Annotated in this window: 47 protein-coding genes (2 of these 47 cut by a window edge); 10 read left to right on the forward strand and 37 right to left on the reverse strand. The window is 50.1% G+C overall.

Translation table 11 applies throughout. The annotated features are described in order from the left end of the window. Positions 1 to 420, forward strand: the end of a protein-coding gene (locus AC4QZR_RS17295; RefSeq protein ID WP_494482043.1) for a M28 family metallopeptidase. The gene continues 960 nt to the left of window position 1, outside the view; the window shows 420 of its 1,380 coding nt (coding positions 961–1,380); its start codon lies off the left edge, out of view; the stop codon is at positions 418 to 420. A gap of 75 nt (positions 421 to 495) precedes the next feature. Here the strand turns inward: AC4QZR_RS17295 and AC4QZR_RS17300 are convergent, their stop codons facing one another. The 3 genes from AC4QZR_RS17300 to AC4QZR_RS17310 form a co-directional block, all read right to left on the reverse strand. Then, the gene (locus AC4QZR_RS17300) at positions 496 to 1,227 is read right to left on the reverse strand and encodes a head GIN domain-containing protein (RefSeq protein WP_494482044.1); all 732 of its coding nucleotides are present in this window, start codon (positions 1,225 to 1,227) and stop codon (positions 496 to 498) included. Between the two features lie 598 nt (positions 1,228 to 1,825). Next, a complete protein-coding gene (locus AC4QZR_RS17305; protein WP_494482045.1) occupies positions 1,826 to 3,403 on the reverse strand; it encodes a rhomboid family intramembrane serine protease in 1,578 nt (525 codons plus the stop codon). 65 nt (positions 3,404 to 3,468) lie between these two features. Beyond that, positions 3,469 to 3,651: a hypothetical protein gene (locus tag AC4QZR_RS17310; protein ID WP_494482046.1), complete on the reverse strand. Its 183-nt coding sequence runs from the start codon at positions 3,649 to 3,651 to the stop codon at positions 3,469 to 3,471. A gap of 231 nt (positions 3,652 to 3,882) precedes the next feature. Between AC4QZR_RS17310 and AC4QZR_RS17315 the strand changes: the two genes are divergently transcribed. The 3 genes from AC4QZR_RS17315 to AC4QZR_RS17325 are packed head-to-tail and all read left to right on the forward strand — an operon-like array spanning position 3,883 to position 7,626. Next, positions 3,883 to 4,698, forward strand: coding sequence for an N-formylglutamate amidohydrolase (locus tag AC4QZR_RS17315; RefSeq protein ID WP_494482047.1), 816 nt, complete (start codon positions 3,883 to 3,885; stop codon positions 4,696 to 4,698). Further along, positions 4,677 to 6,551, forward strand: coding sequence for a peptidase MATCAP family protein (locus AC4QZR_RS17320; protein WP_494482048.1), 1,875 nt, complete (start codon positions 4,677 to 4,679; stop codon positions 6,549 to 6,551). The genes AC4QZR_RS17315 and AC4QZR_RS17320 overlap by 22 nt, the downstream gene beginning before the upstream one ends. A gap of 25 nt (positions 6,552 to 6,576) precedes the next feature. Further along, a complete protein-coding gene (locus AC4QZR_RS17325; RefSeq protein WP_494482049.1) occupies positions 6,577 to 7,626 on the forward strand; it encodes a glutathione synthetase in 1,050 nt (349 codons plus the stop codon). A 613-nt stretch (positions 7,627 to 8,239) separates the two neighbouring features. Here the strand turns inward: AC4QZR_RS17325 and AC4QZR_RS17330 are convergent. The 3 genes from AC4QZR_RS17330 to AC4QZR_RS17340 all read right to left on the reverse strand — a co-directional run bounded on the left by AC4QZR_RS17330 (position 8,240) and on the right by AC4QZR_RS17340 (position 10,597). After that, positions 8,240 to 8,692 (reverse strand): hypothetical protein, encoded by a 453-nt coding sequence (locus AC4QZR_RS17330; protein ID WP_494482050.1) that lies wholly within the window; start codon positions 8,690 to 8,692, stop codon positions 8,240 to 8,242. A 27-nt stretch (positions 8,693 to 8,719) separates the two neighbouring features. After that, entirely contained in the window at positions 8,720 to 9,655 is a 936-nt protein-coding gene (locus tag AC4QZR_RS17335; protein WP_494482051.1) for a hypothetical protein, read from the reverse strand. 108 nt (positions 9,656 to 9,763) lie between these two features. After that, positions 9,764 to 10,597, reverse strand: coding sequence for a TonB family protein (locus tag AC4QZR_RS17340; protein ID WP_494482052.1), 834 nt, complete (start codon positions 10,595 to 10,597; stop codon positions 9,764 to 9,766). A 139-nt stretch (positions 10,598 to 10,736) separates the two neighbouring features. Here AC4QZR_RS17340 and AC4QZR_RS17345 point away from each other — a divergent pair, with 139 nt between their 5' ends. Continuing rightward, on the forward strand, positions 10,737 to 12,587 hold the full coding sequence (locus AC4QZR_RS17345) for an ABC transporter ATP-binding protein (protein ID WP_494482053.1): 1,851 nt from the start codon (positions 10,737 to 10,739) through the stop codon (positions 12,585 to 12,587). A gap of 161 nt (positions 12,588 to 12,748) precedes the next feature. On the opposite strand, the gene AC4QZR_RS17350 is transcribed toward AC4QZR_RS17345, so the two are convergent. The 8 genes from AC4QZR_RS17350 to AC4QZR_RS17385 all read right to left on the reverse strand — a co-directional run bounded on the left by AC4QZR_RS17350 (position 12,749) and on the right by AC4QZR_RS17385 (position 23,701). After that, a complete protein-coding gene (locus AC4QZR_RS17350; RefSeq protein ID WP_494482054.1) occupies positions 12,749 to 14,167 on the reverse strand; it encodes an FAD/NAD(P)-binding protein in 1,419 nt (472 codons plus the stop codon). Positions 14,168 to 14,418: 251 nt separating this feature from the next. Further along, entirely contained in the window at positions 14,419 to 16,197 is a 1,779-nt protein-coding gene (locus AC4QZR_RS17355) for an SLC13 family permease (RefSeq protein ID WP_494482055.1), read from the reverse strand. A gap of 186 nt (positions 16,198 to 16,383) precedes the next feature. Beyond that, positions 16,384 to 16,821: a hypothetical protein gene (locus AC4QZR_RS17360; protein WP_494482056.1), complete on the reverse strand. Its 438-nt coding sequence runs from the start codon at positions 16,819 to 16,821 to the stop codon at positions 16,384 to 16,386. A gap of 120 nt (positions 16,822 to 16,941) precedes the next feature. Beyond that, the gene (locus AC4QZR_RS17365; RefSeq protein ID WP_494482057.1) at positions 16,942 to 17,415 is read right to left on the reverse strand and encodes a fasciclin domain-containing protein; all 474 of its coding nucleotides are present in this window, start codon (positions 17,413 to 17,415) and stop codon (positions 16,942 to 16,944) included. Between the two features lie 96 nt (positions 17,416 to 17,511). Beyond that, a complete protein-coding gene (locus AC4QZR_RS17370) occupies positions 17,512 to 18,138 on the reverse strand; it encodes a rhomboid family intramembrane serine protease (RefSeq protein ID WP_494482058.1) in 627 nt (208 codons plus the stop codon). 318 nt (positions 18,139 to 18,456) lie between these two features. After that, positions 18,457 to 19,431 carry a polyprenyl synthetase family protein gene (locus tag AC4QZR_RS17375; RefSeq protein WP_494482059.1) on the reverse strand — a complete coding sequence of 325 codons (975 nt, stop codon included), beginning with the start codon at positions 19,429 to 19,431 and terminating at the stop codon, positions 18,457 to 18,459. 8 nt (positions 19,432 to 19,439) lie between these two features. Continuing rightward, complete coding sequence (gene rnr / locus AC4QZR_RS17380) at positions 19,440 to 21,695, reverse strand: ribonuclease R (RefSeq protein WP_494482060.1); 2,256 nt, start codon at positions 21,693 to 21,695, stop codon at positions 19,440 to 19,442. Between the two features lie 170 nt (positions 21,696 to 21,865). Further along, entirely contained in the window at positions 21,866 to 23,701 is a 1,836-nt protein-coding gene (locus AC4QZR_RS17385; protein ID WP_494482061.1) for an ABC transporter ATP-binding protein, read from the reverse strand. A 106-nt stretch (positions 23,702 to 23,807) separates the two neighbouring features. On the opposite strand from AC4QZR_RS17385, the gene AC4QZR_RS17390 reads away from it, so the two are divergent. After that, positions 23,808 to 24,470, forward strand: a complete 663-nt coding sequence (locus tag AC4QZR_RS17390; protein ID WP_494482062.1) for an HAD family hydrolase — start codon at positions 23,808 to 23,810, stop codon at positions 24,468 to 24,470. A gap of 62 nt (positions 24,471 to 24,532) precedes the next feature. On the opposite strand, the gene AC4QZR_RS17395 is transcribed toward AC4QZR_RS17390, so the two are convergent. The 4 genes from AC4QZR_RS17395 to AC4QZR_RS17410 form a co-directional block, all read right to left on the reverse strand. Then, complete coding sequence (locus AC4QZR_RS17395; RefSeq protein ID WP_494482063.1) at positions 24,533 to 25,303, reverse strand: hypothetical protein; 771 nt, start codon at positions 25,301 to 25,303, stop codon at positions 24,533 to 24,535. Positions 25,304 to 25,480: 177 nt separating this feature from the next. After that, complete coding sequence (locus AC4QZR_RS17400; RefSeq protein WP_494482064.1) at positions 25,481 to 26,101, reverse strand: lipoprotein signal peptidase; 621 nt, start codon at positions 26,099 to 26,101, stop codon at positions 25,481 to 25,483. A gap of 101 nt (positions 26,102 to 26,202) precedes the next feature. Continuing rightward, on the reverse strand, positions 26,203 to 29,550 hold the full coding sequence (gene ileS, locus AC4QZR_RS17405) for an isoleucine--tRNA ligase (protein WP_494482065.1): 3,348 nt from the start codon (positions 29,548 to 29,550) through the stop codon (positions 26,203 to 26,205). A gap of 982 nt (positions 29,551 to 30,532) precedes the next feature. Next, positions 30,533 to 32,035: a glycine--tRNA ligase gene (locus AC4QZR_RS17410; protein ID WP_253401476.1), complete on the reverse strand. Its 1,503-nt coding sequence runs from the start codon at positions 32,033 to 32,035 to the stop codon at positions 30,533 to 30,535. Between the two features lie 228 nt (positions 32,036 to 32,263). Between AC4QZR_RS17410 and AC4QZR_RS17415 the strand changes: the two genes are divergently transcribed. After that, complete coding sequence (locus tag AC4QZR_RS17415; RefSeq protein WP_494482066.1) at positions 32,264 to 33,400, forward strand: hypothetical protein; 1,137 nt, start codon at positions 32,264 to 32,266, stop codon at positions 33,398 to 33,400. A 101-nt stretch (positions 33,401 to 33,501) separates the two neighbouring features. Here the strand turns inward: AC4QZR_RS17415 and AC4QZR_RS17420 are convergent, their stop codons facing one another. From AC4QZR_RS17420 to AC4QZR_RS17475, 12 genes are all read right to left on the reverse strand, one after another. After that, complete coding sequence (locus AC4QZR_RS17420) at positions 33,502 to 33,960, reverse strand: hypothetical protein (RefSeq protein WP_188500777.1); 459 nt, start codon at positions 33,958 to 33,960, stop codon at positions 33,502 to 33,504. 91 nt (positions 33,961 to 34,051) lie between these two features. Continuing rightward, the gene (locus tag AC4QZR_RS17425; RefSeq protein WP_494482067.1) at positions 34,052 to 34,558 is read right to left on the reverse strand and encodes a DUF4385 domain-containing protein; all 507 of its coding nucleotides are present in this window, start codon (positions 34,556 to 34,558) and stop codon (positions 34,052 to 34,054) included. After that, positions 34,530 to 36,608, reverse strand: a complete 2,079-nt coding sequence (locus AC4QZR_RS17430) for a cation:proton antiporter domain-containing protein (protein WP_494482068.1) — start codon at positions 36,606 to 36,608, stop codon at positions 34,530 to 34,532. The genes AC4QZR_RS17425 and AC4QZR_RS17430 overlap by 29 nt, the downstream gene beginning before the upstream one ends. A gap of 1,381 nt (positions 36,609 to 37,989) precedes the next feature. Then, on the reverse strand, positions 37,990 to 39,606 hold the full coding sequence (locus AC4QZR_RS17435) for an Ig-like domain-containing protein (RefSeq protein ID WP_494482069.1): 1,617 nt from the start codon (positions 39,604 to 39,606) through the stop codon (positions 37,990 to 37,992). A 76-nt stretch (positions 39,607 to 39,682) separates the two neighbouring features. Continuing rightward, positions 39,683 to 40,570 (reverse strand): class I SAM-dependent methyltransferase, encoded by an 888-nt coding sequence (locus AC4QZR_RS17440; RefSeq protein WP_494482070.1) that lies wholly within the window; start codon positions 40,568 to 40,570, stop codon positions 39,683 to 39,685. Continuing rightward, the gene (gene mnmG, locus AC4QZR_RS17445) at positions 40,571 to 42,433 is read right to left on the reverse strand and encodes a tRNA uridine-5-carboxymethylaminomethyl(34) synthesis enzyme MnmG (RefSeq protein WP_494482071.1); all 1,863 of its coding nucleotides are present in this window, start codon (positions 42,431 to 42,433) and stop codon (positions 40,571 to 40,573) included. It lies immediately after the preceding gene. A 67-nt stretch (positions 42,434 to 42,500) separates the two neighbouring features. Beyond that, the gene (gene ybeY / locus AC4QZR_RS17450) at positions 42,501 to 42,929 is read right to left on the reverse strand and encodes an rRNA maturation RNase YbeY (RefSeq protein WP_494482072.1); all 429 of its coding nucleotides are present in this window, start codon (positions 42,927 to 42,929) and stop codon (positions 42,501 to 42,503) included. Further along, on the reverse strand, positions 42,913 to 43,338 hold the full coding sequence (locus AC4QZR_RS17455; protein WP_101444487.1) for an ATP-binding protein: 426 nt from the start codon (positions 43,336 to 43,338) through the stop codon (positions 42,913 to 42,915). The genes ybeY and AC4QZR_RS17455 overlap by 17 nt, the downstream gene beginning before the upstream one ends. 31 nt (positions 43,339 to 43,369) lie before the next feature. Then, positions 43,370 to 46,678 (reverse strand): DUF4175 family protein, encoded by a 3,309-nt coding sequence (locus AC4QZR_RS17460; protein ID WP_494482073.1) that lies wholly within the window; start codon positions 46,676 to 46,678, stop codon positions 43,370 to 43,372. Positions 46,679 to 46,835: 157 nt separating this feature from the next. After that, positions 46,836 to 47,597: an exodeoxyribonuclease III gene (locus tag AC4QZR_RS17465; RefSeq protein WP_494482074.1), complete on the reverse strand. Its 762-nt coding sequence runs from the start codon at positions 47,595 to 47,597 to the stop codon at positions 46,836 to 46,838. Positions 47,598 to 47,694: 97 nt separating this feature from the next. Further along, positions 47,695 to 48,045 carry a hypothetical protein gene (locus AC4QZR_RS17470; protein WP_220626147.1) on the reverse strand — a complete coding sequence of 117 codons (351 nt, stop codon included), beginning with the start codon at positions 48,043 to 48,045 and terminating at the stop codon, positions 47,695 to 47,697. A gap of 106 nt (positions 48,046 to 48,151) precedes the next feature. After that, positions 48,152 to 48,505, reverse strand: coding sequence for a carboxymuconolactone decarboxylase family protein (locus AC4QZR_RS17475; RefSeq protein WP_220626146.1), 354 nt, complete (start codon positions 48,503 to 48,505; stop codon positions 48,152 to 48,154). Between the two features lie 95 nt (positions 48,506 to 48,600). On the opposite strand from AC4QZR_RS17475, the gene AC4QZR_RS17480 reads away from it, so the two are divergent. Further along, on the forward strand, positions 48,601 to 49,287 hold the full coding sequence (locus AC4QZR_RS17480; RefSeq protein WP_494482075.1) for a ComF family protein: 687 nt from the start codon (positions 48,601 to 48,603) through the stop codon (positions 49,285 to 49,287). Between the two features lie 64 nt (positions 49,288 to 49,351). On the opposite strand, the gene gldJ is transcribed toward AC4QZR_RS17480, so the two are convergent. Beyond that, positions 49,352 to 50,587 carry a gliding motility lipoprotein GldJ gene (gene gldJ, locus AC4QZR_RS17485; RefSeq protein WP_494482076.1) on the reverse strand — a complete coding sequence of 412 codons (1,236 nt, stop codon included), beginning with the start codon at positions 50,585 to 50,587 and terminating at the stop codon, positions 49,352 to 49,354. Positions 50,588 to 50,650: 63 nt separating this feature from the next. Further along, entirely contained in the window at positions 50,651 to 51,664 is a 1,014-nt protein-coding gene (locus AC4QZR_RS17490; RefSeq protein WP_494482077.1) for a PorP/SprF family type IX secretion system membrane protein, read from the reverse strand. Positions 51,665 to 51,770: 106 nt separating this feature from the next. On the opposite strand from AC4QZR_RS17490, the gene AC4QZR_RS17495 reads away from it, so the two are divergent. Together AC4QZR_RS17495 and AC4QZR_RS17500 are read left to right on the forward strand one after the other, a co-directional pair. Beyond that, positions 51,771 to 54,797, forward strand: coding sequence for an AsmA family protein (locus AC4QZR_RS17495; protein WP_494482078.1), 3,027 nt, complete (start codon positions 51,771 to 51,773; stop codon positions 54,795 to 54,797). A gap of 153 nt (positions 54,798 to 54,950) precedes the next feature. Next, positions 54,951 to 55,742, forward strand: coding sequence for a DUF4382 domain-containing protein (locus AC4QZR_RS17500; RefSeq protein ID WP_494482079.1), 792 nt, complete (start codon positions 54,951 to 54,953; stop codon positions 55,740 to 55,742). 132 nt (positions 55,743 to 55,874) lie between these two features. Here the strand turns inward: AC4QZR_RS17500 and AC4QZR_RS17505 are convergent, their stop codons facing one another. The 5 genes from AC4QZR_RS17505 to AC4QZR_RS17525 all read right to left on the reverse strand — a co-directional run. Then, a complete protein-coding gene (locus tag AC4QZR_RS17505; RefSeq protein WP_494482080.1) occupies positions 55,875 to 56,351 on the reverse strand; it encodes a DinB family protein in 477 nt (158 codons plus the stop codon). 1 nt (position 56,352) lies between these two features. Then, on the reverse strand, positions 56,353 to 56,748 hold the full coding sequence (locus AC4QZR_RS17510; protein WP_494482081.1) for a DUF6970 domain-containing protein: 396 nt from the start codon (positions 56,746 to 56,748) through the stop codon (positions 56,353 to 56,355). A 96-nt stretch (positions 56,749 to 56,844) separates the two neighbouring features. After that, positions 56,845 to 57,231 carry a diacylglycerol kinase family protein gene (locus tag AC4QZR_RS17515; RefSeq protein WP_494482082.1) on the reverse strand — a complete coding sequence of 129 codons (387 nt, stop codon included), beginning with the start codon at positions 57,229 to 57,231 and terminating at the stop codon, positions 56,845 to 56,847. Positions 57,232 to 57,318: 87 nt separating this feature from the next. After that, positions 57,319 to 57,630 (reverse strand): peptide-methionine (R)-S-oxide reductase, encoded by a 312-nt coding sequence (locus AC4QZR_RS17520; protein WP_494482083.1) that lies wholly within the window; start codon positions 57,628 to 57,630, stop codon positions 57,319 to 57,321. A 23-nt stretch (positions 57,631 to 57,653) separates the two neighbouring features. Next, positions 57,654 to 57,671: the end of a methionine-R-sulfoxide reductase gene (locus AC4QZR_RS17525; protein WP_494482084.1), read on the reverse strand. 378 nt of this gene lie beyond the right edge of the window; 18 of the gene's 396 nt are visible here — the last part of the coding sequence; its start codon lies beyond the right edge, outside the window — the gene reads right to left on this strand; the stop codon is at positions 57,654 to 57,656.

Below are 57,671 nucleotides of genomic sequence, written 5' to 3' on the forward strand. Positions count from 1 at the left end.
ATGAACGAAGACTTCGACCATCAGCACCAGGACGTACGCAAAGAAAATGGCAAGCAGTACGGCGACCTGACCGAGTTTATGGACTTCGAGTACCTGCGCAAAAACACAGCTGTGAACCTGGCAACGATGGCAAACCTGGGCAGAGCACCGCATGCTCCTGAGAAAGTGGGTGTGCTCACGGCCAACCTCACCAACAAAACTGACCTGAAATGGGATGCACCCGCTAAAGGTAAAAAACCAGCAGGCTACTACATCTTGATGCGCGAAACCAGCAGCCAGACCTGGGACAAGAAGTTTTTTGTGAAAGACACGAAAGTGACACTGCCTTACTCGAAAGACAATTACTTCTTTGCCGTGCAGGCTACTGACGAGCTGGGCCATACCAGTCTGCCTGTACTGCCGGTGCCGGTGCGCCAGTAGGTATAAAAAGTTAGTACAATAGAAAAGGGCAACCCAGCGGGCTGCCCTTTTCTGCTTTATATGCAGTGTATTCTCTTACATCTTAGAAATTTTGGCTGCCGCCGACACATTTGACGATACACTTGGGTCGCCTTTGTAGGCTACTTTGGTAGCACCCGAAGCATTTACGCTCAACTTGTTTTTGGCAAACACCTTCACATTGCTGGCGCCGCTGGCTTCCAGGTATACATCCTTAGCCTCCAACTCAGACGCGTCTACTTTAGAGCCTCCCGACATATCCATGCGCATTTCGTCGGCGCGGCCGCTGAGTTTTACATTACTGCCACCGCTCATGTCGGCTGTCAATTTTTTGGTGTTTAGCGCCAGCGTTACCTTAGAGCCACCGCTCAGATCCATTTTAAACGCATCAGCTTTAAAGGTAGAGTTGCCGGTCACTTTCACGCCGCCGCTGATATCAAGCATGTTCAGTTCTTTGATAGAGATATAAGCCTTCAGACCTTTGTTGGTGCTGATGTTGTCAGAGGTATAGATGTGGAGCACCCCGTCCTTTACCTCCGTCCGGATGCTGTTAAGCAGGTTCTCCTGAGCCTCAATTCGTACGCCTTCTTTACCACTCTGCGTTAACTCCACCGTAAAGCCGCCGCCCACATCGATTCCTTTAAAGCCGGATACGGTTCTGTTCTGTGACACAGGTTCTCCCTCCCCTTTCAGGTTACGACGATCCTGCGCCATGGCGGTCAGGCTTGATAGCAGTAAGGCCATTACAAAAATAGAGGCAAACATTTTGTAGATGTTGATGGTGTTCATGGTTTTATCTGTTTGATGGTTTTGGTTAAGCGTGTGTCGGCTTAGCAGGCTATACTTCTCTGAAGCTTTTCACTGCCTAATAGATGCGCAGATTCCGGAAAGGTTGCTTGAGCCTCAGAAAAAAATCATACTTTTTGATACTCCCCTACAAAAGGACATTGCAAGGTATAGGCTGGCGCCTGAGAGATGTTTGCCGTACAGGTATAGCTATAACAAACAGGGAGCAGTATACCCTTTGCCGCCAACTCAGGAATTTAGAAAAGCTGAATTGCAGAGCTGATTCTGATTTATCTATCCGAATCCCAACTGTACCCGCGTGTGCTGGCGCACGGGGATGTGGACATCCCCAGCAGTAAGCTTCGGGATTAGTAAATCCCGAAGAGCGTTTAGAGCGTTCACTCAAGTTCATGACAGCACACCCAAGGTATAGACTACTGCCATCAACTACTTAGCATATCAATCCACATCGTTAATCGCGTTATTGCGCTTACTTCTGTTTTGAAATTATCTCGATCGCCCCGTTCCGGGCTTTCTCGCCATACCCAGCTACGGCTTACTCTTCTTTCAAAACTGATATCGATTCTATTTCTTCTATAGGTTAGTCCTTCTTTTTAGTGATGAGTACGACACCATTCCGGGCCTCCTCCCCGTAGAGTGCCACCGCCTCTTTTCCCTTCAGCACTGTTACCGAGGCAATGTCGTCCGGGTGAATGATCTTTTCTACATCATCCGGATTCATTTGCTCCAGTGGTTCGCCGTCTATCACAAACAGGGGTTTTGAGTCCGGATCCAGCATTTCCAGGTCGTCTACCTCCACATCGACGGGTATCTCGCTTTCAGTTTCTTTCGACTCAGGCTCCTTTCCTTCCCGCAATGTCTGCAGTTCCTGCACATACGTACTGATGGCCCACAGCACCTGTTGCTGCTTCTCGTGCATCCACGGCTTGTTGCTTTGTATATCGTCGCGCATCATGGTATAGGACGTTTTGCGCAGCTGCGTATAGCTTAGCAAAATCTCAACCTCTTTTGCCTGCTGCTCGCCCAGGTCGGGCAACTCCTGTAGCGCTATCAGATCCTTGATGCTCTCGTCCCACAGCGCTATACCATGCTCCAGCCCTGGCAAATATTTCCCCCCATTGATCAGAGTGGCATCTAGCTCCATTTCCTTCATCACATCCATCGCCTTTGTCTCGCGCTCGCCAAAGCGGTCCAGCATAGTGAGGTATCGGGCATTCTCAGTCGGTATTTGCAAATATAGACCCACAAAAGCACCTAGCAATAGTGCCACCGTCACGATGCTCCCGCGTAGATTATAATGTTGCGTGAAGTATCTGCCTGAGCGTAGCATCAACACGGCACCATAGGCTATACCCAGCACCAGGCCTCCCGTGTGCGCCGCATTGTCTATACCTCCCTGCAGGCCAAAGACCAGGTTCAGCGCAATAACGCCCAGCATGTTGTACACCATGCCTTTTTTCTCTGCCCAGGTCATCCGCCGCTCCAGCAGCACCATGGTCATGAACATACCGAACATGCCAAAAATAGCTCCGGAGGCACCGGCACTGATGCGTTGCTGGTCCCACCACAGGCTGGCCAGGCTGCCCGCCAGTCCGCAAAGCACATAGGCCGTGATGAACTGCTTGCGGCCCACAAGTGGCTCCAACGCACCGCCTATGCTGGCCAGTGCATACATGTTCACGAGCAGGTGGATGATGCCGATGTGCAGGAACATGGACGTGAAAAGACGCCATGGCTCGCCGGTCAGGGTATAGGGACCGAAGTTGGCTCCCGCGTTCACCAGGTCTTCACCTTCAGGCGAAAGCACGTGCATGCCCGTGAGCACCAGCAGCACGAAAATAACGATGTTAATGTTGACCAGGATCGGCGTGACAAAGTAGTGACGCTGCGGCACGAAGAGCGTCCAGAAGTCTTTGAATTTATCTGCGAAGGAAGTCGGCCCCGCGGGTTCAGGGTTCAACTGTATCTCTCGCTGTTGAAGGGCTTGCAGGGTATCCTGCTTTATTTGCTCCAGATTCGGAGCTTCGATATTTCTTTTTTCAATCTCAGCGATCACGGCCAGTATGGCTTCCGGCTCGTATGCTGCATGTTCTCCTAAAATTTCCAGCAGTTGACTATCCTCTTTTTCAGAGGCCACTGCTGCGTAACTGTTTTCCATCTGCAAACCTTATTCTCTTCCTGTAAAGATAAGGCAGCGGACTCATTATACAAGCACAGGAGGTGTTACCGGGTATAGGCCAGCATTCCCCTGCTCACTAACAGGGCTCCGGTTACCCCAATGGCAAACCATAATCCGATGGTAAGCGATTCTGTCAGGAAGAGCCCTCCGTTCCTTAGGCTCTGCATGAGCAGGATCACTGAGAAAATTGCAATAGCTAGCAGCGCATTCTTGTAAATCTGACGCATGGGCACCTCTGGTCTTTGGTGAAACAATTGGTATATAGCTATACTTTATAGTATCTAATTTTGTTCTGGACTTTTAAATCTATTTATTTCCAACGAATCTACAAACTATTCCGCGTTAAGCTTTCGATCAACACTATAAACTGTTTGTGATTGAATATCAAGGTTTAAACAAACATGCCTGTTAAATAACCTTAGGTATAAATATCGGGTAAAAGTTTTCAAAAAGATTTTATGCCTGACCCTACACAAGCAAAACCATATTATACCATCACGACAGGCCAAAGCCCTCTTATCGCCACAGCCATACACGACGGCCATGCCGTCCGAGACAACATCAGCTCCCTTTTTTCGCTGTCATCAGATGAACGACTACGCGAGGAAGACCCTTTCACGGCGGGCTGGGTAAGTATAACCGACAACCAGGTAATAGGTTTAAACTCCCGCTTCGAAATGGACCTGAACCGTCCGCGCGAGAAAGCCATCTACCGCAAACCCGAAGACGCCTGGGGCCTCACCGTTTGGAAAGACGAGCTCTCGGATGAACTGGCACAGGAGTCGCTGGCCCGCTACGACCAGTTTTATGCCAACGTAAAAAAGATGCTGCAAAGTATAGTGGACCGCCACGGCTGCTTTGTGGTGTACGATCTGCATACCTACAACCACCGCCGCGACGGCGCTGACGGTCCTGAAGCCAGCCCACAGGAAAACCCCGAGGTGAACCTTGGCACCGGCAACATGAACCGACAGCTCTGGGCACCTGTGGTCGATGTCTTTACGGAGAGCCTGCAGCAATACAACTACCAGGGCCGACAGCTCGATGTGCGCGAGAATATCAAATTTGAGGGCGGCCACTTCATGCGCTGGATTCACGATACCTTCCCGGACCGCGCCTGCGTCATCTCCATCGAGTTCAAAAAATTTTTCATGGACGAGTGGACGGGCAAACCAGACGAGGCCCAGCTGCAGGAAATCAGAAAAGCGCTGCAAAGCACGGTAGCACCAGTACTGGCAGCGCGCGAACAGGTATGCAAAACCCTCTCGCCATGATCGATACCATCTCTGATATCTTCATAAAAAGCATTGTCCGGAGTCTGAAGCGTGGCCGGCAGGTGCGCAGAAGATTACCTGAGGGGGGCCTGCTGCACATCGACCGGCCATTGCCCTTTCTGGTGCTTTACCGCCACCCGGCAGGCCAGCCCGACCATGCCACCGCCGACTTCGTGAAGGCCGAAGCGGCCTACATCATTGCCCGCGAAGAGCAAACGCCCGAGCTGCGGCAGCTGATAGGTGAGATAGCCAAGGCCATGGCCGACGAGTTTGGGGCTTTTATGGTGCTCGAGCTTTTCGCCGCTCCGGACACTAGCCCACCCGACAGCCCGACTTTTCGGGTGTTGGGCCCTGAGGAAGCACTGCCTGCCACCATTCGCACGCTTAAGAACGAACTAGCCAGCATCAAGATCAGCAACCTGTCGGTTATGGTGACCACGGCTTCCAACCAGGCCTTGCTGGAGGGACCTAGGAGCCTGATGAGCGAAGAAGAACTGAAAAAGCACAGCACACTCATGCTCGGGCTCGAGCTGAAGCCTATTTACCGCCAGGCCGGCACCGGACAGGTATACCCCTTGCTGCAGCGCACGCTTCGGAGTTATGTTTCGAGCGCCATCAAAAAGGCCGTGTTCGATTTTGTGCGCGTGCAGACCACCCATCATCCCAAGCATTTCCAGGCGCTGGGCCGGCAGGCCGTGGTGCCCGCTGTCTGGCGCATCGACAAGCAGCTTAAGGGCATCAGCGACCAGTTCCGGTTTCTGTTGCTCGTCACGCCCATTAATGCTGCTGAGGCCTGGGAGGAGTTCCGCATAACTAAGTTCAGGCAGGCACCCAACTTCCACTACCGCCTCATGCCCATGGATGCCGACCTGCTCAAGCGCAAGCTCTACAACATTCCCATCGAGAAGGTGGAAGATCCAACACTGGCCTATCTGTTCCGGGACAAACGCAACGAGCTCGACAAAACCCTGAGTATGCTGGCCAACCGCAATACGCCGCACTTTCTGTACAGCAGTATGCAGCTATTTGGCGGCGTAGACGAGCAGTTGTTGAAAGTGGCGGAAGGTATATTGGCCGCTATACCGGAGCCTGCCCGCCAGAAAGATGTGCCCCTTATACCTGTAGACGAGTTTGCTGCCCTAGCCGAGCGTGAAATCGCTTTTCTGAAGAGCCAGTACCCGCCGCTCGACTCGGGGGTGGACATCCGCAAAGACATTGTCGGGCTCATCGTCTCTAAAGGCAGGCTCAACATTGGCACCGATGCCAAAATACCACGCCACCGCGCCGAAGCACTGATTCAACATGAGGTGGGTACACACATTCTCACCTATTTCAACGGAAAGGCCCAGCCACTGCAGCAGTTGTATGTAGGCGCGCCGGGCTACGAGGAATTGCAGGAAGGGCTGGCCGTGCTGAGCGAGTACCTCGTGGGTGGCCTCGACCAGGACCGGCTGCGCATACTGGCTGCCCGCGTGGTGGCCGTGCACCACCTTGTCAAAGGCTGCAACTTTACCGACAACTTCTGCCGGCTAAAAGATGCGTATAAGTTCGACGATGAAACGGCCTTTAACGTCACCATGCGCGTGCACCGGGGAGGCGGACTCACCAAAGACGCCGTATACCTGCGCGGGCTCGTGCACCTCCTGCACTACCTCAAAGAAGGCAACGATTTGGAACCGCTTTTGATTGGTAAGATCCGGCAGGAGTACATTCCCATTGTGCAGGAACTCATCTACCGGCAGGTGCTGCGACCCGTGCCAATTCGCCCGCGCTACCTCACTGATCCGGCCGTGCAACCCAAACTAGAAAAACTAAAAGCAGGGATATCAGTATTTAACCTACTGGAAAATTAATCCCAACAAATACTGATATATAGACATGACAATAGGATTCGTAGTAAACGACGTAAAAACAGAAAAGCCCGACCATACCACTATCTTTCTGGCGCAACGCATGCACAATCTGGGGCACACGGTGCTGCTGATGGGCGTGGGTGACCTGGCTTATTATCCCGATGGCTACATGGGCGCCACGGCCACTTTTGCTGACTCCAAGCAAAAGTATAAATCCCCGGCCACCTTTCTGGAAGCCATACAAGGGCCCAAGGCTAAGCAGGCCCGCGTGACTGCTCCGGAAATAGATGTGCTGATGCTTCGCAACGATCCTTCGTCAGAAGGCGAAGGCCGCGGTTGGGCGCAGAACGCGGGCATTATCTTCGGTCAGTTGGCACAGCGCCACGGCGTGATCGTGCTCAACGACCCGACTTCGCTCTCCGATGCCGTGAACAAGATGTACTTCCAGCATTTTCCAGAAGCAGTTCGCCCCCGCACACTCATCACCCGCGACAAGGAGGAGATAAAGGATTTCTTTAATGAGCAGAAAAACAACATCATCCTGAAGCCACTGCAGGGCTCGGGTGGCTCGGGCGTTTTTATGGTGAAGAAGGACGATGCGACCAACCTCAACCAGATCGTGGAGGCCATCAGCCGCGACGGTTACGTAATTGCGCAGGAATACCTGCCACAGGCCGTTGAAGGAGACACACGCCTCTTTGTAGTGAACGGAGAGGCCTTGCAGTACAAAGGCAAGTATTGCGCCATGCACCGCGTAAACAGCAAAGACGACATCCGCAGCAACATACATGCCGGAGGCACCGCTGTAGCCGCTAAAATCAGCCAGACTGCCCTGGACCTCGTAGAGCTGGTGCGCCCAAAGCTCATTCAGGATGGCATGTTCATGGTGGGCCTGGATATTGTGGGGGACAAGCTAATGGAAATAAACGTGTTCAGCCCGGGCGGGATGCCAACTGCCAGCAACCTGGAGGGAGTGGACTTCTCTATACCTGTTATCGAAGCGCTGGAGCGTAAGGTCCACTACAAAAAGACCTACGGCACACAGATCGATAATAAAACAGTGGCGATGATCTAAGCCTGATTTTAAAAGTTAAAAAGGCAGTCGGAAGTGCGTTTAGATTCAGCACATTTCCGACTGCCTTTTTTATGGGTCAGGTATAGCAAGTTATCCTTGGCAACGCGAAATACTTACTGCTTATCTACCAGGTATAGCGCTCAAGAAATTTCTTCCAAAGACTAAATAGCCTGTGAGAAAAGACAAATGAACGAACTAATGGAGGAAGAAAAATAAAATTATTGTCCTGAGGATCAGGCATATACAGAAAGTACAAAATAATTTATGTCTGCTGTTTTGTTTTATAAAAACAAAACCATAATTTTGCACCCGAATTGAGAGAGACACTAAACCGGAAGGCTAATATGTGGAGCAATTCCTAAACACGCAAATCTCTCTGTGATTTTTTTGAATTTTATTAGCTATATACAGTATAGCTTTAGAAAAGTGATATAAAATCTGCCCCGGCAGCTATAAAGATAAGGTTAGTTAAAGTTTAGATTAGTTTGTTTTAAGGTGAGAGAAGGCCCCGGTCATTTTGACGGGGCTTTTCTCATTTCAAGGCTTTTGCAGATTCGTATTTTCCTAGTGCCTGCTATTCAGAAAACCCTACCCTTCTTATCTATGAAACAGATCAGGCATACAGTAGATAGGCAGTTCCCAGCGTAATAGGTATAGCGGTCAGGAGCAGTTTCAGCACCAGCCCCGGTGAAGGGGTGCCTGCTCTCCACGGCAGCTTCGTTTTAAATACGTAGCGAAGGCTGGTCACTAAGGTGACCAGGGCTATCAGGCCCACCGCCAGGTGGGTGATGGCAATAACCGTATCGAAGGCAGCGCTCTCGGCTATGATACGCTCGGCGGTGCGCAGGTTCCAGTAAACGAGCAGCAGCAGACAGGGCAGGGACACCAGCGCGCCCAACCGCATGCTGAACAAGGTGAGCCACGAAGCGAAGGCAAAAAGCGGAACCGCCGCCATCAACCCCATTCTCCGGTCAAAGAGCGCTTCATCGCCTGCCAGGTCGGTATAGAGCAGGATCAGGAGGGCGTGGGCAAAGCCCGTCAGGAAAAGCAGCAGGTAGCGCGTCATAGGCTACTATACTGCAGAACCGGGGTTTCAGATTTCCTCCGGGGTGTAATAGGTATAGGAACTTCGCAAAAGCGGCAGTTTTTCGGGGAGGTTCGTGTTGTATACCTGCACTTCGTAGGCCTGCCCCGCTTCGTTGTAGCGGTATACCTCCTCGATGTAAGGCTTGCCGCTTCGTAAAATGGTGCGCTGGCTCAGCCTGCCTGCCTCGTCATACACGAAGTTTATCTCTTCCGAGGCGCCCCTCACATTTCTGATCCGGATCTGCTTTAGCCGCCTGGCTGTATCGTAATCGAACGCCATGTGCTTTTGCAGCATGCCGTCTCTGTGCAGTTCACGCTCCACTACAAAGCCCTCTTGTGTGCGGTTTGACCAGCCCGGCCCACGCTCCTGCAGGTAGCGCAAGGTATAGCTGCCTATGTAGTTGCTGTAAATGAATGCCGCATTCCCGTGCAGTTCCTCTTTCGCCTTCAGCTCTCCATCCGGCCAGTACGCCAGGTTGATCAAGGGCTGATAGGTGCCCGTCGTGGGGTCGTACATTTCAACCTCCTGCGTTTTGGGCATCAGGTTGGTATCCAGATTCTTCTTGTATTTGATGGCGATACCTGTAAGGGCACCTACGCTAGTGGTGTACAGATTGCCAGTGACCGCACCAGCTTGTACATCAGGTATAAAACTCTTGTCCTGGATGACTATCCCATCGGCGCCATAGGCTCTGGCTTTGTCCTGCAGGTTTTTGATCATGTAGGCGTAAGGCACATTCCCTCCGCTTCTGGTCTCGAGCGCCGCCAGTTTAATGTACGGTTCCTGGGGCCACTCTCCGGCGAAGAACACTTCTATATCGTAGGGGTGTGGTTGCGACGGGAGTGTCGTCAGGCGTTCGTCCACTTCGGGGTATAATGTTGGGGAGCAAGCGGTAAGCGAAACAGCCCCGGCCAGCAGTATGAACAGTACAGTTTTTTTCATAGGTCTTTACTAATTGTTCGACCTAACACGGCTCAAACTTCGTGCTACAGTTGGCCCGGAAGACCTTGAAGTAATAAAATATAGTAAAAAGCTATATTCAGAGGTTTTTTAATGCAGTGAAAACCGCAACGGCAAGGTATAACGCACCGGCACGGGCTCGCCCTCCTGCAGCCCGGGCTTCCAGGTGGGCATGGCCTGTACGACCCGAAGAGCCTCGGCATCGGCGTCTGCATGAAAGCCCTTGATCACTTCGGGGTTGCTGATACGGCCGCTTTTATCCACTACAAAAGAGATAAACACCATCCCCTGCGCTTCGTCCTTCTGGGTTGTTTGCGGATACCGCACATTGGTAGCAAGCCACTGCAGCAGGCGCCTCTCCCCGCCCGGAAAAGCGGGCATCACTTCCATCGGAAGGTACTTAATTTCTGCTCCAGCCTCGTCGTATACCTTGCCGGCCATCATTTTCCCTTTGCTGTATACCTCCGTTCTGCGCAGCATGCCCGATTCGTAATAGGCATGGAGCGTGTCTACAGGCATGTTGCGGAAATATTTGCGACTTACCTTTGGCTTGCCACTCTCATACCATGTTCTGTAATTGCCTGTCAGGCTATCGTTGTGGAAGGTCTGCTCCATTTTCAGCTGGTCGTTCTCGTACCATTCGTAGCTGGGGCCGTGCTGTATACCGTAGCCATACTTGCCGCCGTCAATATCCTGATAAGTAGTCAGGCTCACCTTAACGTTGGTTCCCACTTTAAGCTTTGTTTTTGTTCCGCCGCCAAGCGAGTCCTCTTTAGCCACAATGAAATAAGCCGCCTCGGCAGGACTCACTTCCTTTCCGTGCTCGGTAACGTATTTCACCGTTATATCCAGGTTCTGTGCCTGCGCGCTATACCCTGTAAAGAGCAAGGCTATACCTATCAGAATAGCGTAAATTTGTTTCATCCGCTAAAAATAGGCACAATTCTGAATACAGGGTATCGCCGCAATAAATATCCTACAGCTTTTGTTAAGATTCAGGCTCCGTGTTAAAACATAAGCCCGTTATTTCGGTATAGGTATAGGTTTCAGGTATAAATTGACGATGAACAGACCAAGCAAAGGGGCCCGTGGGGCGAATCAGGCAGACGATAAGAAGAGCTTCCGCGAACAGGTGGGCGCCCTGAAAAACCTGCCCAAATTCTTCCGTCTGATCTGGAACACAAGCCCCGGTATGACCATCGGCAACGTGCTGCTTCGCCTCGTCAAGTCGTCTATACCTTTGGCTATGCTCTATGTGGGCAAGCTGATCATCGACGAGGTGATCGGGCTGATTGCCGTGACGGGGGAGCGTGACCTGAGTTTCCTTTGGATATTGGTGGCGGCAGAACTAGGCCTGGCCATCCTCTCCGATATCTTCAACCGCGGCATCACGCTGCTGGACAGTCTGCTGGGCGACCTGTTCTCCAACAATACCTCGGTGCAACTCATCGAACACGCTGCCCGGCTGGACCTGGCGCAGTTCGAGGATGCCACTTTTTACGACAAACTGGAGCGGGCCCGGCGGCAGACGATTACGCGGGTGGTGCTGATGTCGCAGGTGCTCTCGCAGCTGCAGGACATGGTCACGATCGCTTTTCTGGCGGTGGGCCTGATTGCTTTCAATCCGTGGCTTATCCTGATCTTGCTGGTGGCGGTTATACCTTCATTTCTGGGCGAGACGCACTTCAACGAGCGCACCTACTCCCTCTCCCGCTCCTGGACGCCCGAGCGCCGCGAACTCGACTACCTGCGCTACATCGGCGCCTCCGACGAAACAGCCAAGGAAATCAAAACCTTTAACCTGTCGGGCTTTCTGGCCAATCGCTTCAAGGAGCTCTCCGACCGCTATTATAACCTGAACAAAAGCTTGATCGTGCGACGGGCCCTTTGGGGAAGCGCCCTCTCCTCTTTGGGAACAGTAGCTTATTACGGCGCCTACATTTATATACTGGCGCAGACGGTGACGGGCTCCATTACAGTGGGTACGCTCACTTTCCTGGCGGGCTCGTTCAGCAACATGCGCGGTTTGCTGCAAGGCATCATGACGCGCTTTTCGCAGATCGCAGAGAGTGCGCTATACCTGCAGGACCTCTTTGACTTCCTGGAGCTGAAGCCGCAAATCACGCCGCCTGCCAATCCCCTGCCTATACCCCGGCTGATCCGGGAAGGCTTTACTTTTGAGAATGTCGGCTTTAAGTACCACAACAGCGAAAAATGGGCGGTGCGGCACCTCGCCTTCCATTTGCAGGCCGGCGAAAAACTGGCTTTGGTGGGCGAGAACGGGGCTGGCAAAACCACACTGGTCAAGCTGCTGGCCCGTTTGTACGAACCCACTGAAGGCCGCATCCTGCTCGATGGCATCGACCTGCGCGAGTACGACCTCAACGATCTGCGCTACCAGGTCGGCATCATCTTTCAGGATTATGTGCGCTTCCAGATGACGGCTTCCGACAACATCGCCATCGGGCAGATCAGCAACATCGCTGACCGCGACCGCATACAGGGCTCCGCACAGAAAAGCCTGGCAGACCCGGTGATCCAGCGCCTGCCGGATGGCTATGAACAGGTGCTCGGCAAGCGTTTTAACAAGGGCGTGGAACTGTCGGGTGGAGAATGGCAGAAGGTGGCGCTGGCCCGGGCATACATGCGCGACGCGCAGCTGCTCATCCTCGACGAGCCCACCTCGGCACTTGATGCCCGTGCCGAGCATGAGGTATTCCTGCGGTTCTCGGAGCTCATTGCCGGTAAAACCGCTGTGCTTATCTCCCACCGCTTTTCCACGGTGCGCATGGCTGACCGCATTTTGTTCCTGGAGCAGGGGCAACTGAAAGAACTCGGCTCGCATGAAGAGCTACTAGCGCAGAACGGCAAGTATGCCGAGCTATTTGCATTGCAGGCGAAAGGATATTTGTAAACTCACCAGATTGGAGATACGAGAATCGAGTGTACGCATTCCTTACTTTGTGGAATCTTCATCTTCCGCCATAAAATGCCAAACCAGTAGTACACAGGCCAGACTCAGTACTGCCAGCAAGATCAGGAACAGGTCTTCTCCCATGGTCGGTTATTATCAAATCAGCTTTTTTCGGCGATTTCCAACGTGGCCTTACCCTCGCGAATCAATCTGTAGGCGAGCGCTTTTGCCTGCTGCCTTATCTCACGCAGCGCAGTCGATTCGTACAGCATCCCCTTCCTGGGAGGCCCAAGCGTGAACAGGCCGCGCACGGGTTTGCCTTCTGCATCGATTAGCTTGCCGCTTGGTGTCGTTTTAAGCCCAAGGTATAGCACATCAGGTTGCGCCATGCCGTCTGCCAGCAACTGCTGAACTAAGGGTGCTTTTACCTGGGTGTAGTCGCACTGCGGGCCTGTGCAGTTGATGACCCTGCTTACCTCAATTTCTTCTGTTGCCTTGTGATGCCTCCTCCTGATGGTAACGCGCGCTCCATTCTCCGTCTCGTGCATATCTACGACAGCGGTGGCTATTACCTCCAATTGCCCTTTTTCCTGTAGTTCCTGCAGCAGGCCGGCTGAGGAGGCAGGCATCCGGTGGCGGTGCACTTCCCAGTATGGCCGGATATGGCGCAGAAAAGCTTTTTTCTCTTTCAAAGGCAAAGTTTGCCAAAGGACAGGTATATCATCGCGCAGCGCATCCAGTACACTTCGCCAGGTATAGCCCTCCGCTTCGGCTCGCTTTATCTCTTCCCGAACGAATCGGAATAGACTCAAAGCAGATGAATACGCCACTTCCGGAATTGCCAGGTTGGGGTATGGCCGTGTGCTGACATCAAAAGGTTGCGGCAGCAGCCCGTGGCGCGATACTACGTATACCTTGCCTCTGTGGCCTTGTGCTTGCAAACTGCCCACCAAGTCCACCATCGTCAGGCTGGAACCAATCAGTAAGAGCGGGTCCTGCTGTTGCAGACCACTCAGCTCTTTGGCCGACCAGGGCGAGGCGACATAGCGTTGGCTTTTGTAGAAGCTTTTGTTAGGTATACGCAACGGCGCCGGCGGGAAGTTGCCAACGGCCAGCACTACTTTGTTGGTGCTTAACGTGCACTGGTTACTGCAACTGACAACAAAACCACGGCCCTGCCTCGATACGGACAGTGCCTCTTCATACACCCGCACAAACGAAACGCCCTGAGCCGCACCAGCCTCCGCCTCCTGCAAGCGCGCTTTCAGGTAATCGCCGAAAACAGTGCGCGAGATGAAGTCGGTTGCCCGAACCGGCAGCGAAATTTGCCTTTTGTAGAGATAAGCGTGCTCCGTTAGCCAGTTAAAAAAATCGAGGGGTTCATCTGCAAAAAGGCTCATGGCAGAAGCGGGCACATTGAGCGGCTGAAACGGCAACTGACTTGAGTAGGCGACACCGCGGTTCATTCTATACCTGTCAGGCTCGATCAGATAAATTGTAGTGCCCGACGCAGCATTCCTGAGCAGATGGATAGCCGTTAGCGTACCGCTCAGCCCTGCTCCTATTATAGCGATTGTCATGGTTGGTATAGCTAAGGTATAGACTTCTTTTTACGTGCCGGAATAGTGGGCTGGTGCTTGCCGTCTGCATGTAAGAGTGTCAGTTGCCTGTATCTGCAACGGTCTCAAAACAACATTCTGATTTTACGGCAATCCTAAGACTGAGTTGGTAAGTTCTTTTGCTTAAAAGCATTGATTTTGAACCAATTATACCCTACCCTATACCTTCGTTCATTGAACAGCAGGGCCCAGGCTGTCCCACGTGGAACAGTTTAGAACGGGAAGAAGAAAGGGATGATAAACGAGGCCACCAGCCACAATAGTAAGTTGAGCGGCGTGCCCACGCGCAGGTAGTCCACAAATCTGTAATTGCCCGGACCGTAAATCATGGTATTCGTCTGATAGCCCATGGGCGTCATAAAGCTGAGCGAGGCCGCATAGGTCACTGCTACCAGAAAAGGCCGCACGCTCACGCCCATCTCCTTAGCTGCCACAATGGCAATGGGCGCCAGCAGGGCCGCCGTGGCGTTGTTGGACATGAAGTTGGTGGTCATGAAGGTGATGAAAAAGAAAGCCGATAAAAGCGCATGTGGCCCGTAGCTGCCTATCGACTCCACTAAAACGCCTGAGAGCAGGCTCGCCGCACCTGATTTTTCGAGCGCCGTACCCATCGAGAGCACACCCGCCAGCATAAAGATCACTTTCCACTCAATGGATTTGTAGAGTTCGTCGAGGCGGATGGACTTGGTGAGCACCAGCAGCAGCACACCCACCAAAGAGCTGAGTACGATGTGTGCCAGTCCTGTAGCCGCCGTAATCACCACGCCGGCCCCTATTATCAGTACAGGTATAATTTTACTATAGTCGTAGTGGCTGCGCTCTGTTTCAGAGATGAGCAGAATGTCCTCGTTGCTGCGCAGGTCCAGCGCCTGGTTTTTGTCAGCTGAGATCAGGAGCACGTCGCCGGCCGAGAGGCGGGTATGGGTGAGCTTTTCGTGGAGAATCTCGTCGCGGTGGCGGATGGCAACCACGGTGGCCCCGTGGTTGTAGGCCCTGAAGTCGAGCTCTTTTAAGGACTTACCCACCATGTAGGAGTTGGGCGTTACGATGGCCTCGAAGAGCTTGGTGGTGGCGCTGTTCAGGTCCTCATCCTTGAGTTTCCGCTCCGACTTCAGTTTGATGCCCTTCTCCTCCTTCATTTTCTTGAGTTTCTCTACATCGCAGCGCACTTTCAGTACATCGCCTGCCCGCAGCATGGTATAGGGCGTGGCGTTGAGTTTATACTTGTCGCGGGTCACCTGCAGCACGTCTATGTCGAGGTTTTGCACCAGGCGGGAGCTTCTGAGCGGCATACCTACTGAGGGGGAGTTGGGCAACAGCACGATCTCGGTCAGGTAATCGCCCATATTAAAGTCCTCGGTCAGGTCCTCGGCCACCTTTCGGTCAGGCAGCAGAAAGCGGCCGGCGAACACCATGTAGAGCACCCCGGTTATCATAAAAAAAACTCCTGCCGACGTGAGTTCGAACATGCCGATGGGTGGTTCGCCCTGCGCCTCGGCAATGCCGCTTACCAGTATGTTGGTTGAGGTGCCAATCAGGGTACAAACTCCACCCAGCAGCGCTCCGAAGGAGAGCGGCATCAGTAGCTTGGCAGGGCTAATTCGGGTGTCGCAGGCTACCTGTATCACCATCGGCATGAGAAGGGCCACCACTGCGGTGTCGTTGACGAAAGCGGACAGTAGGCCAGCCACCAGCATAACCGCCAGCAAACAGAGCAGGTTGTTTTTACGCCCTATCCGGGTGAGCAGCACCCCCACATTGCTTAGGGACCCCGACTTGAAAATGGCTGAGCTGATGATGAACATGCAGGCGACCGTGATGGTGGCCGGATTGCTGAAACCGGCCAGGCCTTCGGAGGGCGTGAGGATGCCGAGCATCATGAAGAGGGTCATGACAAGTATGGCCGTCGTGTCGATGGAGAGCTTCTCGCTGACGAAAAGCACCACAGCCACCGCTATCACAGATAGAACCACGCCAATCTCGTATGTCATGCTCGATGTTTAGGTATGGAACCGACTTCGTATGTCGTCGGTCAGAGGGTATAGCGTTGCCGCAGTAAAGGGGCGAAATAATTGGTAACTCTAACTGCGTTTGTGGCCAAACAGTTACAAAAGATGGGAATTAGCAAACAGGAAAATAAAGGTATTCAGGATAAGAAAGCTGCGGCTAGCCAGGCGTTACGCCATTGTTTTGTCCAGCCAATTTTGAGCCGCTTCGCAGGTTTCAAAATGCTGGGAAGGCAACTCTATCTTCTTGATACTGTCTGCTACCTGCAGACTGGCTATTCTGTCAAGCGGCATCACATTGGCAATTCTGCTTAATCCGGCTACTTTCATTTTGCGCTGCGACTCTTCGTGCAGGTCGTTGAGCTGTTGCGGATGGGTAATCATGGTGCGCATATCGATGAGAAGCGTGAACCCCGGCGAAACCAGTTGCAGCGCCTTGTCCCAGTCTTTCAGAAAGTCAGGTACGCTGTCCGTGTTTTTCCAAAAGCCCAGTATGCTGAAGTATAATCTGTTCCGGATTCCGTCGTAGCCGATTTCGTAACAAGCGTTGCGGACAACATTTTGTTGGGGTGGTATAGAAGGGTCGGTGTTTAGGGTTTTGCTGTCCATAGGGGCTTAGGTATAGGATACGCAACCGGGCAGCAAATGCATGATACCTATTCAAGTATGAATAGGCTGATAAGAGGTAAAGTAGTGAAATCGTGGATTTGGGCCAGCTGTTCTCTGTTTCTAAGGTTGCAACACCCCTCCCAATTCGTGCGCTTTACCATTTCGCAAGGTAATGTCGGTGGCTTGCAATTGCACACCGTTCAGGAGTATGCTGTCTTTCTTGCGGCATACGTTGAGTGAGGCACTGCCATAGGTCTGCAAGCGATTCCCCTCTTTAAAGTCAGTGGCGGAAAGAGCGCCTTTGACCAGGTGCATCGCCATAACCGCGCGTATTTTCTCTACTGGTTGGCCTTTCAACTCTTGCAAGCTTGCATCGGGCGGCATCAGTAAGGTATAGGCCGTGCTGCCAGAAAGCGCAGGCGCCATACCTGCCGTGGTCAGAAGTTCGGCCAGCACGGGGCGTTCGTTGATGACGTACTGCATGATGGTAGTGCGCTGCAGGTCAGTATTCTGCGCTGCGGCCTCTTTGTCGGCCAGAAAGAAGGCTAAAAAAAGTACTATTCCAAGGTATATATAATAAAGTTTCGATTTCATCGGTACAAATGCTGTTCTTATGCATTTATACGGAATTCATCGACTCTCAGCCTGATTTTATTTTTGGAGAATCAGGTCAGAAGAGTACAATTATACCTAGCCGAACAAACGCCAGCTGCCAATCTGCTCGATAAACAGCGGACCTGCGCTCGGTACAATCGCCAGACTGATGACCATGCCATATACCGCTCCATATAAGTGCGCATCGTGGTTGATGTTATCGCCCATGCGCTTGCCCTGAAAATAGGAGTACATCAGGTATAGGATGCCCAGGATGAAGCCAGGTATACACAGGATGGCGTACAAACAAATGTCCTGCGTAGGGTAAAACAGGATGCTCGAGAAAACCACCGAAGCCACTCCTCCTGAAGCGCCCAGGGCACGATAAGCCGGTTCATTGCGGTGCTTCAGGTATGTAGGAATATCTGACACGATAATACCGCCCAGATAAATCAGCATGTAAATGAGTATACCTGTTGTATCCCCGAAAATAGCCCCGAATGTTCTTTCCACTGCAGTGCCGAAGAAGTACAGCGTGAACATGTTGAAGAACAGGTGGGTATAATCAGCGTGCAGGAAACCCGAAGTCAGGAAGCGATGCCAGGAGTTGTCACGCGCTATGGAGTACGGGTGAAAAATCCAGTTCTGCATGAGTTCGTGGTTTTTCCAGGCATACAACGAAATGCCCACTGTAATGATGATCAGGATGACGGTAACGCTCATTTTTTTCTATTGAGTGATTGACTGAGTTAGCGAATGAGTGGGTGTTTAATTTTTGAATGAGTGATTGAGTGCATGAGTGATTCATCGCATTCTCAACTACTTGATGTTTGCTGGCACTGACTTTTTATCGGATGCTGTTTAATTGATTTGGCTTTCAGGTATAAGCTAAAGTAATCTGAATGCCTCCGCTATACCTTCAGACATCTTTTTAGAGCTACAAAGGCTTCTGCTATACCTGCAAAGATAACCTCCCATACCTTCAGGTATACACCGCTATACCTGCGAACTCGACACCTGCGAACCAACAATTTAACAATTCTAACTATCCCTTTCCATGAGCTGCAGTGCCAGCCCATGAATGGTTGCTTTGCGCTCGACAGGCACCTGCACAGCCTCTAAATGATACAGGGCTTGCTGGAAGTAGAAATCGATTTGCTGTTCGGTCTGCTTTCGGATGTTGAGCTGATCGTAAACGGCGGTAATGGCCTGTACTTTTTCTTCGGCTATACCTGTATCAGTGTTGTCGCGCCAGTCGAGTATGGTTTGCAGTTGTTCCTGGTTGGCTTGCTCCAGTGCCGTCAGCATTAGAAAGGTCTTTTTGTCCGAGAGAATATCGCCACCTACTTGTTTGCCGAACTTAGCCTTATCGCCGTACACGTCGAGCAAGTCATCGCGCAGCTGAAAGGCTATACCTACGTTGTCGCCGAACCCTTTCAGGTGCTCGGCGTCGCTGTCAGGCGCTCCCTGCAGGATGGCACCCAGCTCCAGACTGAAGCCCAGGAGCACGGCCGTTTTGAGCGTGATCATGTGGATATACTCTTCGATGCTCACCTGCTCGCGGCGCTCGAAGTTCATGTCGAGTTGCTGGCCTTCGCATACCTCAGCAGCTGTTTTGCTGAAAAGCTGCAGCACTTTGCCCAGTTTGTCGGGGGCTATACCTAACATCATTTCATAAGCACGTACCAGCATCACGTCACCGCTTAGAATAGCGGTGTTGGCGTTCCACTTTTCGTGCACGGTTTGCTGTCCGCGGCGCAATGGGGCCTTGTCCATGATGTCGTCGTGCATGAGCGTGAAGTTGTGGAAAACCTCTACTGCCGCAGCGGGCAATAGTGCGTTTTCCACATCATCAGCATACATTTTTGCAGCCAGCAGCACCAGTAAGGGCCTTATCCGCTTTCCGCCCAGCGACATGATGTAGCGGATGGGCTCGTACAATTCCGCCGGCTGTTCTCCAAAGCGGAGGGTATTGAGCGTTTGGTTAAGCTGGGTTGAAAGCTGCGTAATATCCACAGGTTGTTTTAATGTCTTTTAAGTGTTTCTACCAGTTCCATGTCGATGGTGCGCTCGGCCATGTTGGCGCCCACGATCTCGACCAGCACTTCATCTCCAAAAGAGATAATGCGCTTCGACTGACGACCAATGATGCGGTAGTTGTTGGAATCCAGCTCGTAGTAGTCGTCGTTCAGACTCGAGAGGCGCACCATGCCTTCGCACTTGTTCTCTTCAATCTCCACAAAGATACCCCATTCTGTCACACCAGACACAATTCCTTTGTACTGATTGCCGATGGTGTCCTTCATGAACTCCACCTGCTTGTACTTAATGGAGGCACGCTCGGCGTCGGCGGCGCGTTTCTCCATTTCGGAAGAATGGCGGCAGCGCTCCTCAAAAGCCTCTTTGTCCTCCGAAGTGCCACCGTCCAGGTAGTGCTGCAACAGGCGGTGGGCCATCATGTCGGGGTAGCGACGGATGGGTGAGGTAAAGTGCGAGTAGTGGTCGAATGCCAGACCGAAGTGACCTTCCGGCTCGGTGCTATACTTGGCTTTGGCCATCGTACGGATCGCCAGGTTCTGCAGCACGCTTTGCTCGGGCTTGCCCTCGATCTCGTGCGTCAGGTTGTTCAGTTCTTCCGAAATATCGCCATCCGGGTCCACTTTGTAGCCAAACTTGCCGGCGAAGATCGAGAACGTGCTCAACTTGTCGGGGTCCGGGGAGCCGTGGGTACGGTATACCATGGTCGGGCGCTTTTTGCCTTTGCCTAAGCCGTAGACAAACTCAGCCACCTTTTTGTTTGCCAGCAGCATGAATTCCTCAATCAGCTTGTGGGCGTCCTTGCGCTCCTTCACATAAACAGAAAGCGGCTTGCCCTTCTCATCGAGCCTAAATTTCACTTCGGTCGTCTCAAAGCTGATAGCCCCGTTTTTGAAGCGTTTGGCCTGTAGTTTTTTGGCAATGTTATTCAGGGTATTGATTTCCTCCACAAAGTCGCCCTCACCTGTCTCAATGCGCTCCTGCGCTTCTTCGTAGGAAAAGCGGCGGTCGGAATACGTTATCGTACGACCGTACCAGGTGTCGTAGAGCTTGCCGTTGTCGTCAATCTCAAACACCACCGAGAAGGTCAGCTTTTCTTCGTTCGGACGCAGGGAGCAGAGGCCGTTTGATAGGCGCTCCGGCAGCATCGGGATAGTTCTGTCCACCAGGTATACCGAAGTGGCTCTGTGGAAAGCTTCCTTCTCAAGCAGGCTGCGCGGGTGTACGTAATGCGTCACGTCGGCAATGTGCACGCCAATCTCCCAGTTACCATTCTCTAGTTTCTGGATCGAAAGGGCATCGTCAAAGTCCTTGGCGTCGGCCGGGTCAATCGTGAAAGTGGTCACGTCGCGCATGTCGCGGCGCTTGGCAAGCTCTCCGGCCGGTATCTTGTCGGATCTCTGCTCGGCCTCTTCTTCCACAGTCTCCGGAAACTCAAACGGCAGGCCAAACTCGGCCATAATGGAGTGAATCTCGGCCTCGTTCTCACCGGCCGGCCCGAATACGCGAATCACTTCGCCCGTCGGGTTCTTGCCGGGCTCTTTGGGCCATTCGATGATTTTCACCAGCACCTTGTCGCCTGATTGTGCCCCATTCAGGTTACGCTCGCCCACAAACACGTCGAAGTAGAGTCGCTTGAAGTCGGGCACCACGAAGCCAAAGTTTTTGGTGAGTTCCATCAGGCCGACCAGTTCGGTGCGGGAGCGCTCCAGTACCTCGACCACCATGCCTTCTGAACGGCCGCCCTGCATCGTGGGCAGCACTTTCACTTTCACCAAGTCGCCGTCCATGGCGTACTTCAGGTGCTCGCGGAACACGCGCACATCGTCTTCTGTATCCTCAGACACGATGTAGGCATACTTGCTGTTGGCCAGGTCCACGCGGCCCGTGATGATGTTGACGCGCAGGTTAAGCTGGTATTTGTCGCCGTCGATCAGCAGCAGCTTGTTCTCGCGCAACAGTGTATTGACGATCACCATCAGCTCATCGCGGCCTTTCTTGTCGACTATACCCAGCTTGCGGGTCATCTGGCGCTGCGTGAATACGGTGTCAGGGCTATTGGAGAACATCTCCAGCACGATGCCTTTGGCTGAACGGTCTCTGCCGCCTCTTTGGCCATCGCCTCTGCGGGAGCCGCCACCTGCGGATGGTTCTCTTCTGGAAGACTCGCCTCTGCGGGAGCCGCCTTTTTCGTTGCGGCTGTCTTTGTCTCTGCCGCCTTTGCTTGGTCTTTTACTTCTCATGTATCTTGTTTCTAATGGCCGGTGCAGGTATGCCGCACCTCAGGCCATGTACTTATTGGTTGAATTGGTTTTGACTCTATACGCCCGCAAGGCAGACTAAGGTTAAAGCCAACTCAATTTCAGGTGAATTTATAGAGAAAAGTCTATATATGGGCTATACGGCGGGTATATTAATCCTGATACTGCGCTATACCTGATTTCAGGGCCACCCGCTTCTCCTGCGCCACTGCAATGGCTTCAGAATCACCGGCAGGTATAGCCTGCAACAGCGAGCGGGTATAGGCGTGCTGTGGGTTCCGGAAAAGTTGCGTTGGTATACCTTCTTCCACCAGGCGCCCTTCGTGCATCACCAGAATACGGTCGGCCATGTGCCGGGCCACGGCCAGGTCGTGGGTGATGAAGAGGTACGTCATATTGAAATCGCGCTTGAGTTCGTTGAGCAGATTGAGCACCTGCGCCTGCACCGACACGTCCAGCGCCGACACCGACTCATCACATATCAACAGCTTCGGCTGCAGCGCCAGGGCCCGGGCAATGGCGATGCGCTGCCGTTGCCCCCCTGAAAAAGCCTGTGGATAACGCTTCGCATGCTCCGGCGTAAGCCCAACCTTATCAAGTAGTTCCAGCATTTTGGCGCGGCGTTCTTTGTCGTTTCCGTAAAGTTTATGCACACGCATGGGTTCCAGAATGGCCTCGCCTACGGTTTGCATGTAGTTAAGCGAGGTATAGGGATCCTGGAAGATCATCTGGAAATGCCGGCGGGCTTTACGCAGGTTTTCAGCATCCATGCCGGCAATGTCTATACCTTCGAATAGTACGCTCCCTGCGGTTGGCTCCAGCAGTCTTAATATAGCCCGCCCCAAGGTCGTCTTGCCGCTTCCTGACTCGCCTACCAACGCTATGGTTTCGCCGTGCTTTAACGCAAAGCTCACCCCGTCCACCGCTTTCACATGACCGGTGGTGCGGGAGAAAATTCCTTTTTTGATGGGGAAGTATACCTGCAAGTCCTGCACCACTAGCAGAGGTGGCTTCTGGCTGTTGTCGCGCTGTTGCTTTATACCTGAGACTGTACCTACGTAGGCATTCACCACATCCACCAAAGAGGGTTCGTATACATGAGACTTTTTCTCGCGGATTATACCTTGCTCGTCTTCCTCCATAAATTCTGCCACAACCGGCAGCCTGATCTGTGACTTGGTGCTGAGCGTAGGGCGGCAGGCCAGCAAGCCCTTGGTATAGGGGTGTTGCGGATTGGTGAAGATGTCGAGCACGTTCCCTTGCTCTACGATATTGCCCTTATACATCACCAGCACGCGGTCAGCTATCTCGGCCACCACTCCCAGGTCGTGACTGATGAACAGAACCGCCATGTTCTGCCTTACCCGAAGCTCGTCAATCAGCGAGAGCATGCGGGCCTGCACCGTTACATCCAAGGCAGTAGTCGGTTCGTCGGCAAGCAGGATCGCAGGCTCACAGGCCATAGCCATGGCGATCATCACCCGTTGCTTCTGTCCGCCTGAAATCTGGTGTGGATAACTGTTATAAATTTGCTCCGGCCTGGGTAGCTTGGCTTGCTCAAAAAGGCGTAATACGTGTTCTTTGGCCTCTTTTTTGGATATTTTGCGATGCCACAACAGCACCTCTGCTACCTGTTGTCCACAGGTATAGACCGGGTTGAGCGACGACATCGGGTCCTGAAAGATCATGCCCATTTCGTTGCCCCGGATCTGCTGCAGTTGTTTTTCCTTTAGTTGCAGGAGATCTACTGCTCCCAGCCGCTCCGACTGAAACACAGCCTTCCCGCCGACCTTTGCGTTGGCATCGAGCAACTGCATCAGCGAGAGTGCCGTCACTGTCTTCCCCGACCCCGATTCACCTACAATGGCCACTGCTTCGCCGGGATGTACCTCAAAAGAAACCTTGTCCACCGCGCGGACTATACCCTGGCGTGTGGCGAAAGTGGTTTGGAGATCCGTGACCTGCAGTATGGGCGTAGGTATAGACAAGGGTGATGGGGTATGTGCTTCTGGTAAAAATAAGGTTTTTTGAATGATTGAGAAGCCTTTCTTGTTTTCGTTTTTCGCAGTACATTTAAGATTGAGCTTAAAACATATGAAAAACTCTTCTGAGAATAACTTCGCTGGTAACAGCACCTCTACCGAAAAAAATGCTAAAAGCACGATCATCTGGGACCTCGGCGCCGTGCTGATTGACTGGAACCCGCACCACCTTTATCGCAAAATATTCGATGACGAGGCTGAGATGCATCATTTCCTGGAGAACGTCTGCACGTTTGAGTGGAACGAAGAGCAGGATGGCGGCCGCACGATTCAGGAAGCCAATAACTACCTCATCGCTAGACACCCTGAGCATGAAGAGAACATCAAAGCCTACTATGGCCGATGGGAAGAAATGCTGGGCGGACCTATTCCTGACTCAGTAGAGATTTTGCGTGAGATGAGATCACGGGGAGAGCACAACCTATACGCTCTCACCAACTGGTCAGCCGAGCTTTTCCCGATCGCCTTGGAGCGCTACGACTTCCTTGGCTGGTTCGATGGCATTGTGGTGTCGGGCACCGAAAAAGACCGCAAGCCTAACCACAGTTTTTACCATACCCTGCTGAACAGGTATAGCTTGCAACCCAGCGAAGTACTTTTCATTGATGATAACCTGCGCAACATCAAGGCTGCTGAGCAACTAGGCATCGAGTCGATCCATTTCACCTCACCGGAGGATTTGAGAGAGCGGCTAAAAAGAATGGGGGTTCTGTAATCGGAATAGAGTTTTGTGCGGAAGTATAGTGAGCTGCTGTTCGGATAAGTTAAAGACTGTCTTTAATTCACGCTTAGCACTATTTCCTTGCCTTTGGAACTATACGCCTGTATAACCCCGAATCCTTCTTTCATATAAATCCCTTGTATATAATCCAAAGCAGGATAGCGGTCATGAATATACTGTTCCTCCGGTCTGTAGTAGTTGGGTTGGTTAAGGTATAGATGGTATACGTTTTGGTGCTGCACCCCACCAAGCGTCACGGTCGGTAAGAACTCCTGGGTGTAGGTATAGTTTTCAATCGTGTTGGTTGTTGCATCAGTAAAAAGGAAAGAGCGCGTTGTGATGAAGTTGCTGCTGCTGGAAGTGCCAGTCTGTATTGGCTGCGGAAATTTGTTGTTATAGCCAACTGCAAATTCAATCATGTCTCCGACTTGAGCTTTATCTGTTATGTTGTTGAACCGGTCAGTGCTCGCGTTTTTTCTGTGGGTGATGCTGATAGTGACCTGGCTCTCGCCTTCAATATGGCTTGTGTATACCTGCTGGTCCGCCGTGAAAAACTCCTTGCAGGAATTCGGGTCAAACTTGCCGCTGTAGTTTGTCCTTCTGACCGGTATCTCGACACTGGTAACACCCGCTGCGTTTATGTATTTCATTTTCCGGTTAACGCCTTCTTCCGCGATATAATAGCTTTTCCCTTGTGTTGGCTGAGCAGGCAGAAAGGATACTAATTCGTTTGTGAACTCCAGCTTGCCCAGGTTCACGTCTTCGCAACCGCAGGCAGACAAACCTACTGATAGGACAACAGCAGCTAAAAGCTTATTCAATTTCATCGGGTTTGGATTGTAAGGTACAGGAACCAGAAAACGGCATGAAATATAAGCGGAATTTCTTTAACAGTAGCGAGCAGTCCGCAGAAAAATTGACTGAACTTCAACTTGAGTGTAGCGCATAAAAAAGCGGCTATTCCACATGGAACAGCCGCTTTTTTATGTGCTTATACCTATACCTTACAAACCCTGTTGTTCGGCAGCAGGCTCCTTAACGGGCTCGTCGTAATGCGCGAAGAAACGCTTCTGGTTGAAGAGGATGATCAGCACGCCGATGAAGATAGCCGAGTCTGCCACGTTGAAGATGGGCCACAGCGACATCGGTTTGCCACCCAGCAAAGGGATCCAGTGCGGAACAATACCTTCCCAAATATCAATGTAGAACATGTCGATTACCTGCCCATGGAACCATGGTGTGGATGAGCCATAAGGGTGGTTGTCGAATAACACGCCGTAGAACGTACTGTCGATCAGGTTGCCGATGGCGCCGCCCAGAATCAGACCAATGCACCAGATCAGGCCTTTGGGAGCTTTCGTTTTGACCAGGTAGTAGATATAATAGGCTATACCAAACACCGCTACCAACCGGAATAGCGACAACATCAGTTTGCCGTAATCAGAGCCGAGTTCCACACCAAAGGCCATACCTGGGTTCAGGGTATAATGCAGCTTCAGCCAGTCGCCCAGGAGCACGATTTCGCCCGGCATGCCCATTTCCATGTTGTAATGCACGATAAGCTTCACAGCCTGGTCGATAATGATGACGATAAGGGCCACCAAGTAGTACTTCCAATATTTCATGTTTCGTCTATTAGGCTGCAGGGACTTTAATCAGCCGCTACAGGATAAAGGTATAAGGTATAGCCCCGGCCGTTTTATACAGCTCGGGCTTATTATTTATGCTAAACCGCTTCGGTGCGTATGCGGATATTCACCTGATAATCATCCACTTCAAGGAGTGTACCATCTACCACATTGTCAGTCAGTTCCAAGCGTAGGGCTTGGGTCTCAGACTGTATGTAGTCGCGGAAGTTTTCCACAGCGGCGTTTACCTCCGGCACTGATGCCTGCAGCACGATATGGATCTTATCCTGCACCTCCAGGTTGCTGTCTTTGCGCAGGTTCTGGATACGGTTCACCAGCTCGCGGGCGATGCCTTCCTGTTTCAGCTCTTCGGTGATGGTCACGTCGAGCGCCACAGTCAGCTTGCCTTCGCTGGCTACTAACCAGCCCGGGATGTCCTCCGAAGAGATTTCCACATCCTCCGGCGTCAGCACGGCGGTTTCCTCATCGTTTATCTGCAACTCTATACCTCCTTCACGCTCCAGGTGCGCGATGTCATCCTGGTTCATTTGTTGCACAGCGGCTGCCACCAGTTTCATCTTCGGACCAAAAACCTGACCCAGCTTCTTGAAGTTAGGCTTGATCTTCTTCACGAGAATACCCGACGTATCGTCGATGTACTCCACATGCTTGATGTTCACCTCGCTCATGATCAGGTCTTCTACTGCCTGAATTTGCTGACGGGTCTTGTCATTCAGCACAGGTATAAGGATACGCTGCAACGGCTGACGCACCTTGATGAAGTGCTTCTTGCGCAGCGAGTGTACCAGCGACGAGATGGTCTGGGCCAACGCCATACGCTCTTCCAGGTCCTTGTCGATGGCAGCGTGCTCTACTTCCGGATAGTAAGCCAAATGCACTGATTCTTCCTTGTGTTTGCCGCTCACGTTGTTCAGGTCGCGGTAGAGTTGCTCGGCGTAGAATGGAGCGATAGGCGAAGCCAGTTTGGCGATCGTCTCCAGACAGGTATAGAGGGTCTGGTAGGCGGCCATCTTGTCTTCGTTGTACTCGCCTTTCCAGAAACGCTTTCGGTTGAGGCGCACGTACCAGTTGCTTAAATCGTCCACCACGAAATCCTGTATGGCACGGGCGGCACGGGTTGGGTCGTAGTCTTCTAAATAATTGTCTACGTCGGCAACCAGCGTGTTCAGCTTAGAGATAATCCAGCGGTCACTTTCGGTTCTGCGCTCTAGTGGCACTTCGTCCTCGGCAAACGTAAAGTTATCCAGGTTGGCGTATAGCGCGAAGAAAGAGTAGGTGTTCTGCAGCGTTCCGAAGAAACGGCGCTGTGTCTCTACCACACCCTCCGGGTTGAACTTCAGGTTATCCCAAGGCGGCGCGTTGGCAATCATGTACCAGCGTACAGCATCCGGACCATACTTGCCGATCATCTCGAACGGGTCGATGGCATTGCCGAGGCGCTTGCTCATCTTGTTGCCGTTCTTGTCGAGTACCAGACCGTTGGCGATGACGTTCTTGTAAGCCACGCTGTCTTCCAGCATTACGGCCAGCGCGTGCAGCGTAAAGAACCAGCCTCGTGTCTGGTCAACGCCCTCGGCAATGTAGTCGGCCGGGAAGTTCTGTTCAAATATTTCCTTGTTTTCGATCGGGTAGTGCCACTGTGCATAAGGCATGGCGCCCGAGTCAAACCAAACGTCGATCAGGTCTGTCTCTCTGTACATTGGCTTTCCGGAAGGGCTCACCAGCACGATGTTGTCCACATACGGACGGTGCAGGTCGTTGATCTCTACGGAAGCCTCCATGTAGCCTTTCTCTACCGCGCGATCCATCTCCTCGCTCAGCTGTGCGATCGAGCCGATGCAAATCTCCTCCTCGCCATCTTCTGTCCGCCAGATCGGCAGCGGCGTACCCCAGTAGCGGGAGCGCGACAGGTTCCAGTCCACCAGGTTCTCGAGCCAGTTACCGAATCGGCCCGAGCCTGTAGACTCCGGTTTCCAGTTGATGGTCTTGTTCAGCTCGATCAGTCGGTCCTTCACAGCCGTCGTTCTGATAAACCAGCTGTCCAGCGGATAGTAAAGTACTGGCTTGTCCGTGCGCCAGCAATGCGGGTAAGTGTGCTCGTATTTCTCTACTTTAAAGGCTTTTCCCTCTTCTTTGAGTTTGATGGCGATCAGTACGTCCGTTGGCTTGTAGTCAGCGGCTGACTCGTCCTGGCCGTCGTAGTTTTTCACGTACATGCCGGCAAAGTCAGTGATCTCCTGTACAAAACGACCTTGTTTGTCCACGATAGGTGCAGGCTTCCCATTCTCGTCCATCACCAGCAGCGCCGGGATGTCGTTCTGGGCGGCAACTCTAAAGTCGTCCGCACCGAAGGTTGGCGAGATGTGCACGATACCCGTACCATCCTCGGTGGTCACGAAGTCGCCTACTACCACACGGAACGCAGGCTTGTCCGGCTGCACGTATGGCATCAGTTGGTGGTACTCTACCCCTGCCAGGTCCGCGCCTGTAAATTCCTCTACTATTTTGTAAGGAATCAGCTTATCGCCGGAACTGTAGTCGGTCAGAGCCAGATCAGCAGCTTTCGGGTTGAAATAGCGGCTCACCAGGTCTTTGGCCAGTATCACCGAGATCGGCTCGTAGGTATAGGGGTTGTAGGTTTTCACCTTCACATACCTGATGTTCTTGCCCACAGCAAGTGCCGTATTGGCAGGAAGCGTCCAAGGGGTGGTCGTCCAGGCCACGAAGAACACTTTCTCCTCCTCGTACTCGAACAGGAACATGTTCCGGGTGATTTTCTTCACCTCGAACTGCGCCACAATGGTCGTGTCCTTCACCATTTTGTAGCAACCTGGTTGGTTGAGCTCGTGCGAACTCAGACCCGTGCCCGCACCTGGCGAGTAAGGCTGGATGGTATAGCCTTTGTAAAGCAGGCCTTTATCGTAAAGGCGCTTCAACAAGGCCCATACCGACTCAATGTATTCGTTCTCAAACGTGATATATGGATTGTCCAGGTCCACCCAGTAGCCCATCTGCTCTGTCAGGTCGTCCCATTGGCCTTTGAAACGCATCACGGTTTCGCGGCAGCGCTGGTTGTATTCCTCTACCGTGATCTTTTTGCCGATATCCTCTTTCGTGATACCCAGTTCTTTTTCTACCTGCAGCTCTACGGGCAGACCGTGCGTATCCCAGCCGCCTTTGCGGTTTACCTGGAATCCTTTCAGGGTCTTGTAGCGGCAGAAAATGTCTTTCACGGCGCGGGCCATCACGTGGTGAATGCCCGGAGTACCGTTCGCTGAAGGAGGTCCTTCATAAAACACGAAAGGCTTGTGCCCTTCTCTTGTCGAGACTGACTTTTGGAAGATGTTATGCTCTTTCCAGAAGGCCAGCACCTCCTCGCCTACTTGCGCGTAGTTGAGGTTTTTGTATTCGTTATATTTTGCCATGTTCAGCACTTAATCTTCCGATAATTCTTCGTCAAAATTCAAATCAGCTGGTTCAGGTATAACCTAAATGCCTGTGTTGCTATTTGGCAAGTTAGTTAGGTTTGGGCACAATGCAATTCAGACTGCCTTACCACCTGTCTGGATGCCCATTTAGTCGCCTACTCCTCTTCAGAGCATCTTTCTCAGATAGGGGGGCTAAGTAATCAACTTGTTCCTCTTTGGGGTTCAGGCTGTTTACTAAAATCAATTGTTTTCCCTCTTTTTGGCTCAGATAGAGTGCCTTTTTACCCCGGATATTCCAGCTGTAATACAAAGGTAAGTATTTTTAATTTTTTGCTGCTTTCCACTTGAAAGCTTGCAGGACTTTTCTATCATCTTTTGCTATACCTATACCTAGTAAATCAGAGCTCTATTTCGCTCTTTAACCAGATAAAGGCTGTGGAATAATGACTCGTAAAATGCGTTTGTGTGACCCAAAAGCACTTTATGAAACAGTTATACACGATTGGCCCTGTAATATTCTATTGCTAAAAGCTTCTTTAGTCTGTCCGGAGACCAGTTGAAAAGGTATCTGAAAAATGTAGCAGTATCTTAGGCTTCCTTATACCTGCCTGTCTGTATGTCTGATGTGTAAGAACACAGCTATACCATCAATAATCACCTCAAGTTGCTTTAAGGTGAGTGCTACAGGTATAACTGTGGATTACAAGGTATTTAAATAATCATAAAATCCTGTATATCAATATAATACACCATTGTCATACTCTCAATTATCAGTAATTTTACACATAAAGCGAAGGATAGCTTAACATAACAAAAGCACTCTACTTTGTTTCAGGACATTTTCAGCGTTCTTTTAAGGTATACTTATCAGCTGCTCCAGCTAATCTACTCATCATAGCCTATACTTGGTGTTTATAAAAAAAAACAGCCCACGGCTGAGTGCCGAAGGCTGTTTCCCTATAAAAGCGATACCTATACTTTAGGCCAACTTCTCAAATATGCTCTTGAAGTTAACCGCTTTGTCGATGTAGCTGTGCAGTTCGCTGATAGGCATGCGCACCTGCTCACGGGAGTCGCGGTCGCGTACGGTCACGGTATTGTCTTCGAGCGTCTGGTGGTCTACAGCGATACAGAACGGCGTACCAATCAAATCCTGGCGGGTATAGCGCTTGCCGATGGAGTCACGCTCTTCATAGATCGTGTTGAAGTCGTAGCGCAGTGCGTTGAAGATCTCGGTTGCTTTCTCTGGCAAGCCGTCTTTCTTCGTCAACGGCAGAATAGCGGCCTTCACCGGTGACAGAGCCGGGTGGAATTTCAGGAAGGTACGTGTCTTGGTCTGGTCACCTTCAGTGATTTCTTCTTCGGTATAGGCGCTGCAGAATGTCATCAGGAACAGGCGGTCGGCTCCAACGGATGTCTCTACCACATAAGGAATGTAGTTGCCATACGGTTTGCCGTCTTCGTTCAGGTCGTTGTCGAAGTACTGCAGTTTCTTGCGGCTCAGCTCCTGGTGCTGGGTCAGGTCAAAGTCGGTGCGGGAGTGTATACCTTCCACTTCTTTGAAACCGAACGGGAATTTAAACTCGATGTCCACTGCGGCGTTGGCGTAGTGGGCCAGCTTTTCGTGGTCGTGGTAGCGCAGGCTGTCGGCAGGTATACCGATGGCCTCGTGCCATTTCTTACGGTTCTCTTTCCAGGTGTTGTACCACTCCATCTCGGTGCCAGGGCGCACGAAAAACTGCATTTCCATCTGCTCAAACTCGCGCATGCGGAAGATGAACTGACGGGCCACAATCTCGTTACGGAAAGCCTTACCGATTTGCGCGATACCAAATGGCACCTTCATGCGGCCGGTCTTCTGCACGTTCAGGAAGTTCACGAATATACCTTGTGCCGTTTCGGGGCGCAGGTAAATGGTGCTGGAGTCCTCTGCCACGGAACCAACCTGCGTCGAGAACATCAGGTTAAACTGACGCACCTCGGTCCAGTTGGTAGTACCGGAGATCGGGCATTTGATATTTTCACGGATGATCAGCTCACGTACCGCGTCCAGTTCCTCAGCGCCTAACAGCTTACCCATTTCTACCAAAAGCTCGCTGGCTTTGTCGTAATGTCCATCGGCTTCGTATTGGGCTGCCTTCTCTTCAATCAGCACGTCGGCACGGTAGCGCTTCTTCGAATCCTTGTTGTCAATCATCGGGTCGTTGAAGCTGTCGATGTGACCGGAGGCTTTCCAGGTGAGCGGGTGCATGAAAATGGAGGCGTCTATACCTACCACGTTCTGGTGCAGCTGCGTCATGGACTTCCACCACAGGTTCTTGAGGTTGTTCTTCAGCTCTACGCCCATCTGGCCGTAGTCGTACACGGCTTGCAGGCCATCATATATCTCACTTGACGGGAATACGAAGCCATACTCCTTTGCGTGCGAGATGATATCTTTTAACTGTGCGTTTTCTACAGGGGTTTTCTCTTGTGTCGCCATGCTGCAAAGATAGAAGATTAAGGTATGATTATGCCAAACGCTGTTTATAGATTTTTGGGTACAGCAACAGCTCTATATTTTAATTTTAACAGGTCTTGATATAATTATCAAGGGTATATCCGGTATTAAACCTTCGCTGTTAACAATTTCTTAACATTGGCAGCACTACCTCTCGCCTATTATGTGATAACTTGCGTCGTTTTTGAAAATCTCACCCAACCTTTAAAAATGGCTAAGAAAAAGAAGGGACCGAAGCAAGTTCTTCCGGCTCAACCACACAAGTTTACAAAGCGGTTTGGCCTGCTGGATGTTGTCGTACAGAAGGAAAAGAAGTTCCTTTACTTTATCGCATTCTCCCTGATCATGGCAGGTGCTGTTTATCCTTATCCTTCCATTGCCATGTGGGTTGGCTTTGCATTTGCAGGCTACTCGGCCATCGCCAACGACAGTATCCAGACCATCGGCACGTTCATCGGATCCAACGAGGACAAGAAATGGTACTGGCAGTGGCTCTTTATGGGGCTTATTTTCGTGGGTACGGTTACCTATAGCTGGGTGGCATTTGACGGCGATGTGTCGTACCAGCGCTTGGCTACACCCGGCCTGGAAGTGGCGCCTACCAGCTTCGTATACCTGCAGCTGGCATCCCCCATTATCCTTTTGCTCTTAACCAGGTTCCGTATACCTGTCTCCACCACGTTTATGCTACTCAGCGTGTTCACGGCTACTTCGGGCACCATTCTGAGTATGCTCAACAAAAGCGTAGCGGGTTATATTGTTGCCTTCATTTCGGCCCTGATTATTTACCTGACGCTCACAAAAGTTATCAAACGCTTTATTAAAGGCGAGGCGCATGCTTTCTGGGTTTTCGCACAGTGGATTATCAGTGGCTTCTTGTGGTACATCTGGTTGGCACAAGACCTGGCCAATATTGCCGTTTACCTGCCACGCCAGCTGAATATGTACGAATTCCTGGCCTTCACGCTGTTCATCTTCCTGGGCCTTGGTTTCCTGTTTTTTAAGAAAGGGGACAAGATCCAGAACATCATCAACGAGAAATCAGAAGTACGCGATGTGCGCAGCGCCACCATCATCGACTTAGTTTATGCCCTGATTCTTTATGTTTTCAAGGAGGTGAACAACGTACCGATGAGTACAACCTGGGTGTTTATTGGCTTGCTGGCTGGTCGTGAGTTAGGCATGCGCCTGCGAGCGCAGGATAGCAGTGTGAAGATTGCCAAAACATTGAACTTAATAGGCAAAGACATCCTATCGGTAACCATTGGCCTTATTATTTCTTTGATACTGGCTATCGCTATTAACCCGGCTATTCAGGAAGAAATCTATAACTTCTTCTTCAACTAAGCGAAGGTTTATACACTGTACTTCCTGAGATAAGGATAAAACTAAAAGCCCCGGTAACTACATCGTTATCGGGGCTTTCTCTTTTTATTTATACCTATTTCTTATTTCTCAGGCCAAACAACCTCCAGGTTGTCGTTGATGAAGACGCCGAAGTTCACGGCAATCAGCTGGTCTTCGTCGAAGTACAGATCGATCATCTCCTTCTCGTAAGAAATGCGCGTCTCGCCGGTTTCCATTTCCTCTTCTTCCAGGTCCTCATACCCGTGGTCAGCAAAAAGCCTTTTCAGCTGCTCCTGGCTCATCTCGAAGATGCGCTCTTCCCACAGCTTCACCTCGCGGTTGGCCGTTTCGATGCAGCTCAGTTTGTAATCATCTTCCTTGTCGAAGTACAGCGAGTAGCCTTCTTCCCAGTAGTTCCAGGCCTGATGTTCAAACTCATCCTCTTCGTCGGACTCTTCTATTTCTTCAGGTTCGCCCAATAGCGCTTCTACTTCTTCCATTGTAAGGCCAAACTTGATCTTACCAAGCCCTTTGCCTAACCTGATTTCTTTGTTAACCATGTTGCTCTCTAGTTTTATCTTGTATGCAAAGATATGTGATTTACTAATTTCGGAATTAAAAGGTTAAATGATTTCATCTTCTTCAATTTTTTTATGACTCGTATGTTGCCCTGAATTCTGCCATCAGCTTTTTATACGTTTCATTTTCTTTGGCCTCATCCCACTTGGCCTTGAAAATGCGTGCCGATTCAGCCTTGACCGGATCCGGGTCCAGCGGCAACTGGTCTCTTCCATGGGCTCCGCTTTGTCCTTTCTTATCATCCGGAACGGGTCCTTTGTACTTCTGGCCCGTGCGGTGGTTGGCGTAGCGGCGCGAGCGGGTGTAGCCCATCTGTAAAAACTTGCGGGCCATGTCGGCACCTACAAAGTCATTCTGACGGAGGTAATCCAGAAACAAGGCGTAGATATGCTCCGATGACTCCCATGCGATCTCGGGCGTCTTAAAGCGCCAATGCGGCAGTATCTCCGACTTATAGGGTTCTACCAGCAGAACGCCCTGCTCTCCTTTTCCTATACGGTATAGCTCCGGATTTTTTCTGAAATCCGTTTTCCTGAAATTAAGTTCATAGTTAAAAGCCCTCGATCTCTCTTGTTTCATTGGTATAGCCACTTGTCTTGAACTGATTGTCCTGGTATAGGCTCGGGTGCTGTTCCGGATATATGATGATGAAGCTATTGTCTTTGTAGTTGCGCGAAAGCACGCGCGGCACATTGTCGAGTATGCCATTATAGGATAACGTGCCTCTGCGAGCTGATATCACCACTACCATATCGTCTTTGCTTATACCTGTCTGGTTGCTCTCGAACTCGGACATCGAAGGCCTAGGCACATAGGTAGCATCTACGGCAGGCTTACTGCTCTGCACAGTGGCTTTTATTTTATTGTTGGTTCTTCTACCCGCCATAAAAACCACCTTAGCTCCAAGCTGCGTCGAAAGCAATCGGACAGCTCGCATCCAGCGCAGAAAGCCTCTTTCAAGTTCAGCATTTACCGGTACAATCACCACCAGACGACTGGTCGTATTTAGTGGTTGCATGATCTTACACACGAGTATCATCTGCTCAGTGTTTTCGAGCAGGTTGTCGAGTATCGTGCCAAATATACGGTCACTTGTAGTGATCTTGGCATTCCAGCCAAGCACTACTTCCGTGATCATTAACTCTTTGATGGCTCGGAGTATACCGCTTGCCACATTGATGTCTATTTTAGATACAAGCTGTACATCGTTGTCCGTTGCCGAGGCGTGTTTAACTGCCTCCTGCAGCATTTTGTTCTTCTTATAGATTTCTTCGGCTGCTTGTTCATTGTCTATCACCACGGCCAGCGGATAAATTGGCTCATGGTACTGCGGATTTTTTAGCATGATCGCCAGGTCCACCAGATTCTCGAGTGTTTTCGGATTACCTATTGGCACCATAATTCGATCTGGCTTTTCGCTCAGATCCGGCTGCTTCCGGCTTTCGATAATTGCCAGTATGCGTGCTGCTTTTTCTGTAATGAAAGAACTACTCAGTGAAGTGGCCAAGATTAGCACTACAGTCAGGTTCAGAGCCGTCTCCCCTATTATTTGCAGCTCATACCCGACCAGTATCACTGCAAGCGTGGCTGCGGCTCTTGCTGTACTGAGACCAAACATCAGATTTCGCTGTGTGACAGTATAGCCGTAAAGCTTTTGTGTGATGAAGGCAGGCACCCATTTAGTAATTAGTGCCAGGACAATGATCACGACGGCCATGATAATGATTTCCACTCCCTCGAACAGCACCGTCACATCGACCAACATACCTACACTTATGAGGAAAAAGGGAACGAAAATATTGTTGCCCACAAACTCTAACCTGTTCATTAAAGCTGATGCGTGTGGAATGAGCTGGTTTAGTGCTAATCCTGCCAGGAAGGCGCCTAAGATAGCCTCCACTCCAGCCAATTCTGCCAGGAACGCTGCTGCAAACACCAGCGTGAGCACAAAAATGAATTGTGCTCCTTGTTCACTTTCTATTTGCTTAAAAAACCACTTGGCGATAATTGGAAACACAAAAACCACTATGGCTACGAATATAGACAGCGATACCATTAGCTTTATCCAGTATCCTACCCCAATGTTGCCTTGTGCCACCCCTGCTACTACCGCCAGTACCAGGAGCACTGCCGTATCCGTGATGATGGTTCCTCCAATCGTTACGGTTACTGCCTCGTTTTTTGTTAGTCCAAGTTTACTTACTATCGGATAAGCCAGCAGCGTGTGGGAAGCAAACATACAGGAAAGCAACACTGCTGAATTTATCTGGTATTCATATCCATAAAAGAAAAGGATTGTACCGGATATTATCGGGATAAAGAAAGTGAGGGCTCCATATACTATGCTCCTTACTTTCGTTTTTTTGAACCCTATCATGTCCATTTCCAGCCCCGCCAAGAACATAATGTAGAGTATTCCTACGGTACCGAACAGAACGATGCTGGAGTCGCGCAGCAGCAGGTTAAATCCGTTCGGCCCTACTATTACGCCAGCTAGTATAAGTCCCACTATGCCCGGTATTTTCAGTTTGTTGAGTATAATGGGGGCAATGAGGATGATCAACAGCACCAGCGTGAAAATCAGCACTGGGTCTTCGAAAGGAGGTGTTAGTTTTAGTAGAAATGTCATACTTTAGTTTTAGCGTTCTCTTTTTCTCCGTATAAATATAGCGCTTTTATTTTTTGCTTTTTTTTGCACCTCTCCGTACCGACCTTTTAAGCAGCTCATTTTCCCTCTTTTTGAGCCGACTTATCCAGCTTTCCACACCTTACCCCTTTCTAATAATTTTAATTAGATAATTCTTTAAATAAATCTTCTTTCATTATTAAGACTGTTTACAAGTTGATAAGTGTGGAACATCCCAACTTGTCCTCATTTCTTTTTTCTATACCTTGTCTGTGCACTCAGCTTCCCACACATTATCTTTTTGTTAATTTTTAGCTTTCAATTACTTACCCTGTTTATCCACTTTTACCCATTTTGTGTGCATTACTTTTTTCACATGCTTGTGTCACCGTGGAAAAGCCTTTTTAAGGTATACCTTTGTCAACCGGTTTCCACTTTTTATGTGTTCCACAGCCCTATAGGTATACCTGTGGAACATAAGCTTGTTGAGTTATCAGATTTACTCCACACTTGTCCACAGGTATACCCACCTGTTTTGTGGATTACTAAACACTTTTTTTGATTCCTGAAAAAGCTGATTTTTCTTCTGGCCTAGCACTAGGTTTTTACCTCTTACGTTAATCCGAAGACTTTATTTGCTAGGCTTGCTCTACTTTCTTTGAATAGTTGTTTCACGCATAGTTTGATTCGCTACTGCTCATCAACTCTACGCAACTTCTTACTCGTTGAGTATCCCTTTCAGTTACTTATACCGCTGAAGCGGCTAGCTATACCTATGCGATTATTCTAAGCGTCTTAACCGACTATATTAGATCTTTTTGATGGGAAGAGTGTCCTGGTATAAACATACCAAGTGCGATCTTATCTGGTTAGCTTTGTTGTGTAGCAGGCCGTGCTATTACACTTTTAGGGGAGAGCTAGATTTGCAAACGTTTCAAACTGATGGGAACTTGTCAGGCGTGGCGTTCAGTAATTTTACAAAGGTTCTTTTCACTCTGGTATAGCGGTTTGGTAAGTTGGTCCTCATTCGCTGCTTATACCTTCAGATTTTTTGTGCTTGCTTTAGTACGGAGAGACCCATTGGTTATGTGAATCTTATTACATGAATTAAGATTGGCTAACGTTTGTGAGAGTGGTTCCCCTATTCGTTTTTGTCAGTTAAGGATTTTCTGCCCGATTTTTTGCCTGTGACAAATTCCCTTTTTTCGAAAGTTTCAGTATTACCTTTGCGTCATCAGTTTGCTTTACTATTGTTGACAAGATGCCGTCTCTATCCTCTCCGAGTTACTTGTTGCACCTTTCTGCATATTTTATCCACTGCAAATCAGCCTGGTTACGGTGGTCCGGGCATAAAAAAAGGAAGCTAAGTAGCTTCCTTTTTCTTCTAAAACGTTACGTTTTCTTCCATCTCCCAGTTTGCCCGGATCTCCAATGGTTTGTCATGAAGGTATACCTGCTCTGGTTCTTTGACTAGTTCTGGATCTCCTCCATCCCACTTGCCATTGTTGTTGGCATCCAGTATAACCCGGATAAAGTAGGTACCTGGTTCAATGTTCCTGAAGTTGTACGTTTTGGCATTACGCACCTGGTTCTTCACTTTATATTGGTTGTCTACTAACTGAACGATGTAATTCTTCTGTTCTGTTTTAACGGCTCCTCTCAAACTTCCGGCGCCACGCGCTTCTGCTATCGTTACCTGTATGGCGGGTTTGCTGAACTGCGCTCCCTGTACCGGCACTATGCCCGCGCTATCTAGTATGATGGTTGCTTCACGAATCTTGTTGGTCCACTTTGGCATTACGAAACTCAATTCTGTAGCTGAGCGGTCTAATTTCACCTGATCAGGATAAGTTAGTCTAGCCACTTCAATGCTGTCGGCCAGCAGGCGTATGGGCTCTTTTGTCTTGATGCTTACCGGTGTTTCTAATTCGATTGTTACTTGCTGTCCTTCACTCACTGTGTTGTTATCGCCTGCACCATTGCCATTCGCCTTCAGCCTTGCTCCGCTTACACGTTGGGCTCTCTTTCCTTCAAATGCTATCTGAACCGTATCCACGGTGCGATTTGCAGCAGAGTCTATTGCGGTTAACAGGGCTCTGCCTCCAGTGAAACGGTTGCTCCCAAATACATCCACTATCTTTCCATCTGGCGATACCTTATGGACCAGGGTATCCTTTGGGGAGCCGGCGGAGGTAGCTACGAAGATTTCCAGGCCTTCATTGTAGTTGGCTACAAAACGGTCCGTATACCTTTCGCGGCGTTGTAGTAGGGGGCGTTTGGTATCTATTCGTACCGTTTGCAACACTACTTCCTGCTCTTCACTGTTTACGCGGATTGGTTCTGCTTTGTAGGCTATCCACTCTTCCTCGTTATCATAAAGTGAGTTGTTGTTCTTGTCTGTCAGTGCGTAGATCCTGTATTCACCATCCTTTATATTTTCAAATGTAAACTCCCCATTCGCATCTGTTTGTGTCTGGTAATATGGTCTGCTTTTCCGGATGCTCAGCGTATCGTTCGTTGGGTATAAGGCAACCACAGTTTCTTTCTCCGGCTCTTGTGTCAGCAGTTTAACCACCTGCCCGCTCACTCTGCTTGAATCGATGAATGTTCCTGTACTGAACGTAAGCCCTAGCCCTTCTGCTATGTTTTTTTCCGTGATATCCTGTATGCCCTTCCGGAAGTTAAAGGTATAGGTGGTGTTCTCCTCAAACGGTTCTTCAAAAACCAGTTCTAATCTGGTCTTCTCTAACCTCACCTGGTATTTGTTATCAGTGAAAGGTGTAATCAGCAATTCCTTCTGTAAGTTGTTTGGCTGCACCTCTTCATCAAAGTCTAATGTGATCGTGCGGGTGCTGACATTTAGCTCTTGCGGCTTGGGGTTGCTGTTGAGGAGTTCTGGTGCTTCTTCATCCTTTGGGCCTCCTTCAGGGTTGTTTATACTCGCACAGGATGCAAGTGTCATGAAGGAAGCAGCGAGAAAAATACTGTTGACAAGTTTCATCTACTATTCGTTTAAATGAAAAACAGGCAAACTTTCGCCTGCCTTGTTCTTATTTATTAACACTCGGTTGCGGTGCTTATTTTCTCTTTGCTACAAAAATGAGGCTCGAATAATCGTTGCCGTTTTTCTCTGCGTAGCTATTGGATTTGTACCCGTTCACTACACTGCTGATGACCTTAGTCTTCCCCTCCTTATGTTTCTCGCTTAGCATGCTCACGTAGTAGGCATCAAACTTCATAGGCAGTACTTCCTCCAGTTGCATCTTATGCTTTTTGAGCAGGCGCTTCATCGTCGGCTGCGTGAAATGGTACAGGTGCCGTGGCACATCATAGGCTGCCCAGTCTGCCTTGTACTGCTGGGCGTCATGCGAATCGGCATTGGGAACAGCTATGATCAACGTCCCGTCGTCCTGCAGCAAGTTGATGAGTTCTGCCAACGTTTCGTTTAGCGTATGGATATGCTCCAACACATGCCACATCGTAATGACTTCAAACTTTTCACCGGAGATTTCTTCAAGTCCCTTGGCCACTATCTCTCCTGTCAGTGAGGAAGCTTCCTCGCGTGCACGTCCATTTGGTTCGACTCCTCGTATGTCCCAGCCGTCCTGTTTGCAGGCACTCAGGAATACGCCCGTGCCACAGCCATAATCCAGGATGGTTCCCTTGGCTGGGGCGTGCCTGTTGATAAGCTCTACTTTTTGCTTCGTCGTAATGGAGCGCACCACATGATAGGCCCTGTTGATAATGCCTGTCTTAATGTTGCTGTGCGATATGTATTCCTCGGATTCGTAATACTTATCAATACTGGCAGCATCCGGTCGAGGGTTCGTAAACTTGAAGTTGCAGTTTTCACACTCCACAATCACAAAGCTCTCTTTCGAGACCGCGTTGTCTGTCACTACCAGGAAGTTTTTAAACTCTTCTTTGCCGCATATCGGGCATTGCTCCAGTCTTTCGTAGCTCATTTATTTTCCAAGGTATACCATTAGTACCGATATGTCAGCCGGTGACACGCCACTGATGCGCGATGCCTGCCCGATTGTTTCAGGCTGTACACGCAGCAATTTTTCGCGAGCTTCTGCTGACAGGGCAGGTATGTTGCGGTAGTCTATTTTCTCTTTGATGTTATAGTTCTCGAGTTCGCCCATTTTAGCAGCCATAGTATGCTCCTTTACAATGTAGCTCTCGTATTTCACTGCTATTTCAGCTTGATCTATGCTATCAGCTTTGAATTTGCTCAGGTATTCTGCTACAGTGGGCACCGCTTCAGCTATATGCTTTATTTCAATGTTTGGTCGCTTGATCAATTGGCCTGCACGCTGCTTTTCTACAATTGGCGCGGAGCCCATTTGCTCCAGCATACTGTTGATATCTCCAGGTTCAATCGGCTTATTATTCAAATAGGCGATGATATCAGCTGATTCCGTGATCTTCTTATCCACAGCTGCCATGCGACTTTCATCAGCCAATCCGAGTTCGTAGCCGAGCTTAGTAAGGCGAATATCCGCATTGTCCTGGCGTAGCAGGATACGGTGCTCTGCTCTTGAAGTAAACATGCGGTATGGCTCGTCCGTCCCTTTGTTCACCAGATCATCTATCAGCACACCGATGTAAGCTTCTGACCGCTTCAGTATAAACGGTGCTTTCTCATTTATCTTGTTGTGCGCATTTATACCTGCCATCAATCCCTGACAAGCCGCTTCCTCATACCCTGTTGTTCCGTTAATCTGGCCGGCAAAGTATAGGTTCTCCACTACCTTGGTTTCCAAGGTGAGGTTGAGTTGAGTTGGTGGGAAGAAGTCGTACTCGATGGCATAGCCGGGGCGGAACATCTTGGCATTCTCAAATCCTACAATCTTTCGAAGCGCTTTCAGTTGCACATCTTCAGGTAAAGAACTGGAGAAGCCATTCACGTATACCTCTACCGTGTTCCATCCTTCCGGCTCTACAAAGATCTGGTGACGGTCACGATCAGCGAAGCGGTTGATCTTGTCTTCGATAGATGGGCAGTAACGCGGACCTAATCCCTGAATTCGGCCCTGGAACATCGGCGATTTTTCAAAGCCGGTTTTCAGGATCTCGTGCACTTCTGAATTGGTATAGGTAATAAAGCAGCTGCGCTGTTTTGCCAGTGGAGTAGTTTCTATATACGAAAATTTCGAGGGATTCTCATCACCGAACTGTTCCTCCATACGGCTGTAGTCTAGTGACCGACCATCAACACGTGGCGGAGTTCCGGTTTTCATACGGCCTGCCTCAAAACCAAGTTGGATCAACTGCTCTGTTAAGCCTTTTGCTGATTTCTCTGCTGAGCGGCCACCTCCCATCTGCTTCTCTCCGATGTGGATAATACCATTCAAAAAGGTACCATTCGTTAATACAACGGCCTTTCCACGTATAGTTATCCCCAGGCTGGTGCGCACACCGACGGCTCTTCCGCCCTCTACTTCTATACCTGTCACCATCTCCTGCCAGAAGTCCACATTATCCGTTTGCTCCAATGTCAGGCGCCAGGCTTCAGCAAAGCGCATGCGGTCGCTCTGTGCGCGGGGACTCCACATAGCAGGCCCCTTCGACTTATTGAGCATCCTAAACTGGATCATGGTTTCGTCGGTAATGATACCGCTCATACCTCCTAGCGCATCTACTTCGCGCACAATTTGTCCTTTTGCCACGCCACCCATAGCCGGGTTGCAAGACATTTGGGCAATGGTGTTCATGTTCATGGTTGCCAATAGAACTTTAGAGCCCATCTTGGCAGCAGCTGCAGCAGCTTCGCAGCCCGCATGACCCGCACCTACAACTATGATATCGTATTCTGGAAACATGTATTCTGAATTTAGAGATGTTTCACGTGAAACATCAAAGAAGGGTCGGTAATTCCCTTTTTTGCGATTAAAATTTCCGCAAAGATAAGGAAGAATCTTCGAGTTTGCGCATAGCAGCTTCCTGCTCAGGGGTTTTATCTTTAAAACCTAGCAAGTGCAGAACCCCGTGGATTAGAACGCGGTGAAGTTCGTCGTGGAAAGATGTGCCATGGGTAGCAGCATTATCGCGTACCCGGTCTATGCTTATAAAAACATCACCTTCGATAGTGCCCTCTAAGTCGGCATTGTCGAAGGTGATGATGTCTGTGAGCGTGTCGTGATCGAGATACTCAACGTTGATCTGGTGTAAGTAATCATCAGAACAGAAAATGTAAGTCAGACCTACCAGTTCGTGCTCATGCTGCTCTATGATATCTGCGATCCAGCCGGAAATCTGTTCTGGGTTATCCAGCGAGAATTCGATGTCCTCGCTGAAGAACTCAATTAGATGATCCATTCTGTAAGGAAGTGATGTTAAATATGAGTTGTACCTTTTTACCGTTGTCAAGGAAGTTCACCTCGTCACACAAATTGCGCATCAGGAAAATGCCACGGCCACCCGGGTTCTCCAGGTTTTCAGGAGCGGTAGGATCCGGGAGCGTATCGTAATCAAAGCCGGGACCTTCATCCTCGATTTCAAAAAGAAGTTGGTTGTTCTCTACCTGGAGTGTGAGGTATACTAGTTTTTCCTTATCGAATTTATTGCCATGGCGGATGGCATTGTTCACAGACTCTGTAACGGCTACCATGATGTTGCCATACACGTCGTCTTCAAACTCGAATTCTTCCTTTGAATTGTCTATGAAGCTTTCTATAACCCGGATGTTCTCGATTAAGGAAGGAATCTGAATTTTAACCTGATTCATATAACTTGTTAGTGATGCTATAAGGTGCGTATTAGTTACTCATATGCTGGAAATACTCATTTACCTTCTGCTTGTAATAGGGCGTAAGGGCCGGTGGTACGTTCTGCAGTAATTCCGTTTGTTTTTCTTTCGTTCTTAAATACTTTTCAAATGACGGCGGAACTCGTCTGGCAACATCCTGAGCGCTTTTAGCCTCACGTTTGTTGTCCAATTCCCGCTCCTTCATAGACTTCTCAGCCTCCAGCAAACGGGTAAGAATTTCGCGCTGTCGCATGATGGTCTGGTCAGTCAAACGTTTATTAACGAGATCAGTCTCGCTTTGTTCCATCATCTTGGTGATATTTCCTAAGTCACCGTTGCCGCCCTTTTCGCTAGGTTTCTGTCCCTGCTTTTCCATTTCCTTCAGGGCATTGCGCAGAGCCTCCTGCTCCGCAGCTAATTTAGCTAATTCTTCAGACAGTGCCTTGCTTGACTTGCCACCTTTTTTCAATTCGTCGATTTTTTTGTTCAAAGCGTCCTGCATCTGACCAAAATCGCCCGGCTGTGGTTTACTGCCCTTCTGTTTACTGGCCATATTGCCCTGCATTTGCTGCATGGCCTGCTGCATCTGCTTCAGTGCGTCGTTCAGCATCAGTGCCAGGTTATTCATAGAAGTCATGGCTAATTGCTGCTGGGCAGTGGCTCGGCCCACGTTGCGGTCGCGCAGATCTTTCATGCTGTTGTCCATACTCTGGTTCATCTGGGCCACTTCACGGGTTACAAACGACTCCAGCTGAAACACCTTCTTGGCGAGTGCAAAAAGACTGTCCTCAATCACCTTGGCATTGTCACGGAGCGAAAGCTGTTGCTGCGAAAGTGAAATGAAGCGAGGATCACTTTGATTAACGCCCCGGAAGGATTTCATCAAACCCTCCTGGTCAAAAGAAAGCTTGATCAGGTTTTCCAGAATGTCGCGCAGGTTGTCGAGGTTCTGTTCCATGCCCTGCATGCTCATGCTGTTCTGCATCTGTTCCATTTGCTGGGCCATCTGCTTCATCTTCTCCCCTGCCTTCTGCTGCGACTCGCTCGCTTTTTTGTTCTGGTTCTTATCAAGCTGCTGCTGCCCCTGATCTATGTCCTGCTCTATCTGCTGCTGTTCTTGCTGCATTTGCTGCTCGTCCATCTGGTTTGGGTTCTGTAGCTTGTCGTTGAGCTCTTTCAGGTCCTTCATGTCCTGCTTTAGCTGCTCGAACTCTTTCTGTATACCTTCCTGCTCCTGCTGCAGCTGCTTGTTGTCTTTCTGTTTCTGAGCAGTTTTGTCGGACAACTCTTCCTGTTCTTTGGCCATCTCCTCCAGTTTGTTGGTGATATTGTCGAGCTTTTGCTCAAACTGAAGCTGTTTAAACAACTCCAGCGCCCTTTCGAGTTCACGCTCCATGTTGCGCTCGCGGTTATCAAGTTTGCTCAACAGTTTCTGTAGTTCAGAATCTTTCGGGCTTTGCTCCTGCAGTAACTTTTCAAGCTCCTCGTACAGTTTTTTGGTTTCCTCGTCTAGTAGGCTGTCCATCAATTTCTTCAACTCCTGTGCTTTTTCGGCCAGCTGCTTGTCCTGTTCCGAGAGCATATTCTGCTTCTTGTTGAGCTCATCAAAGAGCTCTTTCATGGAAGAGATATCCTGCTCCAGTTGCTTGCGCTTCTCAGCCAGGTCTTCCAGCTGCTTTTTGTCCTGCCAGTTCAGGTCACGCTTCGTTTTCACTTTTTCTTCCGACTGAGCTAGCTCTTCCTTCAACTTTGTGCTCTTTTCCAATGATTTGCTGAGCTGGCTCTCTACCGACTGCGCATTACTAATGAGTTCTTGCTCCATGTCACGACGGCTAGGCACCCGCAGTTCGAATGAACGCGTGCGCGCGCTTTTGGGTCCTTTCAGGTCATCGTTGTCCCATACCTGCACAAAGTATTCCAGCTTGTCGCCAGGATTGAGTTGCAAGCCGGCTGTATTCCATTGGTGATAGTAGGCTTGGTTGAGTTGCTGCCGGTTCAGTCCGATCGGCACGCTCTTATACCTGGCCTGCGGGTTTTTATCGTTAGTTACTTTATAGTTCAGCACCAATCGAGTCAGGCCATAGTCGTCTGAAATTTCGCCGGCCAGCACCACAAAGCGGTAAAGCGCAGAATCGTGGTACTGCTCCAATGTGATCTGCGGATGACGGTCAGGTATAGTGGTGATCTGGTAATTAATCTCTTCCTTGTTGGTGCTATGCGCGTTTCGCAGGTTTACCCCATAATTCTGGCTTTCGGTAAACTGCTTGCTCGCTGTGAATAAGTTTGCCTTAGATTTAGCTACAAGTGTTTCAGAGGGGTTTTCTAATTTGATTTCAACACGCTCCGTTTCAGTGGCATCGAAGTTCCAGGTGATGGTACTGCCGGCAGGTATAGTGGCGTTACCCGTATTTTGTATCAACTCCGGCTTCCGTTTCAGATAAGCAGGGTATGCCACTTCCATATGGAAGTTCTTTAAGTTTGGCCGAGAGAGAAGGTGCAGGTTGTAGTCGCCAGACATAAAGCCAGAACCCTCCAACTGGAACTCCACTGGACGCTGCAGTTGCTTGAAGGTATAGGTATAGCCATCGCCGCTCTTCTGCAGTCGCTGGCGTCTGCCGTTATAGTGAATGTATACCTCGCTAGGTATAGTCTTTCCCTCCAGCTCCACTTTGAGCTCGAAGTCTTCTCCTCTATAAGTTTGGAGCGACTCATTCTCCACCACAAACCGGAAAGGAGCCAGTGGGGTATAATGCTTCTTATAATTGATGATACGCTCGGTGCCCTGCACAAAAATGGTAGGGTATAGAAAAGCGATCAGGAGCATCACAACTGCAGGAAGCGCAATGTATTTGAGAAGCGGCTTGTTCTCACGATAGGTAATAGCTTCCTCAAAGGGATAGTTGACAAGCTGGGATGAGCGTTGGGCTATACTGGCGGCAATAAGCTCGTTGGTCCTGTCAAGGTCTTTCAGCTGAATGGCATTCAGTAATTTGTCTTTTATTTCGGGATAATGGTCCCCCACTCTGGCGGCCGCCTGCTCGTCGGAGAGTAGTTTCCGGAGGTTGGTTAAGGCTGAAAGCGGAAGAATGATCCAGCGAACGAGGGCGTAAACAGTAAGGGCGACGAAAGAGAACAGGAGAAAGGCCCGTACAAAAACCGGGAAGTAAAAGATGTACTCCAGCAAACTGTACACAATGTAGATGGACATCAGCAGGCCTATGGCGAAAATGCTCCCCCGCAACAATAAGTTGAGGTAGAACTTTTTCTTAAAGGCCTGCAGCTGCTGTAACAGCTTGTCCATCGCATCGTGCTGATTCATCTGCCTGATTCTTTAAACGTGACTAACTCATGCTTACAGCTAATGATTAACCTGAGAGGTATAAATCGTTAAACTATAGAAATTTAAGAGAATCTCCTATTGCCTCTATTATTAAACTGACGACAAGGTCGATTTAGTATACGTACAGGACGTTGTACTATATAATATCCAATAAAACCGGGCAGTGATCGGAGTGTTTGGCCTCCGGCAGAATGGCTGCCCGTTGCATGCGGTCCTGCAAATTGTCCGTCACCATGTTGTAATCGATACGCCAGCCAAGGTTCTTGGCCCGTGCCCCTGCCCTATAGCTCCACCAACTGTAGTTATGCGGCTCCTTGTTAAAGTGGCGGAAGCTGTCCACAAAGCCACTCTCAATAAATTGGGTCATCCAGTTGCGCTCTTCAGGCAAAAAGCCGGAGCTGTTAGCGTTAGATTTCGGGTTATGGATGTCGATCGCCTGGTGGCAGATGTTGTAGTCGCCGCTGATCACCATACCTGGCAGCGTTTGCTTCAGGTCGCCGATATACCCATTGAAGTCGTCGAGCCATTGCATTTTAAAACCCTGCCGCTCATCACCACTCGATCCGGAAGGCATGTATACGCTCATCACCGAATAATCGTCGAAGTCTGCCCGAATCACGCGTCCCTCATTGTCATAACATTCCATGCCGCAACCTATCTCCACATGCTTGGGCTTTTCTTTGCTGAGGATGGCCACTCCGCTATACCCCTTTTTCACAGCTGGGTGCAGGTATACGTTATAGCCCATGTCCTCAAAAATGGCCCGGTCAAACTTGTCTTCGCAGGCTTTTATCTCCTGCAGGCAAAGCACATCCGGATTAGCAGCTTTCACCCAATCCTGAAATCCTTTGGAAATTGCGGCACGAATGCCATTTACGTTATATGTAATAATCTTCATACGTACTGTTTCACAACCATGCAATGGCAGCATGCCTACCCTTTAACTATAAGGAGAAACATGCTGCCGGCATAGGTTTAATAATTGTTTTGAGATGTTAAATTTCGTCAGCTCTGTCAAAGTACTCCAGGATGTGCCATTTCAGCATTCGTTCCTGCTCTTTCAGATTGGTGAAAGGTATAGGTTTAGCAGAGCGGTAATGGGGCCAACCTTCTTCGTCGACCCGTTCTAATTCGTAGAAACCCGACAGGCTGAATACCTTGCAGGTAGCAATATGCATCAGGTCCTGTTTTTCTTCTTTTGTAAATTCCGAGATGCCCCTGCCCAATTCCTGTATACCTATCAGAAAGAGGATCGCATTCAAGTCAGGCTTTTTCCCGAAAGTCTTCATCATAGAAGCCCGCAGATTGGTCCATCTGTGCTCCAGGTTAGATGATTCGTCGGCCATATCAGTTAATTGTTAAATGGCTGAATTGTTAAATTGTTGATCTCAATAGCGTAAGGATCACAAAGAGCAGCAACAAGTGAACAGCACAGCATTTGGAAAACTTTATTTACGAAGCGCTTTGCTGGGCTTTAAGTTCCTCCCAGTACTCGACTGCGCGGCGGAAGTGCGGGATTACAATAGAACCTCCTACTAAGTTGGCTATGGAAAACACCTCAAACACCTGCTCATCCGAAACGCCTTCGTCGAAGCATTTGCCCAGGTGATACTTAATGCAATCGTCGCAACGGAGCACCATGGAGGCCACCAAGCCGAGCATTTCCTTGGTTTTTACATCGAGGGCACCCTCCGCGTAGGTGTTGGTGTCGAGGTTAAAAAAGCGCTTGATTACTTTGTTGTCGTACGACATGATGCGTTCGTTCATGCGCGTACGGTATTCGTTGAATTCTTCTATCTGACTCATTGTTGTGTGTGCTGTGACTGTTTTATGCTTTTAAAAGTATAACAGATAAAGTTAATCGAAATTATCAAGAATACCTTAACCACACCAGCCCTGCTATGTTTCAGGATTTTCTGTCCCTGCTTTTCCCGGAGATATGCCACACATGCGACCTGCCGTTGGCCCGAGGCGAACGCTATATCTGCACAGAGTGCAACGTGAAACTACCTTATACCGACCTGCATCTGCATGGGGCTACTGAGCTGAACTACCTGCAACAGCGGTTCTGGGGGAAGGTACCGGTCAGATTTGCGTTTTCATACCTGCATTTCAGATCCAAGGGGCGAGTGCAGCGTGTACTTCACAAGCTTAAATACAAAGGAGCACAGGAACTCGGAGAACACTTGGGTAGGCGGTACGGTACATTGCTGGCTGAGTATGGGTATGCAGCACATTTCGATCTCGTTATACCTGTGCCATTACACCGTCTGAAACTCCGGCGCCGTGGCTACAACCAGTCTGATGGTTTTGCCAAAGGGCTGGCAGAAGCACTGCAAATAGCATGGAGTAGCAAAGTGCTGGAGCGCGCGATCGACACCGACACCCAGACAAAGAAAAGTCGCCTTGACCGTTGGCAAAACGTAGAGCAGGTATTTGTTGTAAAACAGGCGAATGAAGTAAATGGCAAGCGTGTGCTTTTGGTTGATGACGTGTTAACAACCGGCGCGACACTGGAAGCCTGCGCACACGCATTGTTGCAGAGTGGCTGCAGCGAAGTAAGTGTGACCACTATTGCGGCGGCCTAGGTATAAATGCAAAGAGCCCGGGTAAATCCCGGGCTCTTTAAAATATAGTATTAACTGTTAGTTCTTATCTGTTAGATCCAGCGTTGATCATCGCGCAACGGAAACCGATTGTTGCTGTAGATGAATCCTGCGCCATGAATCTTCTGGTGCCTGGAGACAGCCAGTAAGCTACATCTTTCCATGAACCTCCTTTGAAAACGCGTACTTCGTTGCTGATCAGTGAATGGAAACCTTCTGCTGTGTCATAGTTTTCAGCTTCGTCCTGGTAGCCGTCTCTGCGGAATGGGTTCAGATCTTCTACATCCTGGAATGAAAGTGGGCGGTAAACGTCCTGTACCCATTCGTTCACGTTACCAGCCATGTTGTACAGACCGAAGTCGTTTGGCGGATAAGCGTAGATGTAGTCCGTAATCATGGCACCGTCGTTGAGTGAGCCAGCTACACCGGCATAGTCACCACGTCCGCGCTTGAAGTTAGCCAGGAACTGACCCATTTTCTTGCCGTGCGGGTTACGCAGCTGGTGGCCATCCCAAGGGTATAGTCTTCTGTTGTTCTGGTTTTCGTCTTCGTTGTACTGGGTACCGATCAAAGCCTGGGCAGCGTACTCCCACTCAGCCTCTGTTGGGAGGCGGTAGTTCGGCAACACATAGCCAGACTCGATAGAAAGGGCAGTTGCCTCAGTTGCTTCCTCTGTACGGTTTCTACCGAAAAGGCCTTTTCGCTTGGTACTGCCGCTGGTTGCTTCTTTGGCCAGGTTCTCGTTTACCTTAGCCGTGCGCCAGGTGCAATAGTCATTGGCCTGTAGCCAGCTAACACCTACCACCGGGAAGAAACGGAAACCAGGGTAACGCAGATAATACGTCACGTAAGGGTCGTTGAAAGAAAGTTGACGGGACCATACAGTCGTGTCCGGAAGAGCAGCTACGTATACCTCAGGTATAGAGTCACGCTTCAGGTAGTGCAGGTACTCCAGCCAGTGGATGTTAGCCACCTCAGTTTCGTCCATGTAAAAAGAAGCTACCGTTACCGTGCGCTCGATATTGTCGCGGGTCATGGCGATGTCCTCCTCCATAGAGCCCAGCGTGGTACGGCCACCTTCAATAAATACAAGACCCGGTGCCTGAGGGAAATCCTCGTAATCGTTTACCTGAAACGCAGTTTCGTCCTCGTTGTATTCAATACCCGTGGCCGAGCTGTAATCGCCTGGGTCAGTGCTAGTTGGATAGCCGCCACCTTTGCCACATGATGCAAGGAGAGCCCCTCCTACTACAACGGCAGATACATACTTAATAAGCTTCATAGATTAGGACCTACTAATGATAAGGTTCTTTTAATGTAATTTAACGTGCAATTATAACTAAATTCAGAATGCCGGACAAACAATGTTATGGTTTATTTTGGACGATCGACGGCCTGTGAACAAATTATTTAAGTTAAGTTGTTCAAAAACGAGCGAAATTTCATTCGCCCCTCCCGCCTGCCTGCCAAAACCCTTCACTCCCACGTCGTGGCTGAAGCCGATACGGAGCCTGTTGAGGCTCACGCCTGCAATTATACCTAAGCTCTGATCCTGCTCGGCACCCGTTACAGGGACTCCTTTATATATTACTCCTAACGCCAAAGGCGAATAGATAGTATACATGGCTAAATCAACACGGCTAAAATTTTGCTGATAGGTAAGATTCAGGGCCGGGCTTACGCTAAACTCGGCATTGCTGCGCCTCAGGCCAGTGCTAAGGTAAAACTTATACCCGGCATTCGCCACAAACCGCAGAGGCAGGCGAGTCGTCTTATCAAAGCCATAGTTTGGCTGGTTGAGGTGCGATACGTTGAGCCCTGTCCAGAAATTGTTATTGTACAAGATGCTCCCCACGGCAAAGCTTACATAATTAGTAGGATCGAACTGGCCGGACTCGGCTGAAGTGAGGGCAGTTTGGCCGTAGTCAGAGAGCTGGTCGCCAAACACCAGGTTATCGTAATTGACACGTAGCGAGGCAACAGTGGTTTGTAGGCCTGCAGCGAGAGCCAGGTTTTCGGTGAGGCGGGTGTGGTAGGCGTAGGCCAGGGCGGCCTGCAGTTTTTGTAATCCGCCAATACCGGCGCAGTCTTGCTGCAGTACCATCCCAATTGCACTTTTAGTGCCCTCAAAACGATAGTCGGCTGAGAGCTGGTTGGTGATGAAGGATCCGTTGAGCGAAGGCCACTGGTTGCGGTGGGCAACGGCCACACTCCAGTCGCGGCCCAGTCCGCTAAAGGCAGGGTTCAGGTATAGCCGGTTGGCGTACTGTTGCGTAAAATGCGCATCTTGCCCTGTTGCTTGCAGGCCGCAGAGGCATATCATCAGGCAAAAAAATAATTTCGTGAGGCCTATATGCATACTTTCAGTACTCCTGAACGGTTATTGCTACAGAGCTTGTATAATTTCTGCATGGTTTTCGCTATAAAATTATATAGCTTAGCTTTTACTAAACGCAACCACCTATATGAAAAAAGTAGTTATCGGTTTTTTTGTCTTCTTAGCAGTGTTGTTGGCTTTCGCGGCCTTAGTGCCCCTGCTCTTCAAAGATAAAATTAAACAGGCCCTGGACAAAGAGATCGCCAAGAATATCAATGCCTCCGTTGTGTATGCGACAGATGATGTAAGCCTTTCCCTTTTCCGGGATTTCCCGAACATGTCGCTGGGGGTGGAGAACCTGCTGGTTGTTGGTCAGGATTCCTTTGCAACCGATACGCTGGCGAAGGTCCCTTCTTTCAGAATGGGCCTTGACCTGATGAGTGTCATTACGGGTAACCGGGTTAAGGTGAACAGCATCAAACTCGATGACCCGACCATTCGTTTGCTCGTGCTCAAGAGCGGCAAGGCAAACTGGGACATTTTCATCTCCGATACCACCACAACCGCTGAAGCCGACACAGCAGCCAGCGACTTCCGGATGGCGATAAAGCAATGGGATATCACCAACGGCACCCTGTTCTACGACGACCTGAGCATTCCATTCGGGATGGCGGCCTACAACGTGCAGCACACTGGCAGCGGCGACTTTGAGAAGAGCATCTTTGATATGAAATCGCAGACCACCGCCGACCGCTTTGTGATGACCTACGACGGCGCAAACTACATCGAAAACGCCGTGTTGGACGCTGACGTGACCATGGCAATGGACCTCGACAAGTTCCTCTTTACCTTTAAAGACAACCACATCCGTATCAATGAACTGCCGGTACAATTTGCCGGTACCATTTTGATGCCCGAAGAAGACATTGACCTCGACCTGACCTTTAAGGCGGCTGACACCGACTTCAGAAGTGTGCTTTCTGTGGTGCCGGGTATGTTCAAAGAAGATTTTAAGGACATCAAGACGGAAGGTAACCTGAGTTTTGACGGCTATGTGAAGGGGCGTTTCAACGACACCCTGATGCCGGGCTTCGGCACAGAGCTAAAAGTGAGCGAAGGTATGTTCAAGTACCCAGACCTGCCGCAGGCCGCCCGCAACATCAACGTAGACATGCGCATCGACAATCCGGATGGCAACATGGAAAACACGGTGGTAGATGTGCGCAAGTTCCACATGGACATGGGTAAGAACCCGATTGATGCCCGCGTGCTGGTGAAAGGTATAGAAGTGATGCAGGTCGACGGTAACGTAAAGGCCAACATCGACCTGGACGAAGTAACCAAGGTGTTTCCCGTGGAAGGTATGACGCTGCGTGGTCTGCTGAAAGTAGACGCCGATGCAAAGGGCACTTACAGCGAAAAGAGTATGCCGGTAATCGACGCCGACATGCGCCTGACCAATGGCTATGTGAAGTCAAAGGACTTCCCCGCTCCTATCCAGAACCTGAATGCTGTAGTGAACATCCTCAACAAGACAGGCAACACCGACGACACTCGTATTAATGTAGAGCGCTTCAACATGACCCTGGACGGCGAACCGCTGGAGGGCCGCATGCTGGTGCAAGGTATAGAGAGTCCTGCTTTCGATGGCCAGATAAAAGGTATACTGGATCTGGAGAAACTTACTAAGATTTTCCCTCAGGAAGGTATGACCGTAACCGGCCGCATCAATGCCAACGTGGCAGCCAAAGGCAAAATGTCGGATATCGAAGCTGAGAAGTATGGCAACGTGACGGCAAACGGCACCATGGGAATCAAGAACCTGAACTTTGTGAGCACCGACCTGCCACAAGGCCTGAAAATCAGCAGTGCTGACGCCGTGTTCAACAACGAGCGCATTCAACTTAACAACATGAACGGCTTCCTGGGCCAAAGCGACTTCAAAGCCAGCGGCTCGGTGTCGAACTACATCGGGTATGCCCTGGCCGAAAACCAGTCGCTGCGCGGTAACTTCAACCTGAGCTCCAATACCTTTAATGTGAACGAGTGGATGGTGGACGAAAACACCGGGCAAACCACAGATGCCACAGCCGAGGCTGAGGGCGTAGTGCCGGTACCGGAGAACCTGGACATCACCCTGCATGTAGATGCGAAGCAGGTGCTTTATGACAACCTGAAGCTTAACAATGTGGATGGCCGCGTGCTCGTGAAGGACAAAGTAGCCCGGTTAGAGGCTGTGAAATTCAATACGCTGGGCGGCGCTTTTGTAGCCAGTGGTAGCTACAACACTCAGAGCCTGAAGCAGCCGCTATTTGACATGAAGCTTGACGTACAGAACCTAAGTTTTAAAGAGGCCTTCAATGCTTTTAATACCATTAAAGTAGTTGCCCCTATTGCAGGTCTGCTCGACGGGACCTTCTCCACTAAGTTTAACTTTAATGGAGAGATAGGTCAAGACATGATCCCGATTTTCAAGACACTGGACGGATCAGGTATAATCGATGTGGTGAAAGCTGCCGTAAGCAATGTGAAGATCGTGGACCAGATCAGCAGGCTCACTCATTTTGAAGAGCTGCAAAACTTTGTGATCCAGAACAAGCGCATCGATGCCCAGATCATAGATGGCAGCCTCGTTATCCGCCCGTTTGACATGAAAGTAGGCGATATACAAATGACAGTGGGTGGTTCCAATAACGTGAACGGCAATATCGACTATGTAACCGCGCTCAATGTGCCTGCCGGCAAGATAGGCCGTGAGCTGAACACCCGACTGGGCAGTCTGATTGGCAACGAGGCCCTGAAAACTTCGGATCGCATTACCCTGAACCTGAACATTGGCGGCACACTGTCTGAACCACGTGTGGCCTTAGCGGGTGGCAGTGCCAAAGGCCAGGCCAAAGATTTGGTAGAAAGTGTGGTGAAGAGCAAAGTGGACAATGCCAAAATGCAGCTGGAGCAGAAGAAGCAACAGGTGCAGGACAGCGTGCGCAACGAACTTGATCGGCGCCGACAGGAAGCCGAGGATAAGGCCCGCCAGGAACTGGAGAAAAAGCGACTGGAAGCTGAGAAGCAGATCAAAAAGCAGGCAACAGATAAGATAACGGACTTCCTGAAACCCAAGGCAAAACCGGCTACCCCACCTGCGCAGCCTGATACCACTAAAGTGCAGCAGTAGTGCTTAGGCCTTGAGAACATAGTATAGGCTGCTATAGACAACTTAGTAGCCTATATTTTTTTATAGCTATATACTTTTGTGCAACTTTATGCCGTTTACTCGTATAATGGTTGCTGTTTAGCACCGAAATGGTTAAAACTTAATGCAAATTCTATGAGAACTAAATTCTTGATTCCTTTTCTGATGAGTGGCCTTGTGTGGTTCAGCTCCTGCGACAGTGAATCTGACAGCAATGGCACAGCCCGTATGGAGGTGCGCATGACAGACGCTCCCGGCGACTATGAGGAGGTAAACGTGGACATCCGCTCTGTGCAGATCCACAAAGAGGATACTGACAGCGAAAGCGGCTGGCAAACGCTTGATGAGATCAACCCAGGTATATACAACCTGCTTGACTTCGCCAACGGACGCGATACGCTACTAGCTTCAGCTAACCTGCCGGCGGGCACTATTTCCCAGATCAGATTGGTACTGGGAGAGAACAACTCGCTTAAGCTTAAGAATGGCGATGTGGTTGGTCTGAAAACGCCAAGTGGACAAACCTCAGGAGTGAAGTTACAACTGAACGCCGACCTGCGCGAAGATGTGACCTATGTGGTATTGCTGGACTTTGATGCAGCCAAGTCGGTTGTAGCGAGAGGTAATGGACAGTATAACCTGAAGCCAGTAGTTCGCACCATTACCCAGGCAATAGCGGGTGGTATAAAAGGCAGAGTAACGCCAGCTGAGGCTAAGCCAGGTATTTATGTGATTTCTGCTGAAAATGACACCATCGGTGGTTTTGCCAATGAAAACGGCGATTTCCTGATCAAAGGTGTGAAAGCGGGTACCTATTCGGTGAAGTTCTATACCGAAGGTGCTGTAAACGACACGACTCTGACAAACATCAGCGTTTCACAGGATCAGATTAAAGACCTGGGTACGGTTAATTTGCCAACAAAATAAGTTTCTGAAACAAGCTATACCTGGCTTGTCTTATTCTCTAAAGTAAACAAAAAGGGAGCCTTTCATCGTGAAGGGCTCCCTTTTTCATTTAAAGTCTGATTATCTTTTATCTAAAAGTCCTTTGTCGACCAATTAATATACCTGCCCCATCAGCTCACGCACATACGTCACGTAATCGGTGTTGGGCGGGGTATGGCCGCACTTGCGTAGGTCAGTGGCTACCTGAGCGCGGTGGTAAGTGGCATGGTTGAAGGCGTGGGTCAGAATGTCGAGTACGCGGGTGCTATACTTGTGCCCCTGGCTGTTGGTGTAGTCGATCAGGCGGTTAAACTCGTTCTCATCGGAGTTAGAAACCAGTTCAGCTATTTTGTACGAAGCATACTGGTGCAGCTTGTGCAGTTCCTCGAGGCTGTGCTCTTGCCATACCTTCACCGGGCTCTCGGTGCCGGTGATGCGGGCTATCCAGATGGCCTGCGCATTGAGCGCGTGGCTAAACAGGCGCGCTGCGTTAGCGGGCAACTCTGGCAGCGAATCGAATACGTGCAGCATCGTCTGGTTGGCCCAGATGTTATATTCCGAAAGGTTCTTTAATACGTCGTTTCCAGTCATCTCAATTATATTCTCTTTTATCTTCCCAAATCAAGGTCTCGTTTGTCCTGGCATCCAAAAAATCCGCGCAGCGACCGTCGCCCTGGCCAGTTATGCCGCCTTCAGGCTCGCACAGCAGGTTGCCATTGGTATCGTATACCCTGGAGGGAATGTCGCAGCAACGGCTGGTCAGATAGTAGACCTCCTGCTCCTTATAGGTATAGCGGTATACCTTGGCCGGTGGGTTGGCTACGCCTTCCTGCTCCAGTTCCCGGATGAGCTCGCTTAGCCAGCCTGTCGGAGCGGCCTTTTCCTGCTCCACTCCGGAGTTTGTAGGACTGTCTGCTGTCTGGCAACTGACAAAAGTCGTCATCAGCAATAGTGTAAGTGCCCACACAGGTATTTTTGGTGCAGCCATAGCAGTTAATTTTCAAACGAAGCGCAAAGGTAGGATATTTATGGCTAAACACCGATTCAAGTGCAGCATTATACCTGTACCTGCCATTTGCGGCAATTACAATTCAGTGTTTACGTACTCGACCCAATAAGGTATGAAGATGATCAAACCAACAACCGCAGCAGTAATAGCCGCCATCAGCACTGCACCGGCCGCCAGGTCTTTGGTTTTGCCTGCCAGGATGTTATGCTCCGGCGATACCAGGTTGGTGAGCGTTTCAATGGAGGTGTTGAAGATCTCCGCCGCCCACACCATGCCAATGCAAAGAATGAGCAGGCACCACTCCACCCGGGTGACCTCAAAGCCATAAGCCATGCCAAGCACAACGATGCTGGCCAGCACATGCAGCTGCATATTGCGCTCGGATCGGAACACGGCCGATAGGCCATTGAAAGCAAACCGGAAACTGTTTAAGCGGCTTCTGATAAAAGAGGGTCGGCTCATGCTAGCATCTATCAGGGTGAGGATATTTAGTTTTTGCTGTGATTTACTGTGCAGACAGGTATAAAGTTAAGGCATAGCCCGCTCTGGTTATTCTACAAATTGGATGGCAGCCTGGTTAATGCAGTAGCGAAGTTGTGTAGGCGTGCGTGTATCTTCGAAGAGGTGGCCCAGGTGCTGATCGCATTTGCCGCACAACAGCTGCGTGCGCTCCCGCCCATACGTGCTGAGCGTCTTGTGGATAACATGGTCGCCAAACTGCTCCCAGAAGCTTGGAAAGCCAGATCCGACCTCAAATTTCCTGCTCGCCTCGAACAGCGCAAAGCCGCAGCAGGTACAGACATAAGAGCCGTTTCTATGCGCGCGGTCTCTGGCCGATACCTGTTGCCTGTGTTTGAACATGTGCCTGCGGCTATACCTGTGATTTACTTCTCAAGATCTTC

It is taken from the genome of Pontibacter sp. YIM B11418 (assembly GCF_059278805.1).

What these genes read in the sequence shown, in the direction of transcription:
- AC4QZR_RS17300 (WP_494482044.1), bottom strand. Translation starts at nt 1,227, where the DNA reads ATGAACACCATCAACATCTACAAAATGTTTGCCTCTATTTTTGTAATG.
- AC4QZR_RS17305 (WP_494482045.1), bottom strand. Translation starts at nt 3,403, where the DNA reads ATGGAAAACAGTTACGCAGCAGTGGCCTCTGAAAAAGAGGATAGTCAA.
- AC4QZR_RS17310 (WP_494482046.1), bottom strand. Translation starts at nt 3,651, where the DNA reads ATGCGTCAGATTTACAAGAATGCGCTGCTAGCTATTGCAATTTTCTCA.
- AC4QZR_RS17315 (WP_494482047.1), top strand. Translation starts at nt 3,883, where the DNA reads ATGCCTGACCCTACACAAGCAAAACCATATTATACCATCACGACAGGC.
- AC4QZR_RS17320 (WP_494482048.1), top strand. Translation starts at nt 4,677, where the DNA reads ATGCAAAACCCTCTCGCCATGATCGATACCATCTCTGATATCTTCATA.
- AC4QZR_RS17325 (WP_494482049.1), top strand. Translation starts at nt 6,577, where the DNA reads ATGACAATAGGATTCGTAGTAAACGACGTAAAAACAGAAAAGCCCGAC.
- AC4QZR_RS17330 (WP_494482050.1), bottom strand. Translation starts at nt 8,692, where the DNA reads ATGACGCGCTACCTGCTGCTTTTCCTGACGGGCTTTGCCCACGCCCTC.
- AC4QZR_RS17335 (WP_494482051.1), bottom strand. Translation starts at nt 9,655, where the DNA reads ATGAAAAAAACTGTACTGTTCATACTGCTGGCCGGGGCTGTTTCGCTT.
- AC4QZR_RS17340 (WP_494482052.1), bottom strand. Translation starts at nt 10,597, where the DNA reads ATGAAACAAATTTACGCTATTCTGATAGGTATAGCCTTGCTCTTTACA.
- AC4QZR_RS17345 (WP_494482053.1), top strand. Translation starts at nt 10,737, where the DNA reads ATGAACAGACCAAGCAAAGGGGCCCGTGGGGCGAATCAGGCAGACGAT.
- AC4QZR_RS17350 (WP_494482054.1), bottom strand. Translation starts at nt 14,167, where the DNA reads ATGACAATCGCTATAATAGGAGCAGGGCTGAGCGGTACGCTAACGGCT.
- AC4QZR_RS17355 (WP_494482055.1), bottom strand. Translation starts at nt 16,197, where the DNA reads ATGACATACGAGATTGGCGTGGTTCTATCTGTGATAGCGGTGGCTGTG.
- AC4QZR_RS17360 (WP_494482056.1), bottom strand. Translation starts at nt 16,821, where the DNA reads ATGGACAGCAAAACCCTAAACACCGACCCTTCTATACCACCCCAACAA.
- AC4QZR_RS17365 (WP_494482057.1), bottom strand. Translation starts at nt 17,415, where the DNA reads ATGAAATCGAAACTTTATTATATATACCTTGGAATAGTACTTTTTTTA.
- AC4QZR_RS17370 (WP_494482058.1), bottom strand. Translation starts at nt 18,138, where the DNA reads ATGAGCGTTACCGTCATCCTGATCATCATTACAGTGGGCATTTCGTTG.
- rnr (WP_494482060.1), bottom strand. Translation starts at nt 21,695, where the DNA reads ATGAGAAGTAAAAGACCAAGCAAAGGCGGCAGAGACAAAGACAGCCGC.
- AC4QZR_RS17390 (WP_494482062.1), top strand. Translation starts at nt 23,808, where the DNA reads ATGAAAAACTCTTCTGAGAATAACTTCGCTGGTAACAGCACCTCTACC.
- AC4QZR_RS17395 (WP_494482063.1), bottom strand. Translation starts at nt 25,303, where the DNA reads ATGAAATTGAATAAGCTTTTAGCTGCTGTTGTCCTATCAGTAGGTTTG.
- AC4QZR_RS17400 (WP_494482064.1), bottom strand. Translation starts at nt 26,101, where the DNA reads ATGAAATATTGGAAGTACTACTTGGTGGCCCTTATCGTCATCATTATC.
- ileS (WP_494482065.1), bottom strand. Translation starts at nt 29,550, where the DNA reads ATGGCAAAATATAACGAATACAAAAACCTCAACTACGCGCAAGTAGGC.
- AC4QZR_RS17410 (WP_253401476.1), bottom strand. Translation starts at nt 32,035, where the DNA reads ATGGCGACACAAGAGAAAACCCCTGTAGAAAACGCACAGTTAAAAGAT.
- AC4QZR_RS17415 (WP_494482066.1), top strand. Translation starts at nt 32,264, where the DNA reads ATGGCTAAGAAAAAGAAGGGACCGAAGCAAGTTCTTCCGGCTCAACCA.
- AC4QZR_RS17420 (WP_188500777.1), bottom strand. Translation starts at nt 33,960, where the DNA reads ATGGTTAACAAAGAAATCAGGTTAGGCAAAGGGCTTGGTAAGATCAAG.
- AC4QZR_RS17425 (WP_494482067.1), bottom strand. Translation starts at nt 34,558, where the DNA reads ATGAAACAAGAGAGATCGAGGGCTTTTAACTATGAACTTAATTTCAGG.
- AC4QZR_RS17430 (WP_494482068.1), bottom strand. Translation starts at nt 36,608, where the DNA reads ATGACATTTCTACTAAAACTAACACCTCCTTTCGAAGACCCAGTGCTG.
- AC4QZR_RS17435 (WP_494482069.1), bottom strand. Translation starts at nt 39,606, where the DNA reads ATGAAACTTGTCAACAGTATTTTTCTCGCTGCTTCCTTCATGACACTT.
- AC4QZR_RS17440 (WP_494482070.1), bottom strand. Translation starts at nt 40,570, where the DNA reads ATGAGCTACGAAAGACTGGAGCAATGCCCGATATGCGGCAAAGAAGAG.
- mnmG (WP_494482071.1), bottom strand. Translation starts at nt 42,433, where the DNA reads ATGTTTCCAGAATACGATATCATAGTTGTAGGTGCGGGTCATGCGGGC.
- ybeY (WP_494482072.1), bottom strand. Translation starts at nt 42,929, where the DNA reads ATGGATCATCTAATTGAGTTCTTCAGCGAGGACATCGAATTCTCGCTG.
- AC4QZR_RS17455 (WP_101444487.1), bottom strand. Translation starts at nt 43,338, where the DNA reads ATGAATCAGGTTAAAATTCAGATTCCTTCCTTAATCGAGAACATCCGG.
- AC4QZR_RS17460 (WP_494482073.1), bottom strand. Translation starts at nt 46,678, where the DNA reads ATGAATCAGCACGATGCGATGGACAAGCTGTTACAGCAGCTGCAGGCC.
- AC4QZR_RS17465 (WP_494482074.1), bottom strand. Translation starts at nt 47,597, where the DNA reads ATGAAGATTATTACATATAACGTAAATGGCATTCGTGCCGCAATTTCC.
- AC4QZR_RS17470 (WP_220626147.1), bottom strand. Translation starts at nt 48,045, where the DNA reads ATGGCCGACGAATCATCTAACCTGGAGCACAGATGGACCAATCTGCGG.
- AC4QZR_RS17475 (WP_220626146.1), bottom strand. Translation starts at nt 48,505, where the DNA reads ATGAGTCAGATAGAAGAATTCAACGAATACCGTACGCGCATGAACGAA.
- AC4QZR_RS17480 (WP_494482075.1), top strand. Translation starts at nt 48,601, where the DNA reads ATGTTTCAGGATTTTCTGTCCCTGCTTTTCCCGGAGATATGCCACACA.
- gldJ (WP_494482076.1), bottom strand. Translation starts at nt 50,587, where the DNA reads ATGAAGCTTATTAAGTATGTATCTGCCGTTGTAGTAGGAGGGGCTCTC.
- AC4QZR_RS17490 (WP_494482077.1), bottom strand. Translation starts at nt 51,664, where the DNA reads ATGCATATAGGCCTCACGAAATTATTTTTTTGCCTGATGATATGCCTC.
- AC4QZR_RS17495 (WP_494482078.1), top strand. Translation starts at nt 51,771, where the DNA reads ATGAAAAAAGTAGTTATCGGTTTTTTTGTCTTCTTAGCAGTGTTGTTG.
- AC4QZR_RS17500 (WP_494482079.1), top strand. Translation starts at nt 54,951, where the DNA reads ATGAGAACTAAATTCTTGATTCCTTTTCTGATGAGTGGCCTTGTGTGG.
- AC4QZR_RS17505 (WP_494482080.1), bottom strand. Translation starts at nt 56,351, where the DNA reads ATGACTGGAAACGACGTATTAAAGAACCTTTCGGAATATAACATCTGG.
- AC4QZR_RS17510 (WP_494482081.1), bottom strand. Translation starts at nt 56,748, where the DNA reads ATGGCTGCACCAAAAATACCTGTGTGGGCACTTACACTATTGCTGATG.
- AC4QZR_RS17515 (WP_494482082.1), bottom strand. Translation starts at nt 57,231, where the DNA reads ATGAGCCGACCCTCTTTTATCAGAAGCCGCTTAAACAGTTTCCGGTTT.
- AC4QZR_RS17520 (WP_494482083.1), bottom strand. Translation starts at nt 57,630, where the DNA reads ATGTTCAAACACAGGCAACAGGTATCGGCCAGAGACCGCGCGCATAGA.